This is a genomic window from Terrabacter tumescens, from assembly GCF_014646815.1.
Classification (GTDB): Bacteria; Actinomycetota; Actinomycetes; order Actinomycetales; family Dermatophilaceae; genus Terrabacter; species Terrabacter tumescens.
The window spans coordinates 140457-196021 of sequence record NZ_BMNZ01000004.1 but is presented as its reverse complement, the minus strand read 5'-3'; the positions used below and the strand labels follow the sequence as shown (position 1 = coordinate 196021).

At 72.5% G+C, this 55565-nt stretch carries 54 protein-coding genes (2 of these 54 cut by a window edge); 23 read left to right on the top strand and 31 right to left on the bottom strand.

Features of this window, described 5'->3' with window-relative positions; translation table 11 throughout:
- Window positions 1-184: the end of a DUF5667 domain-containing protein gene (locus IEY30_RS11390; RefSeq protein ID WP_030195782.1), read on the top strand. It extends 1067 nt beyond the left edge of the window; only the last 184 of its 1251 coding nucleotides appear in the window; the start codon falls outside the window, past its left edge; its stop codon occupies window positions 182-184.
- A gap of 23 nt (window positions 185-207) precedes the next feature.
- Here IEY30_RS11390 and IEY30_RS21895 read toward each other — a convergent pair whose 3' ends face one another.
- The 6 genes from IEY30_RS21895 to IEY30_RS11360 form a co-directional block, all read right to left on the bottom strand.
- Window positions 208-2148, bottom strand: a complete 1941-nt coding sequence (locus IEY30_RS21895) for a lysophospholipid acyltransferase family protein (protein WP_229674957.1) — start codon at window positions 2146-2148, stop codon at window positions 208-210.
- Window positions 2145-3191, bottom strand: coding sequence for an NAD-dependent epimerase/dehydratase family protein (locus IEY30_RS11380; protein ID WP_030195777.1), 1047 nt, complete (start codon window positions 3189-3191; stop codon window positions 2145-2147). The genes IEY30_RS21895 and IEY30_RS11380 overlap by 4 nt, the downstream gene beginning before the upstream one ends.
- A 300-nt stretch (window positions 3192-3491) precedes the next feature.
- On the bottom strand, window positions 3492-3590 hold the full coding sequence (locus tag IEY30_RS11375; RefSeq protein ID WP_003792170.1) for a 30S ribosomal protein bS22: 99 nt from the start codon (window positions 3588-3590) through the stop codon (window positions 3492-3494).
- Between the two features lie 246 nt (window positions 3591-3836).
- Window positions 3837-4037 carry a helix-turn-helix domain-containing protein gene (locus IEY30_RS11370; protein ID WP_030195773.1) on the bottom strand — a complete coding sequence of 67 codons (201 nt, stop codon included), beginning with the start codon at window positions 4035-4037 and terminating at the stop codon, window positions 3837-3839.
- A 184-nt stretch (window positions 4038-4221) separates the two neighbouring features.
- On the bottom strand, window positions 4222-5586 hold the full coding sequence (aspS, locus tag IEY30_RS11365; RefSeq protein WP_030195769.1) for an aspartate--tRNA(Asn) ligase: 1365 nt from the start codon (window positions 5584-5586) through the stop codon (window positions 4222-4224).
- 502 nt (window positions 5587-6088) lie between these two features.
- A complete protein-coding gene (locus IEY30_RS11360) occupies window positions 6089-7285 on the bottom strand; it encodes an acetoin utilization protein AcuC (RefSeq protein ID WP_030195768.1) in 1197 nt (398 codons plus the stop codon).
- A gap of 50 nt (window positions 7286-7335) precedes the next feature.
- Between IEY30_RS11360 and IEY30_RS11355 the strand changes: the two genes are divergently transcribed.
- A complete protein-coding gene (locus IEY30_RS11355; RefSeq protein WP_030195766.1) occupies window positions 7336-8004 on the top strand; it encodes a potassium channel family protein in 669 nt (222 codons plus the stop codon).
- Window positions 8005-8117: 113 nt separating this feature from the next.
- Here the strand turns inward: IEY30_RS11355 and IEY30_RS11350 are convergent, their stop codons facing one another.
- The 4 genes from IEY30_RS11350 to IEY30_RS11335 all read right to left on the bottom strand — a co-directional run bounded on the left by IEY30_RS11350 (window position 8118) and on the right by IEY30_RS11335 (window position 11026).
- Window positions 8118-8645, bottom strand: coding sequence for a GNAT family N-acetyltransferase (locus IEY30_RS11350; RefSeq protein ID WP_030195762.1), 528 nt, complete (start codon window positions 8643-8645; stop codon window positions 8118-8120).
- 91 nt (window positions 8646-8736) lie between these two features.
- A complete protein-coding gene (locus IEY30_RS11345) occupies window positions 8737-9240 on the bottom strand; it encodes a GNAT family N-acetyltransferase (protein ID WP_030195757.1) in 504 nt (167 codons plus the stop codon).
- 15 nt (window positions 9241-9255) lie between these two features.
- The gene (gene proC, locus IEY30_RS11340; protein ID WP_030195754.1) at window positions 9256-10062 is read right to left on the bottom strand and encodes a pyrroline-5-carboxylate reductase; all 807 of its coding nucleotides are present in this window, start codon (window positions 10060-10062) and stop codon (window positions 9256-9258) included.
- Between the two features lie 13 nt (window positions 10063-10075).
- Complete coding sequence (locus tag IEY30_RS11335; RefSeq protein WP_156035182.1) at window positions 10076-11026, bottom strand: proline dehydrogenase family protein; 951 nt, start codon at window positions 11024-11026, stop codon at window positions 10076-10078.
- A 136-nt stretch (window positions 11027-11162) separates the two neighbouring features.
- On the opposite strand from IEY30_RS11335, the gene IEY30_RS11330 reads away from it, so the two are divergent.
- The 5 genes from IEY30_RS11330 to IEY30_RS11310 all read left to right on the top strand — a co-directional run bounded on the left by IEY30_RS11330 (window position 11163) and on the right by IEY30_RS11310 (window position 15281).
- Window positions 11163-11987 carry a maleylpyruvate isomerase N-terminal domain-containing protein gene (locus IEY30_RS11330; protein WP_030195748.1) on the top strand — a complete coding sequence of 275 codons (825 nt, stop codon included), beginning with the start codon at window positions 11163-11165 and terminating at the stop codon, window positions 11985-11987.
- A 77-nt stretch (window positions 11988-12064) separates the two neighbouring features.
- Window positions 12065-13381, top strand: coding sequence for an alpha-hydroxy-acid oxidizing protein (locus tag IEY30_RS11325; RefSeq protein ID WP_030195747.1), 1317 nt, complete (start codon window positions 12065-12067; stop codon window positions 13379-13381).
- Window positions 13382-13451: 70 nt separating this feature from the next.
- The gene (locus IEY30_RS11320) at window positions 13452-14204 is read left to right on the top strand and encodes an SAM-dependent methyltransferase (protein ID WP_030195746.1); all 753 of its coding nucleotides are present in this window, start codon (window positions 13452-13454) and stop codon (window positions 14202-14204) included.
- Window positions 14201-14698, top strand: a complete 498-nt coding sequence (locus IEY30_RS11315; protein ID WP_030195745.1) for a nucleoside deaminase — start codon at window positions 14201-14203, stop codon at window positions 14696-14698. The genes IEY30_RS11320 and IEY30_RS11315 overlap by 4 nt, the downstream gene beginning before the upstream one ends.
- A 259-nt stretch (window positions 14699-14957) precedes the next feature.
- Window positions 14958-15281, top strand: coding sequence for a hypothetical protein (locus tag IEY30_RS11310; RefSeq protein ID WP_030195743.1), 324 nt, complete (start codon window positions 14958-14960; stop codon window positions 15279-15281).
- Here the strand turns inward: IEY30_RS11310 and IEY30_RS11305 are convergent.
- Genes IEY30_RS11305 through IEY30_RS11290 form a run of 4 tightly spaced genes read right to left on the bottom strand, consistent with a single transcriptional unit; the run spans window position 15278 to window position 21014 of the window.
- Complete coding sequence (locus IEY30_RS11305) at window positions 15278-16666, bottom strand: lanthionine synthetase LanC family protein (RefSeq protein WP_081920395.1); 1389 nt, start codon at window positions 16664-16666, stop codon at window positions 15278-15280. The two genes, IEY30_RS11310 and IEY30_RS11305, sit on opposite strands and share 4 nt — an antisense overlap.
- The gene (locus IEY30_RS11300) at window positions 16663-17664 is read right to left on the bottom strand and encodes a T3SS effector HopA1 family protein (protein ID WP_156035180.1); all 1002 of its coding nucleotides are present in this window, start codon (window positions 17662-17664) and stop codon (window positions 16663-16665) included. The genes IEY30_RS11305 and IEY30_RS11300 overlap by 4 nt, the downstream gene beginning before the upstream one ends.
- Window positions 17652-18848 (bottom strand): aminoglycoside phosphotransferase family protein, encoded by a 1197-nt coding sequence (locus IEY30_RS11295; RefSeq protein WP_030195737.1) that lies wholly within the window; start codon window positions 18846-18848, stop codon window positions 17652-17654. Before IEY30_RS11295 ends, IEY30_RS11300 begins: the two co-directional genes overlap by 13 nt.
- Before the next feature lie 3 nt (window positions 18849-18851).
- Window positions 18852-21014, bottom strand: a complete 2163-nt coding sequence (locus tag IEY30_RS11290) for a S8 family peptidase (RefSeq protein ID WP_052358407.1) — start codon at window positions 21012-21014, stop codon at window positions 18852-18854.
- Between the two features lie 463 nt (window positions 21015-21477).
- Here IEY30_RS11290 and IEY30_RS11285 point away from each other — a divergent pair, with 463 nt between their 5' ends.
- The 6 genes from IEY30_RS11285 to IEY30_RS11260 all read left to right on the top strand — a co-directional run bounded on the left by IEY30_RS11285 (window position 21478) and on the right by IEY30_RS11260 (window position 29652).
- Window positions 21478-22416: a DUF559 domain-containing protein gene (locus IEY30_RS11285; RefSeq protein WP_229674956.1), complete on the top strand. Its 939-nt coding sequence runs from the start codon at window positions 21478-21480 to the stop codon at window positions 22414-22416.
- A gap of 523 nt (window positions 22417-22939) precedes the next feature.
- Complete coding sequence (locus IEY30_RS11280; RefSeq protein WP_030195722.1) at window positions 22940-25558, top strand: ATP-dependent Clp protease ATP-binding subunit; 2619 nt, start codon at window positions 22940-22942, stop codon at window positions 25556-25558.
- 186 nt (window positions 25559-25744) lie between these two features.
- On the top strand, window positions 25745-26539 hold the full coding sequence (locus tag IEY30_RS11275; protein ID WP_081920394.1) for an ABC transporter ATP-binding protein: 795 nt from the start codon (window positions 25745-25747) through the stop codon (window positions 26537-26539).
- Window positions 26536-27867 (top strand): FtsX-like permease family protein, encoded by a 1332-nt coding sequence (locus tag IEY30_RS11270; RefSeq protein ID WP_030195717.1) that lies wholly within the window; start codon window positions 26536-26538, stop codon window positions 27865-27867. The genes IEY30_RS11275 and IEY30_RS11270 overlap by 4 nt, the downstream gene beginning before the upstream one ends.
- Before the next feature lie 22 nt (window positions 27868-27889).
- The gene (locus IEY30_RS11265) at window positions 27890-29149 is read left to right on the top strand and encodes an LCP family protein (protein WP_156035178.1); all 1260 of its coding nucleotides are present in this window, start codon (window positions 27890-27892) and stop codon (window positions 29147-29149) included.
- On the top strand, window positions 29146-29652 hold the full coding sequence (locus tag IEY30_RS11260) for an amino-acid N-acetyltransferase (protein WP_030195706.1): 507 nt from the start codon (window positions 29146-29148) through the stop codon (window positions 29650-29652). The genes IEY30_RS11265 and IEY30_RS11260 overlap by 4 nt, the downstream gene beginning before the upstream one ends.
- 433 nt (window positions 29653-30085) lie before the next feature.
- On the opposite strand, the gene IEY30_RS11255 is transcribed toward IEY30_RS11260, so the two are convergent.
- Genes IEY30_RS11255 through IEY30_RS11245 form a run of 3 tightly spaced genes read right to left on the bottom strand, consistent with a single transcriptional unit; the run spans window position 30086 to window position 32629 of the window.
- Entirely contained in the window at window positions 30086-31027 is a 942-nt protein-coding gene (locus IEY30_RS11255; RefSeq protein WP_030195701.1) for an ABC transporter ATP-binding protein, read from the bottom strand.
- Window positions 31024-31842, bottom strand: coding sequence for an ABC transporter permease (locus IEY30_RS11250; RefSeq protein WP_081920392.1), 819 nt, complete (start codon window positions 31840-31842; stop codon window positions 31024-31026). The genes IEY30_RS11255 and IEY30_RS11250 overlap by 4 nt, the downstream gene beginning before the upstream one ends.
- Window positions 31835-32629 carry an ABC transporter permease gene (locus IEY30_RS11245; RefSeq protein ID WP_030195695.1) on the bottom strand — a complete coding sequence of 265 codons (795 nt, stop codon included), beginning with the start codon at window positions 32627-32629 and terminating at the stop codon, window positions 31835-31837. The genes IEY30_RS11250 and IEY30_RS11245 overlap by 8 nt, the downstream gene beginning before the upstream one ends.
- A 134-nt stretch (window positions 32630-32763) precedes the next feature.
- Here IEY30_RS11245 and IEY30_RS11240 point away from each other — a divergent pair, with 134 nt between their 5' ends.
- On the top strand, window positions 32764-33153 hold the full coding sequence (locus IEY30_RS11240) for a pyridoxamine 5'-phosphate oxidase family protein (RefSeq protein ID WP_030195692.1): 390 nt from the start codon (window positions 32764-32766) through the stop codon (window positions 33151-33153).
- Between the two features lie 36 nt (window positions 33154-33189).
- On the opposite strand, the gene IEY30_RS11235 is transcribed toward IEY30_RS11240, so the two are convergent.
- The 3 genes from IEY30_RS11235 to radA are packed head-to-tail and all read right to left on the bottom strand — an operon-like array spanning window position 33190 to window position 36656.
- The gene (locus tag IEY30_RS11235; protein WP_030195690.1) at window positions 33190-34083 is read right to left on the bottom strand and encodes an iron-sulfur binding domain-containing protein; all 894 of its coding nucleotides are present in this window, start codon (window positions 34081-34083) and stop codon (window positions 33190-33192) included.
- 25 nt (window positions 34084-34108) lie between these two features.
- On the bottom strand, window positions 34109-35185 hold the full coding sequence (gene disA, locus IEY30_RS11230) for a DNA integrity scanning diadenylate cyclase DisA (RefSeq protein ID WP_188960130.1): 1077 nt from the start codon (window positions 35183-35185) through the stop codon (window positions 34109-34111).
- A gap of 55 nt (window positions 35186-35240) precedes the next feature.
- On the bottom strand, window positions 35241-36656 hold the full coding sequence (gene radA / locus IEY30_RS11225) for a DNA repair protein RadA (protein ID WP_030195685.1): 1416 nt from the start codon (window positions 36654-36656) through the stop codon (window positions 35241-35243).
- A 72-nt stretch (window positions 36657-36728) separates the two neighbouring features.
- Here radA and IEY30_RS11220 point away from each other — a divergent pair, with 72 nt between their 5' ends.
- Together IEY30_RS11220 and IEY30_RS11215 are read left to right on the top strand one after the other, a co-directional pair.
- Window positions 36729-36950: a hypothetical protein gene (locus IEY30_RS11220; protein ID WP_043416442.1), complete on the top strand. Its 222-nt coding sequence runs from the start codon at window positions 36729-36731 to the stop codon at window positions 36948-36950.
- A gap of 199 nt (window positions 36951-37149) precedes the next feature.
- The gene (locus tag IEY30_RS11215) at window positions 37150-37479 is read left to right on the top strand and encodes a histone-like nucleoid-structuring protein Lsr2 (protein ID WP_030195681.1); all 330 of its coding nucleotides are present in this window, start codon (window positions 37150-37152) and stop codon (window positions 37477-37479) included.
- Between the two features lie 109 nt (window positions 37480-37588).
- On the opposite strand, the gene ligD (IEY30_RS11210) is transcribed toward IEY30_RS11215, so the two are convergent.
- On the bottom strand, window positions 37589-38473 hold the full coding sequence (gene ligD, locus IEY30_RS11210; RefSeq protein WP_030195677.1) for a non-homologous end-joining DNA ligase: 885 nt from the start codon (window positions 38471-38473) through the stop codon (window positions 37589-37591).
- Window positions 38473-39420: a non-homologous end-joining DNA ligase gene (gene ligD, locus IEY30_RS11205; protein WP_030195675.1), complete on the bottom strand. Its 948-nt coding sequence runs from the start codon at window positions 39418-39420 to the stop codon at window positions 38473-38475. Before ligD (IEY30_RS11205) ends, ligD (IEY30_RS11210) begins: the two co-directional genes overlap by 1 nt.
- Window positions 39421-39438: 18 nt before the next feature.
- On the opposite strand from ligD (IEY30_RS11205), the gene ku reads away from it, so the two are divergent.
- From ku to IEY30_RS11190, 3 genes are all read left to right on the top strand, one after another.
- Window positions 39439-40404: a non-homologous end joining protein Ku gene (gene ku, locus IEY30_RS11200; RefSeq protein WP_030195671.1), complete on the top strand. Its 966-nt coding sequence runs from the start codon at window positions 39439-39441 to the stop codon at window positions 40402-40404.
- Between the two features lie 85 nt (window positions 40405-40489).
- Window positions 40490-41716 (top strand): acetyl-CoA hydrolase/transferase family protein, encoded by a 1227-nt coding sequence (locus tag IEY30_RS11195; RefSeq protein WP_030195666.1) that lies wholly within the window; start codon window positions 40490-40492, stop codon window positions 41714-41716.
- A 239-nt stretch (window positions 41717-41955) separates the two neighbouring features.
- A complete protein-coding gene (locus IEY30_RS11190; RefSeq protein ID WP_030195663.1) occupies window positions 41956-42687 on the top strand; it encodes an SDR family oxidoreductase in 732 nt (243 codons plus the stop codon).
- A gap of 99 nt (window positions 42688-42786) precedes the next feature.
- On the opposite strand, the gene IEY30_RS11185 is transcribed toward IEY30_RS11190, so the two are convergent.
- The 5 genes from IEY30_RS11185 to IEY30_RS11165 all read right to left on the bottom strand — a co-directional run bounded on the left by IEY30_RS11185 (window position 42787) and on the right by IEY30_RS11165 (window position 46780).
- On the bottom strand, window positions 42787-43584 hold the full coding sequence (locus tag IEY30_RS11185) for a sugar phosphate isomerase/epimerase family protein (RefSeq protein ID WP_030195660.1): 798 nt from the start codon (window positions 43582-43584) through the stop codon (window positions 42787-42789).
- Between the two features lie 70 nt (window positions 43585-43654).
- On the bottom strand, window positions 43655-44584 hold the full coding sequence (locus tag IEY30_RS11180) for a Ppx/GppA phosphatase family protein (RefSeq protein WP_030195655.1): 930 nt from the start codon (window positions 44582-44584) through the stop codon (window positions 43655-43657).
- A gap of 78 nt (window positions 44585-44662) precedes the next feature.
- Entirely contained in the window at window positions 44663-45397 is a 735-nt protein-coding gene (locus tag IEY30_RS11175) for an ABC transporter permease (protein WP_030195652.1), read from the bottom strand.
- Entirely contained in the window at window positions 45394-46155 is a 762-nt protein-coding gene (locus tag IEY30_RS11170) for an ABC transporter ATP-binding protein (protein ID WP_030195649.1), read from the bottom strand. The genes IEY30_RS11175 and IEY30_RS11170 overlap by 4 nt, the downstream gene beginning before the upstream one ends.
- A 10-nt stretch (window positions 46156-46165) precedes the next feature.
- Window positions 46166-46780 carry a TetR/AcrR family transcriptional regulator gene (locus IEY30_RS11165; RefSeq protein ID WP_030195644.1) on the bottom strand — a complete coding sequence of 205 codons (615 nt, stop codon included), beginning with the start codon at window positions 46778-46780 and terminating at the stop codon, window positions 46166-46168.
- Between the two features lie 150 nt (window positions 46781-46930).
- Here IEY30_RS11165 and IEY30_RS11160 point away from each other — a divergent pair, with 150 nt between their 5' ends.
- Window positions 46931-47290, top strand: a complete 360-nt coding sequence (locus tag IEY30_RS11160) for an SPW repeat protein (protein WP_030195631.1) — start codon at window positions 46931-46933, stop codon at window positions 47288-47290.
- A 98-nt stretch (window positions 47291-47388) separates the two neighbouring features.
- Here the strand turns inward: IEY30_RS11160 and IEY30_RS11155 are convergent, their stop codons facing one another.
- Window positions 47389-48693, bottom strand: a complete 1305-nt coding sequence (locus IEY30_RS11155; RefSeq protein WP_030195623.1) for an ankyrin repeat domain-containing protein — start codon at window positions 48691-48693, stop codon at window positions 47389-47391.
- Between the two features lie 261 nt (window positions 48694-48954).
- On the opposite strand from IEY30_RS11155, the gene IEY30_RS11150 reads away from it, so the two are divergent.
- The 3 genes from IEY30_RS11150 to IEY30_RS11140 all read left to right on the top strand — a co-directional run bounded on the left by IEY30_RS11150 (window position 48955) and on the right by IEY30_RS11140 (window position 51766).
- Complete coding sequence (locus IEY30_RS11150; protein ID WP_030195610.1) at window positions 48955-49755, top strand: DUF3109 family protein; 801 nt, start codon at window positions 48955-48957, stop codon at window positions 49753-49755.
- Between the two features lie 7 nt (window positions 49756-49762).
- Window positions 49763-50452, top strand: a complete 690-nt coding sequence (locus tag IEY30_RS11145; RefSeq protein ID WP_030195608.1) for a class I SAM-dependent methyltransferase — start codon at window positions 49763-49765, stop codon at window positions 50450-50452.
- Window positions 50453-50662: 210 nt separating this feature from the next.
- Window positions 50663-51766, top strand: coding sequence for a flavin-containing monooxygenase (locus IEY30_RS11140; RefSeq protein ID WP_030195604.1), 1104 nt, complete (start codon window positions 50663-50665; stop codon window positions 51764-51766).
- Window positions 51767-51799: 33 nt separating this feature from the next.
- Here the strand turns inward: IEY30_RS11140 and IEY30_RS11135 are convergent, their stop codons facing one another.
- From IEY30_RS11135 to IEY30_RS11125, 3 genes are all read right to left on the bottom strand, one after another.
- Window positions 51800-53428, bottom strand: coding sequence for a helix-turn-helix transcriptional regulator (locus IEY30_RS11135; RefSeq protein WP_030195601.1), 1629 nt, complete (start codon window positions 53426-53428; stop codon window positions 51800-51802).
- A 145-nt stretch (window positions 53429-53573) separates the two neighbouring features.
- A complete protein-coding gene (gene nadC / locus IEY30_RS11130; RefSeq protein WP_030195599.1) occupies window positions 53574-54458 on the bottom strand; it encodes a carboxylating nicotinate-nucleotide diphosphorylase in 885 nt (294 codons plus the stop codon).
- Window positions 54455-55565: the 3' portion of an L-aspartate oxidase gene (locus tag IEY30_RS11125; protein ID WP_030195595.1), read on the bottom strand. It continues 737 nt past the right edge of the window; only the last 1111 of its 1848 coding nucleotides appear in the window; its start codon lies beyond the right edge, outside the window; it ends in the stop codon at window positions 54455-54457. The genes nadC and IEY30_RS11125 overlap by 4 nt, the downstream gene beginning before the upstream one ends.

Sequence of the window (55565 nt, the reverse complement as noted above, 5' to 3'; positions counted from 1 at the left end):
CACGCTGCCCGGCGCGACGGTGAGCCTGCCCGGCGTGGGAGTCACGTCGTCGACCATCGGGGTCGGCGGTGGCGGGATCACCCTGCCCGGCGCGACGATCCCGCTGCCGTCGGTGACGCTCGGGGTCCCCACCCTGCCGACGAAGCTCGCGCCCACCACGATCCTGCCGACGCTGCTGCCCTGACCGGCCGGAGCGGGCCGGCCCCGTCAGAGGAAGACGGACTTGCGCTGCATGAGCAGGCTGTAGAGCGTCTGCTGGATCGTCTCGCGCACCTGGTCGGTGAGGTCGAAGACGAGCATCGGGTCGTCGGCCGCGTCGGGGCCGAAGCTCGTGGTCTCGATGGGCGGCCCGAACTCGATGAGCCACTTGCTCGGCAGCGGCACCATCCCGAGCGGTCCGAGCAGCGGGAACGTCGGCGTGATCGGGGCGTACGGCAGCCCGAGCAGGCGCGCGACCGCCGGCATGTTGCCGAGGATCGGGTAGATCTCCTCGGCGCCGACGATCGACACCGGCACGATCGGCACGCCGGCGCGCAGGGCCGCGGAGACGAAGCCGCCGCGACCGAAGCGCTGCAGCTTGTAGCGCTCGCTGAACGGCTTGCCGACGCCCTTGAAGCCCTCGGGCCAGACGCCGACGAGCGCGCCGCTGCCGAGCAGGCGCTCCGCGTCGGAGTTCGCCGCGAGGGTCGTGCCCGAGCGCCGCGCCATGGTGCCGACGAACGGCATCTGGAAGACGAGGTCGGCGCCGAGCATCCGCAGGTGGCGGTGGCGCGGGTGCTCGTCGTAGACGGCGACCTGGGTCATGAGCGAGTCCATCGCGATGGTGCCCGAGTGGTTGCCCACGACGAGCGCGCCGCCCTCGTCGGGGATGTTCTCGATGCCACGCACCTCGACGCGGAACCACTTCTTGTAGAAGGGCCGCAGGAGCGGCAGGTGCACGTTGACGGTGTAGTCCTCGTCGAAGCCGAACTCGTCGACGACGTAGTCGCCGGTCAGCCGGCGGCGCAGGTAGGCGAGCGTCTCGGCGACCTGGCGCTCGGCCTCCTCGGCGGGCACCCCGGCCGATGTCGCGGCGGCGCGCAGGACGTTGACGGCCAGCTCGACGAGCTCGGTCGGGCCGGGCCGCGACTCCGAGGAGAACTCGGCGCCCTCGAGCACGGCGCCGACGAGCTTCTCCGCGCGCGACTGCAGTCCGGACGTGAGCGCGTGCTCACGCCCCCTCGCCTCCGAGGCCTGCGTATGCCGTGTGCCCACGTCTGCGACGTGGCTGTCGTCGGCCGGCGCGGACGTCTCGACCGTAGGGACCGCGCGCAGGCGGGTCGGCTCACCGTTGGCCGTGCGGCGCGTCGAGCGCATCGAGGCCCGGCTGGGCCGGCGGGGCGGGGTGGGCTCGGCCGGCAGGGCGTCCGAGGGCTCGTCCGAGTCGGTGAGCCCGACGGTCTCGACGGTCTCTAGGGTCTCTACGGGCTTGCCCGGCTCTCGGGACTCGGGTCCGGCCGACTCACGTCCGGGCGTGGCCGGCGCACGGCGCTCGGCGGTCTCGGGCTCCGTCGGGCCCTCGGTCACGGCAGCCACGACGACCTCGTCGGCGGACGGGGGCGCACCGACGGCCGTCCGTCGGGCCGCGCTGAGCTCGACCGGCGCCGTCGGGATGAGGGGCGTGCCGCTGCGGCGCCGGCGCTCGCCCGAGGCCCGGGCCGCCCCCGCGGCGAACGCGCCTCGCGCGGGTCGGACGGCCGTCGTCGTCGCCGAGTTCGCTGGGGTCGCTGGAGTCGCCGAGGTCGCTGCGGTCGCGGCCTCCTGCGCGGCCGGCTTCGTCGTCGCGCTCGTGCCCGTCCGCGGCTTCTTCTTCCTGGCTGACGAGGGCTTCGTCGTCGCCTGCTTCTTCGGCGTCTTCGCAGCGGCCTTCGTGGCGGTCGCCTTCTTCGCAGCGGCCTTCGTGGCGGTCGCCTTCTTCGCGGTGGGCTTCTTCGCGGTGGACTTCTTCGCGGTGGACTTCTTCGCGGTGGACTTCTTGGCGGTGGACTTCTTGGACGTCGCGGCCTCGCGGGCAGCCGGCTTCTGCGCGGCAGCGGCGGTCGTCCCGGTCTCCGGCGTCCCGTCGGCGGGGGTCTGCTGCGCGGCGGCCTTGCTAGGGTCGGCGGTCACGGCTGGATCCTGTCGAAGACTCGGGAGAGCGCTGCGGCGGTGCCGCCCGCGGCGTCGCTGACGACCTCGCCGACACCCTCGACCCCCGGCACGGCGGGACGCAGGTGGCGGGCGTAGTCCTCGAACGCCTCCCGGGTCGTGAAGTGCGGCTCGAACTCGAGCACCGAGCGCATCCGGGCCGTGTCGAGGCCTCGACCGAAGGCGAGGAAGGTCAGCTGGTCGGAGGAGAAGTCCGCGAAGCCGCTGCGCCGGACGATGTTGCCGATGACGCCTGCGGCCTGCAGCGGCACCGGCACCACGGGGCGTCGGGCGATCGCCGTGCACTGGGTGACGGTGAGGAAGCCGTCGCCCGCGACGTTGACGATGCCGGCGGGCGGCCCGGTGGTCGCGAGGATCATGGCGGCCGTCGCGTCGTCCTCGTGGACGAACTGGAAGCGGGCGTCGTAGCCGAGCGGGATGGGCACGAGCGGCAGCGCGAAGTAGTCGGTGATGGCGGTGTGGATGCTCGGCCCGACGACGTTGGCCAGGCGCAGCATCGTGATCTCCACGTCGGGACGGCGCCGGGAGAAGCCGCGGACATAGCCCTCGACCTCGACCGAGTCCTTGCCGAAGCCGGTGCGCGGCAGGGTCTTGGGGTTCATGTCCTCGGTGAACATCGCGGGGTCGCGCGGGGACGAGCCGTAGACGGCCGCGGAGGACTTCACGACGAGGCGCCGCACCGACTCGGACTTCTGGCACGCAGCGAGCAGCTGCATCGTGCCGATGACGTTGATCTCCTTCTGCGTCACCCGCCCGCCCGTGTCCTTGGGGGTCGCGATGACGTTCATGTGCACGACCGTGTCGACCTCGGCCTGCGCCATGATCCGGCCGATCATCGGGTTGCGGATGTCGGCCCGTACGAACTCGGCGCGGCCGATCGAGTGCTTGGGGGGCACGACGTCGACCCCGAGGATCCGCTCGATGGACGGGTCGGTCGACAACCGTCGGGCGTAGAGACCACCGAGGTAGCGAGACACCCCCGTGACCAGGACGACCTTGGCCATCGGCTCCTCCTGTCGTCGGTCGGTGCGGACACATCGTGCTCGTGACCGGCCCTGACGCGCTGAGGCGTTCGAGCGGCACTCGCCTGCGGAGGAGACCTCGTTCCCCCGCCCTCGCAGCCTACCTAGACCGTGTCGGGTACGTACCCGGGCGGGCACGGCCGAGGACGGATGTGTCGAGCCTCTCGGCGCGGGACCCGTGCTGGCGGCCGGCCGCACACTCCCCCGGAGACGCGAACGACCCCCACCGAGGGTGAGGGTCGAGAGCGTGCGGACGGAGCCGCGGAACCTGAGCTGGTCAGGTCACTTCTTGTTGCGGCGCTGATGGCGCGTCTTGCGCAGCAGCTTGCGGTGCTTCTTCTTGGCCATCCGCTTGCGGCGCTTCTTGATGACAGAACCCATGTTTGTCCTTGTCGTGAGTCTTGAGACGTGTCCTTGAACTGAGCTGGTGCCGACCTGCGTCGACACCCCCGGAGAAGGGTAGGTCGAACTTCACGAGCCGAACAGGGTTCACAGACTAGCGCGTGCCCCGCCTCTATCCCAAAAGCGCGGGCCCCTGCTCACCGGCCCCGTCCAGCTGCGAATGCCGAAGGGGCGGCCGGACCGGGTGGTCGTGGCCGCCCCTTCGAATGCGTCGTGACGCTGCAGTCACGCGGTGTCGATGAAGGACGTCTCCAGGTACTTGTGGACCGCATCCTCCGGAACCCGGAAGGAGCGGCCGACGCGTACGGCCGGAAGGTCTCCGCCGTGGACGAGTCGGTAGACGGTCATCTTCGACACTCGCATGATCGAGGCGACCTCGGCGACGGTCAGAAACCGCACCTCGGCGAGCTGGCGCTCATTCGACATGTGTTACCCCGATCTTCAGGTGGGCTGCACCCGCGCGCCGACGGCTTCCCCTCCGACGAAACTTCACGCAGGTGCAAGAAGCAACATTAGGGGCAGATGTGACTGGAGGGGAAGCGATCGACGATAAGAATCGGTCACGCGCAACTCGACACGCCGGTGGGGCCCCTGTGGATCTCCCGGCTCGTCACGGCTCCAGACGGTGCAGGTCGCGCGGGAACAGCGTCACCTCGCGGATGTTCTCGGCACCCGTCAGCCTCCCGACCCACCTTTCCAGACCGATGGCGAAGCCGCCATGCGGAGGCATGCCGTGGGCGAACGCGTCGAGGTAGCCGGCGAGCACCGCGGGGTCCGTGCCGGTCCGCGCCATCGCCGCGGCGTAGTCGGACGGCCGGTGCAGGCGCTGGCCGCCGGTCGTCAGCTCGAGCCCCCGGAAGAGCAGGTCGAAGCTGTTGCTACCCACGGGGGGCTCCGCCCCCCGTGCTCCCCCCGACGACCCGCGTGGCCCGTTTGGTCCGTAGCCCTCCGGCGCGGTGTAGAAGGGCCGCTTGCCCATCGGGTAGCCCTCCACCGCAAGGAAGTCCGAGTCGTATGCCGTCTTGGCCCACTCGCTGAGCGCCCGCTCGTGCGCGGGGCTGAGGTCGGGCTCGTCCGGGTCGGCCCCGACCTTGGCGAGGGCGTCGCTGAAGTGGATGACGGGGAACTCGTCGGGCACCCGCGGCAGCTCGACACCCAGGAGCGCAGCGGCGTCGGCGGCATACTCCCCGATGGCCTCGACCATCCCGGCGATGGCCAGGCGCAGCACGGCGAGGACGTCACGGTGGTCGCGGACGAAGCCGAGCTCGGCGTCGAGCGAGGTGTACTGCGCGAGGTGGCGCACGGTGTCGTGCGGCTCGGCGCGGAAGACGGGCCCGACCTCGAAGACGCGCTCGAAGACCCCGACGAGCATCTGCTTGTAGAGCTGCGGGCTCTGCGCGAGGTAGGCGGTCCGGCCGAAGTAGTCGACAGTGAAGACGTTGGCGCCCGACTCGGTGGCGGTGCCGACGAGCTTCGGCGTCGCGATCTCGGTGAACTCGAGCGCCCCGAGGGCCGAACGGAACCCGCGCATCGACGCGCTCGCGATCTGCCACGCGGCCCGGTGCCGCGGGTGGCGCAGCGTCACCGCGGCGTGGTCGAGGTGCGTCGGCAGGCCGGCGCCGAACGTCGGTCGCCACAGCTCGGTGGGCGGGGCCGCCGCGGGCTCCGTGAGCGGCGTGACGGTGGGCTCGACGAGCTCGGCGCCGCCGGGCGCGGACTCGTTGGTCGAGACGATCCCGGTCACCTCGACGACGGTCTCCTCGGGCAGCCCGGCCAGCTGCTCGACGGTCTCGCGGTCCTTGACGACGACCTGGGCCAGGCCCGAGCGGTCGCGCAGCACGAGGAACGTGACGCTCGCGAGGACGCGCCGCCGGTGGATCCATCCGGCCAGGGTGGCCGGCTCGCCGTGCGGGACGGCGGCCAGGTCCCGCGCGAGCACGCGCGGAGCAAGGGTCGTGGTTTGGGTTGGTTGCATTCCGTTCACCTCCAGAGGGTTGGTGCCCCGGAGGTGTGGGCGATGGGGAATGTCGCTGTGCCACCACACCTTCGCCGCCGCGGATCGCGGACGGCCTCTGGTCGTGCTCGGCTCAGGATCGTCAGGCCCGTCGTCGCCGTGCCGGCAACCCTACCCCCGATCGAAGGACACTCCGCCTGATTTTCAGCGCGGCGATCAAGGCCCCAGCCACAAGGCGGAGGCGCCGGCGTCGCCTGGACGAAGCGCAGCGAGCGAGGAACGAGCGAGCGAAGCGGAGGAAGGCGACGCCTTCAGGGCGCCGAGGCACGCGCCGCAGCGAAGCGAGGCGCCAAGGACAGGGAACGAGCGAGCGAAGCGGAGGAAGGCGACGGCTTCAGGGCGCCGAGGCACGCGCCGCAGCGAAGCGAGGCGCCAAGGACAGGGAACGAGCGAGCGAAGCGGAGGAAGGCGACGGCTTCAGGGCGCCGAGGCACGCGCCGCAGCGGAGGGAGGCGCCAAAGACTCAGTCGAAGTGGATGTCGAGCCCGTGGAGAGGGAAGACGGCCGTGCGGGTGGCCATGATGGCGCGGTCGACCTCGCTGGCGGGGTCGTAGCCCATCTCCCAGGAGCGCCACCAGAGGGGGCCGTCCTCGGTGGTGAGGTCGCCCATCCGGCGTGGGCCGGGGCGGCCGAAGACCTGCTCGACGTGGGCCCGCCAGTCCTCGGGGACCGGCACGCTGGTCTTGATCGGGGCGTGGGCGGCGATCGCGGTGAGGTGGGTCCACGTGCGGGGCACGACGTCGACGACCTCGTAGCCTCCACCCCCGAGCGCCACCCAGCGTCCTTCGCACACCTCGTGCGAGAGCCGGTGGAGGGCGTCGGCGGCCGCACGCTGGGCGTCGACAGTGACGGCGAAGTGGGCGAGGGGGTCCTCCGCATGGGTGTCGCAGCCGTGCTGGGTCACGAGCACGTCGGGGCGGAACGACCGCACGAGAGGCATGACGACGGCGTGGATCGCCCGCAGCCATCCCGCGTCGCTGAGGCCGGGCGGCAGGGCGACGTTGACCGCGCTGCCCTCGGCGTCGGCGCCTCCGGTGTCGGTGGGCCACCCGGTGCCGGGGAAGAGCGCCCGGCCGGTCTCGTGGACGGAGATCGTCAGCACCCGGGGGTCGTCCCAGAAGATCCGCTCGACGCCGTCACCGTGGTGCACGTCGACGTCGACGTAGGCCACGCGCTCGGCCCCGTGGTCCAGGAGCCACTGGATGCCGACCGCGATGTCGTTGTAGACGCAGAAGCCGCTGGCCTTGTCGCGCATCGCGTGGTGCAGCCCACCGGTGAAGTTCACGGCGTGCTCGGCGTCGCCCTCCCAGACCGCGCGGGCGCTGTCGACCGTGCCCGACACCACCCGCGCGCTCGCGTCGTGCATGCCCTCGAAGGCGGGGTCGTCCTCGGTGCCGAGGCCGTAGGTGCCCTCGGCCGTGGACGGGTCGAGCGAGGCGGCCTTGACGGCGGCGACGTACGCGTCGTCGTGGACCGTCGCGAGCAGCTCGTCGGGCGCCACCTCGGCGCCGACCACCTCGACACCATCGGCGTCGAAGACCCCGAGGGCCTCGCACAGCCGCGCCGTGAGGTCCAGGCGCACCGGCGCCATCGGGTGGGTGGGGCCGAAGTTGTACCTCGTGAAGGAGGTGTCCCAGACGACCCGGGCCTGAGTTGGCATGATTGAGACGCTATCGCGGAAACGCGCACCGGATGACGGAGGTAACACGCATGGGCCGCAACCGGCTCTTCGAGGACGACGTGATCGTCATCGGGCTGGGACGCTTCGGCTCGGCCGTCGCTCTCGAGCTCACGAGGCTGGGCCACCGCGTCATCGCCGTGGAGCGCGACAACGCCATCGCCGAGAGCTACGTCAACAAGGTGGCCAAGGTGGTGCATGCCGACATGGCCCAGTCGTCGGCGCTCGAGATGATCCGCGCCGCGCAGCCGAAGATCGCGATCGTCGGCATCGGCTCGTCCGTGGAGTCCTCGGTGCTGGCGGCCGCGAACCTCGTCGACGCCGGCGTGCCCTCGATCTGGGCCAAGGCGCTCTCGCCGGAGCACAAGCGCATCCTCGACCGCATCGGCGTCCACCACGTCATCTCCCCCGAGGCCGACTCGGGACGCCGGGTGGCCCACCTCGTCAACGGCAAGCTGCTCGACTACATCGAGTTCGACGACGGCTTCGCCATCGTCAAGCTCAAGCCGCCGTCGGAGACGGTCGGGTTCACCCTCGAGCAGAGCTCGATCCGCCGCAAGTACGGTGTCACGGTCGTCGGGGTCAAGGCGCCGGGCGAGGACTTCACGTATGCCGTGCCGCAGACGAAGATCTCGGCGCACCACATGCTCATCGTCAGCGGTCCCGTCGAGCTCATCGAGCGATTCGCGGCGCGCCCCTGACCCGGATTCAGCTGCCGGACAAGCGAACCCACCGTCCCCGGTGACTCGGGGCGGTGGGTTCGTCGGTTGTGGGGCGTGACCGGGTCGGGCCGAGCAGGCCCGGGTCTGCTGCGTCAGAGGCGCAGCCGGGGTCCGTTGTCGGAGCCGAGCGGCAGGACCATGGCGATCTCCTCCTCGCCGTCCTCCTCGCTGACGACCCCCATCGGGCGGCGGTAGTCGGTCGGGCGGAAGCCCATGCCGCTGGCGAAGGCGACGGCCCGCCCGTTCTCGGTGCCGACCCAGTAGACGAGGTGGGAGTGGCCGCGGTGGGCCGCGAGGGAGGCGCCGTCCTTGACGAGCCGGGTCGCGACACCCGAGCCGCGCGCCTCGGGGCGCACCCAGAGACCGAACAGCTCTCCGGCGGCGTCCTCGCCGTCCTTGGCGGTGCCGATGCTGACGACACCGACGGCCTGTCCCTCGCGCTCGGCGACGAGCCGCGCGGACCGCTGCATGCGTTCGCGCCAGAAGTCCTCGTCGTAGGACTCTTCCTGCTCGACCGTGGCCACGAACGCCTCGGGAGACTCACGCAGTGCGGCGAGGCGGACGGAACGGTAGTCCTGCCAGTCGTCCTCGCCGAGGGGACGCACGGTGATGTCGTTCATGGGTCCACTTTCGCACGACAGGCGTTCGGACCGCACCAGCGAGGGGGTGAACGTTCGGTGCAGCGTGGGTCCTGCTGCGCACCAGCGCGACTCAGAAGCGGTGGACCATCTCGATCTCGCAGAGGTCGGGACGACGGGGGTGCTCGTGGACGGCACCGGTGCGCACGAACCCGCACCGCGCGTACAACCCCTCGGCGGCGGTGTTCGAGCTCGTCACCTCGAGGACGACCTCGGACTTGCCGAGCCGGCGCGCCTCGTCGAGGACAGCGCGCACGAGCGCCTCGCCCACTCCCCCACCGCGCGCCCGTGGAGCGACGTACATTCCGAACAGCGTTGCGGTCGTGGCACGTTCGGGCTCCCAGTGCGAGCCGAGCCCCGCACTGCCGAGCACGCCGTCGGCGTCACGGGCCTGGACGAGCCAGGCGCCCTCGATGCGTTCGCGCCAGTCGGCCTCGTCGTAGACGGCCTCGTCGGCATAGGTGAACCAGAAGGCCTCGGGCGCCTCGCGGAGCATCTCGAGGCGCACGTCGCGGTGCGTCTCCCAGTCGTCGGCCGTGACCGGGTGCAGGTGCATTGCGGGGTGCGGTTCTGCCATCACCCCACAGTGCCGCTAGACCTGCCCCGATGCCAGCTCTTTGGACCGCGCGGCGGCCGCCTCGATGGCCGTGACGAAGGCCGCCCGCACCTTGTGGTCGTCGAGCTGGCGCAGTGCGGCGACGGTGGTGCCGCCGGGCGAGCTGACCTGCTCGCGCAGCACGGTGGGGTGCTCCTGGGTCTCCTTGAGCATCGTCGCAGCGCCGTAGAGGGTCTGGACGACGAGCTCCGTGGCAGTGGCGCGCGGCAGACCGAGCACGACGCCTGCCTCGATCATCGCCTCGACGACGTAGAAGATGTAGGCGGGGCCGCTGCCAGAGATCGCGGTGACGGCGTCGAGGTGCTTCTCGGGCAGGCGCACCACCTTGCCGCACGAGCTGAGCAGGGCCTCGGCCTCGGCGAGGTGGTCGTCGGTGCAGTGGCGCCCGGGCGAGATGCCCGCCATGCCCTGGTCGACGAGGGCCGGAGTGTTGGGCATGACCCTGATGACCGACGTGCCCTCGGGGAGACGGGACTCGAGGTACTCGGTCGTGATGCCGGCCGCGAGCGAGACGACCGTGTTGCCGGGGGCCACGTGGTCGTGGATCTCCTCGAGCAGCGCGGTCATGTCCTGCGGCTTGACGCACAGCACGAGGGTGTCGGCCACGTCGGCGGCGTCGGCGTTGGCCATGACGCGCACGCCGTAGCGCTCGGCCAGCGCGTTGACCTTGTCAGGCGTGCGCCCGGTGACGACGAGGTCGCCCGGGGTGCGGCCCGAGCGGATGAGGCCCGAGACGAGCGTCTCGCCCATGACCCCGGCACCGAAGATCGCCGTCGTCGTCATCGTGGCTCCTCGCTCAGCTCTTCGTCGCGACGCCGCGGAGGAAGAACATGACGTTGGCCGGCTTCTCGGCCATGCGGCGCATGAGGTAGCCGTACCACTCCTGGCCGTACGGGATGTAGACGCGCATCTGGTCGCCGCGGTCGGCGATCCGCTTCTGCTCCTCGGGGCGGATGCCGTAGAGCATCTGGTACTCGAAGGACCTCGGGTCGCGGCCGGCCTGGCCCGCGAGAGCGCCCGCGATCTCGATGAGGCGCGGGTCGTGAGAGGCGACCATCGGGTAGCCCTCGCCCTGCATGAGGATCTTGAGGCAGCGCACGTAGGACTTGTCGACCTCGGCGCCGGCCTGGAAGGCGACCGACTCGGGCTCCTTGTAGGCGCCCTTGCACAGCCGCACGCGCGAGCCCGCGTGCGCGAGGTCACGGCAGTCGGCCTCGGTGCGGTAGAGGTAGGCCTGGAGCACGGCCCCCACCGTCGGGAAGTCCGCCCGCAGCTCGCGCAGCGCGTCGAGCGTGAGGTCGGTCGTGGTGTGGTCCTCCATGTCGAGGGTCACCGTCGTGCCGGCCTGCTTCGCGACCTCGCAGATCTCGCGCGCGTGGTCGAGGGCGATGGTGTTGCCGTCGCCGGGCAGCGCCTGGCCGAGCGCGCTGAGCTTGAGCGACACCTCGACGGTGCCCCCCTCGGTCAGGCCCTCGTCGCGTAGCGCGGTCAGCAGGGAGACGTACGCGTCGCGCGTGTGCTGCGCCTGCGCGAGGTCGGTCGTGTCCTCGCCGAGGTAGTCGATGGTCGCGCGACGACCCGACGCCGCGATCTCGGCTGCCGCCCCGACGACGTCGGCGCGCTCGGCACCGGGTACGAAGCGCTTCACGACCGAGCGCGACACGGGTGCCTTCTCGATGACGTCTCGGATCTTCTCCTGCTTGGACAGCTGCAGGAGCGAGTTGCGCAGCAGGTCGCTGGCGTCCACGGGTGCCTCCGGGTGGTGCGGGGGATGTCGCTCGGGTGACGGCGGCGGACGGTGGTCACCGTCCCGCCCGGCAAATCTACCGCCGCGGTGCCGGCCGGCCGCTCCTCGGGGCGGGACAGGCGGCACACTCGGAGCCATGCACCCACCCACGCCGGCCCCGGCCCCGCTCGGCCTCACGCTCGACGAGCTCGGCGAGGCGCTCGGCGCCGCGGCGACGGTGCTGCGCGCCAACGCCGTGGCGGCCGGGCTCGACGCGCCCGTCCCGACGTGTCCGGACTGGACGGTGCTCGACCTCGTCGCCCACATGGGCATGGTCCACCGGTGGGCGACCAGCCACCTGCGCGGCGAGCCGATCGACCCGCCCGAGCCGCTCGAGCTCGAGGGCCGAGAGTCGGCCGACCCGTTGGGCTGGTTCGACGACGGGGCGACGGCGCTGCTCCAGGCCGTCGTCGACGCCCCCGACGACCTCGACGCGTTCGTCTTCCTGAAGGAGGCTCCGGCGCCCAAGCTCTTCTGGACCCGACGCCAGTGCCACGAGACGACGATCCACGCCGTCGACACGCTGGGCGCCCGTCTCGGCCGCCCGGCCCGCGCCGACGAGACCTGGATCAGGCCCGCAGTCGCGCTGGACGGGATCGACGAGCTGCTCGTCGGCTTCGTCACGCGCCGGCGACATGGTGGCTCGCCCGGCGCGCCGACCCGGATGCTCGTGCGTCCGGACGGCGCGGACGTGGCGTGGCTCGTCGACCTCGCGACCGGGCGCCCGATCACGACGACACGCGTGCGGCCGGACTCCCCCGAGGCGGCCGGCGCCGACCACACCCTGACCGGCTCACCCGTCGACCTCTACCTCCGGCTGTGGAGCCGCGGCGCCGAGGGCGTCGAGGGCGTCGAGGGCGTCGACGGTCCGGTGGACGAGCTCGAGCGCTGGTGGCGCGAGACCATCTCGGTCCGGTGGTGATCGGCGGGGCCGTCCGTAGCAGGATGGGCGGCACCCGGTCCGCGACGGCGCGCCCGGGCCGGCCACAAGGAGCACGTATGCCGCTGGAGTCGTTCGGCAGGACCGTCCAGTCCGCCATCTACCGGGCCGGCGCGTTCGGCCACCGGCCTGAGGTGCCCACCGACGCGACCCAGCTCGAGGCCGCAGCGCGCAAGGTCATGTCGAGGCGCGGATTCGCCTATGTCGCAGGCTCGGCCGGCTCCGAGGTGAGCGCCGGCGCCAACGTCGCGGCCTTCGACCGGTGGCAGGTCGTGCCACGGATGCTCGTCGACACGACCGAGCGCGACACGTCCGTCGAGCTGTTCGGGCGCCGGCACGACAGTCCCCTGCTCGTCGCACCGATCGGGGTGCTGTCGATGGCCGACGACGGCGCCGACCTCGCCGTCGCGCGCGGCGCCCGCGAGCAGCGGGTCACCCAGATCATCAGCACCCAAGCCTCCGTGCCGATGGAGGACGTCGCGCGCGAGCTGGGCGGCTCGGGCCACTGGTACCAGCTCTACTGGAGCATTGACGACGACCTCGTCGAGAGCCTCGTCTCGAGAGCCGAGGCGTGCGCGAGCGAGGCCCTCGTCGTCACCCTCGACACGGCATACCTCGGCTGGCGTCCGCGCGACCTCGACCTCGGGCACCTGCCGTTCGCGCGCGGCGAGGGGATCGCCCAGTACACCTCCGACCCCGTGTTCCAGCGGCTCGTTCGCGAGCGGGTGGCGCGGGCGGCAGCCGGACCTGCCGCTGCGCGTCCGCGGCCGACGCCGGCCGCCGTGGCGACGCTGCTGTCGATGAGCCGCAACCACCCCGGCGACACCCGGCGCAACCTCCCGGCGCCCGAGCCGAGGGCGGCCGTCGAGACGTTCCTCGACGTCTTCAGCCGACCGTCGCTCACCTGGGACGACCTGCCGAGGCTGCGGGAGATGACGAGCCTGCCCATCGTGCTCAAGGGCATCCTGCACCCCGACGACGCACGGCGAGCCGTCGATGCCGGCGTCGACGGCGTCTACGTCTCGAACCACGGTGGTCGCCAGGTCGACCGGTCGGTCGCCGCGCTGGACGCCCTGCCCGGCGTCGTCGCGGCCGTCCGCGGCGCCGGGTCGGCGGCGCCGATCATCTTCGACAGCGGGATCCGTTGCGGCGCAGACGTTTTCGTCGCCCTCGCCCTGGGTGCGAGCGCCGTCGGGGTCGGTCGTCCGCACGTCTACGGGCTCGCCCTCGCCGGCGCCGACGGGGTGTCCGAGGTGCTGCGCAACCTCCGTGCCGAGCTCGACCTGCTCCTCGCCCTGACCGGGTGCACGTCGCTGGCCGACCTCACGCCCGACCGGCTCGTCCGGCGACCGGCCCTCGACTCCCCCGCCCCCTGACCGTCGGGGGCGCTTCTCGTCGCGTGGAACCGGGTCGACGCGCGGGGGGTGCGTCCCGGAGGATCGTCACATGCCCGCCCTCGACCATCTGACCCGCGACGCCTTCCCCCGGTCCTCGAAGTACGACGCCCGGTGGCTAGTCGACCTCGACATGGGACCGCACCCGCTGTGGCTGCTCGAGGACCTCGCCGCCGACCTCGACCTGCAGCCCGGCATGCGCGTGCTCGACCTGGGCTCCGGCCTCGGCGCGACGTCGGTCTTCCTCGCCAAGGAGTACGGCGTGCACGTCATCGCCGCCGACCTGTGGGTCGACCCGACCGCCGCGGCAGGCGTCTTCCGCAAGGAGGGCGTCGACGACCGAGTCCTGCCGATGCGGGTCGACGCACACGCGCTCCCCTTCGGCCGAGGGTCATTCGACGCGATCGTCAGCATCGACGCCTGGGAGTACTTCGGTACCGGCGACCACTACCCGCCCTACCTCGCCACGTTCCTCAAGCCCGGCGGCCAGCTGGGCGTGGCCACCCCCGCCCTGACCACCGAGGTGCGCGAGCTCGGCGAGATCCCGGAGCACATCGACCGCGTCGTCGGCGCGGAGTCGGCGGCGTGGCACACGGCCGAGTGGCTGCGCAGCCAGTGGGAGTTCAGCCGGGCGTTCCAGGTGGTGACGGCCCGCACCCAGGGGGACGCGTGCGCGAACTGGCTGCTCTGGGAGCGCGCCGTCATGGAGCTCAAGGGCCAGCCGACCTCGCCCGTCCAGGGCATGCTCGAGGCCGACGGTGGCGCGTTCGTCACCTTCGCCCTCGTCACCGGGAGGGTGGCGTGAGCATCGACGGCACCGACCTCGGCCACCTCCGCCACGCCGTGGAGCTCGCCCGGCTCGCGCTCGAGCGCGGCGACGAGCCCTTCGGTTCGGTGCTCGTGTCGAGCGACGGCGAGGTGCTCTTCGAGGACCACAACCACGTCGTCGCGCTCGAGGCGACTCAGCACCCGGAGTTCGCGATCGCCCGCTGGGCCGGCGCCCACCTCGGCCCGGACGAGCGCGCGGCCGCGACGGTCTACACCTCGGGCGAGCACTGTCCGATGTGCTCGGCCGCGCACGCCTGGGTCGGCCTCGGACGGATCGTGTATGCCGTGAGCTCGGCCCAGCTGGGCGCGTGGCGGTCCGCGTGGGGTGCGCCGCCGTCACCGGTGGCACCGCTCTCGATCCTCGACGTGGTCCCCGGGGCCGTCGTCGACGGACCGGCGCCCCAGCTCGAGGAGGAGGTCCGCGACCTCCACCGCCGCTTCGCCCACCTGCACCCCACCTCCCCGGCCTGACCGCGGCAGCTCCGCCCCGGCGGAGAAATGGTGGTCGGAACCAGCACCCGCACCCCGACAACCCGCCCCGGCGGAGAAATGGTGGTCGGAACCAGCACCCACACCCCGACAACCCGCCCCGGCGGAGAAATGGTGGTCGGAACCAGCCTCGCGATTCACGACGTCCGCCCGGGCGAAGAAGTCGAGCCGGGGCAGGGAGCTGGACGCCGCGTCGCTCGAGGCGTTGTGACGCCGTGCGCGAGGGGCCGACAATGACGAGATGGCGACCCGTGTGCTCGTGACCCTGTCCGGCGAGTCCGACCCCGAGGAGGTCGTCCGCGCCCTGCGTGCCCTCGGGCCTTCCACGGTGCACGCGCCCGCGCCGGAGCTGCCCGACGTCGCGGTCGCCGAGGTCGACGACGACGCGGTCGAGTCCTTCGTGCGCGACGCCCAGTCGGTCGACGGGGTGTCGGTCGCCGAGGTGGACGCGTTGCGCTACACCCAGTCCGAGCCCCAGTCCCAGTCCCAGTCCGAGTCAGAGCCCGCGGACCGGGGCCCGGGCGACTCAACCGCGCCCTCCGCGGGCTGGAGCTCGACCTCCTAGCCCCTCGGCGCGAGGGCCCCGAGAAAGGGGTCGGCGGCCGACGGCGCGACCGACAGGTCGTGGCACCGGGCGAGCGTCAGGGCGACGCCGCCGATGCCGACGAGGACGTTGGGGCTGCGCCCACCGCTGCGTATGCCGCACTGCCACGTCGGGCGCCCGGGCCGTCCCGCCCGCGTGAGGCGGGTTGCGACCGCCCGGGCCTCGGCCACGTGCTCGCGCGCAGCCGCCGGCCAGGCCCCGGCCGCCAGCAGGTGCATCTCGACGACGCCGGCCAGGCCGTGGCAGAGCGACCCGTCGAAGGGGCGCAGGCCCACAGGTCGGTGGGCGGCGCTGGCGGCCCGCGCCCGCACGAAGGCCACGTGCGCGGCCGCCGCGTCCCGGGCCCCCGCACCGGAACCCGCCACGAGCGGGTGACGCAGGGCGGCGGACACCCCGACACCGGGCGCACCGTGGCACCAGGCGAGCCCGGGGACGGGTTCGGGCAGTCGGAGGTCCGGCCAGCCCCCGGCCCCCGCGTCGTGGAGGGAGTCCTCCCAGAGCACGGCGGCGGAGGCGAGCGACGCGGCCTGCGCCGGCGTGCCCGGCCCACTCGGCGGCCACTCGGACCCGCCGAGGCGCTGGGCGGCTGCGGTCAGTGCGAGGGCGATGCCGCTGCCGCCGTGGGCGAGCCCGACGACCCCGTGGTCGGAGCCGGCCATGGGCCACAGCCGACCGATGGGCCCGGCCAGGGAGAGCGCACCGATCCGGTCGACGAGCAGAGCGATGGAATCTGCCCGGGCGCTCTCGTCCGACGGCGAGAGGGAGACGGAGATGACACCGGCGAGGATGCCGGCGAGGCCGCCCATCAGGTCGGCGTACGGGGGCAGCCCCTCGGGGTGGTCGACGACCCGCCGCACCGCGAGCCCTCCGAGGTGACGCGACCTCTCGGCCAGCTCAGCCGATCCGTGTGCGGCGGCAACGACCGTCGCTGCGCGCGAGATCCCGAGGGCTCCACTGTCCCAGCCGATCTCGCCACCCGGCTGCCCGTGCGGACCGAGGTCGGACGCGGCACGCCGCACCGCTGCCTCAGCCGTGCGCACCGCGAGAGGCGCCCACTCCGCCGAGGCCCCCGGCAGGCGCGAGGCCGCCGAGAGGACCAGGGCGATGCCGGCCCTGCCGGTGAGGAGCCCGTCGTCGAGCGGTCCGTGGACGAGCATCGGCGGGGAGCTGAGGTCGGGCGCCGAGCGCGGGTCGATGTCGTCGCCGCTCCACACCGGCGCACCCCACGCGTCGAGGCGGGCGAGCGAGACGAGGCGGGTCACGAGCGACTTTGCCGCGCTTGCGAACTCGGAGTCCTCCCCGCTCCTCGCAGCCCCGGTCCTGGACAGGGCGGACGTGGTCGTCATGCCGCCACCTCCTCGGGCCGGTGGGCGTGGATGCCGACGCCTGCGAGCACGGCCACACCGTCGCCGGCAGCGAGGCGTTCGGCCTCGGTCACGTCCCCGCGTGCCTCGCCGAGGACGCGAGCCACGGCCGACGCCACCTGGGCGCACCGCAGCTGGCCGTAGCTGATCCCGCCGCCCGGGTCCTGCGCCAGCCCCACCCCCGGGTGCAGGCGTCGCGTCAGCGGGGGTTCGTCCGCCGTCAGGGCACCCGAGATCTCCTCGATCCAGCCGGGAAGCGCAGCGGCAAGACGCGCGGAGTCCGGCCTCGGGACGTAGACGACGAGCGCGTCGCGCCGCGCGAACCCGCCCGCCCGGGCCGGGCACTTGAGCGAGAGCGGGACCCGCGTCGAGACGGCCAGACGCACCGTGGCGGCCACCACCCGGGGTGCAGCACCGGCGTCCACATTGACGTACCAGCGGTCGAGCTCGACCGAGGAGATCGGCTGCTCGCCCGTGTGGGCCCACCACCACGCGCCCTCGGGGTCGACCTCACCCACCCCGGCGAGGACGTCGACGAGATCACCCGGGCGAGCCGGCATACCCGGCCTCGAGGAGCCGACGACGGCGTCGGCGGCGCGGCGCACGACCGAGCCTCGCGACGGCCCCTGCGTGCAGGCCGCGACGACGTGGGCCGCGTCGCTGGCCAGGACGAGGTGCGCGGTCTCGACCGGCGCCACCGAACGGCGGGACGCCTCGAGGAGCGCGCCGATGAGCGGGTCGCTGCCGAGGGAGACGGAGACCTCGTCCGACCCGCACCACCAGCGGGGGTAGAGCCACTCGGCCACCGGGTGGTCGATGCGCACGTCGCCCGACGACGCCGCGGCCTGCGCGGCCGCCCACGGGTCGGACCCGACGAGTCGCACGGCGTGACCGAGCGCGGCCAGGGACCGCGTGGTGGGGTCGTCGGCCGCGGCCGGGGCGGGCGTCACGGGTGGGCGGGTGCGGGTCAGTGCAGGCACTGGGCCACCTCCTCGGTGAGGGAGTCGAGCGACAGGAGGACGGAGCGGGCTCGTTCGGTGAGCCGGCCGGGGGCGGTCGGCCGGTGCGGGCCGAGGGAGTCGACGACCTCGAGACCGAGCTGGGCGATGCGCAGCCCGGCCACGGTCACGGCCCGACGCGCGAGGACGGGGACGATCTCCGCGCGGGGGCGGGCACCCTGCGCGTAGCCGCGCAGGAGCGCGACCGCAGCCTCGTCGGACGCGACGGTCAGCGTCTCTCCCGGCTGTCGTACGAGGTGCTCGGCGAGCAGGCAGCCGAGGTCCCACGCCGGGTCGCCGAGTCCGGCCATCTCCCAGTCGAGCAGGACCGTGCGACCACCGGAGGACACGACGTTGTCCCACTTCATGTCGTGGTTGACGAGGCACCCGGTGACCGGGCCGGCGACGGTGCCGGCAGCCTCGTTGAGCAGCGGGTCTGCCTTGAGGACGGCGATGTGGTCGGCGACCGCCCCGGTGGCCGGGTAGTCGGCCGTCAGCGCCGCAAGGACCACCGGTGGACGCGCCGGCGGGAGCGGCAGGCCCATGGTCCCCCGGTGCAGTGCGCCCAGGGTCGCGCCGAGGGCCCGCGTCGCGGCGGCGAGCGCCGAGGTCGACAGGCCGACCACGGACGTCGGATGGACAAGGACGGGCCAGCCCGCCTGCTCGGCGAGCGACCCCGTCGGCGCGCCCGTTCCGGTGGACCGGCCGGTGAGCGGGCCGGCCGTGGACGGCGCCCGGACGTCCGCGAGCACGAGCAGGTGCCGGTCCTCGTCGACGACGAGGGCGTCCGGCAGGACGTGGCGCACGGGGTCGCACCACACCCCGAGCCGGTAGACGAGGAACTCGATCCCGAGGTCCAGCCCGCGCTCGGCGGCGCTGGACTTCACGACGAGCCGGCGACCGTCGGGCATCAGGACCGACCAGACCGGGTGGGCGCGGGAGAGGTTCTCCACCTGCACCGACGCGCCGGCTTCGGGGTCGAGCAGGCCGAGGTCGCACAGGGCGCGGACGGCCGGATGGCGGGCGTCCGGGGACCCGGCCGTGCCCCTCGGGCCCGCGGCGCGCGCCGGGGCGGGGGCGAGCGCCGGGGCGTGAGCCGGGACGGGACGCCCCGGGACCGGGCGGGTCGCGAACGGCCCGCCCGGCATCGTGTCGACGAGGGTCACGACTCAGCCCTGGAAGGGAGACTGCCCGTAGGGGTCGTAGCCGCCGTAGCCGCCGAGGCCACCCTCGAAGCCGCCGGGACCACCCTGGACGGGCGTCGTCGGCCCGGTCGGCGGGAACGTCGTCGTGATCGTCGGGGTGATCGTCCACGGCGTGGGCGTGACCTGGTAGCACTGCGGCTCGATCACGGTGCGAGGCGGCTGCGGGCACCGCCACCAGTACGGCGACCTCGGAGGCGTCATCGTCGTGATGGGGATGCAGGCGAGCACCGGGGTGCGCAGCCGGACGAACGGCCCGGGCTGGTAGCCGATCTCGTCGTTCCCACCGCCTCCGGCGGTCTCCCCGCCGTCGACTCCCTGCTCGGAACCGAGCTCCTGCTGCACCTGCGCCAGCGCCGCGGCATACCCGTCGGCGTAGCCCTCCTCGTAGCTGCCGCCCTGCCCCTCGGATGCGCCCTGCTCCTCGGGCACCTGGCCCGCGCCTCCGAGGTAGCCGTACGGGTCGTAGCCCGCGGGCCCCGCTGCTCCGGCGCCGCCGCCCAGCCCGGGCCGGCCGATCGTCGGCGTCACGGGAGTCCTGGTGATGGGGGTCGTCGTGACCGGCGTGATCGTCGGCGGGCACGCCGGGGAGACGACCGGGCAGATCATCGTCCGCGGCGGCGGGCAGAACTGGATCGGCGTCCGGATCGGCCCACAGATCGGCGGGAGCGTGAGCGGCGGCCGGCACGGCAGGACCGGCGTCCGCAGCCTCGTGAAGATGGGCGCGGCCCGGTTCACGGCCGCGGCCGCGTCGACGCAGCCCCAGCCGTACGAATCGTTGGGGACCGGGTCGCCGGGGGCGTCACGGAGCGGGCGAGCCGTCGTACGAAGGATGTCCGTCACCTCGGCGACCGTCGCGCTCGGCTTGACCGACCGGATGAGGGCCGCGACGCCGGCGACGTGCGGCGTCGCCATCGACGTTCCCGACAGGGTGCCGTAACCGGCTGCGAGGTAGGTCGACAGGACGCCGACTCCGGGTGCGACGACGTCGATGTGCGGTCCGGTCTGCGAGAAGGACGCGCGGTGGTCGGCGCTGTCGATCGCGCCGACCGACACGACGTCCGGGTAGGCCGCGGGGTACGACGGGTTCGACGTGCCGTCGTTGCCCATCGCGGCCACCACGACGACGCCGCGGCTGATGGCATACGCGATGGCGCTGCTCTCGACGGTGGTCGTGCCCGACGAGCCGAGGCTCATGTTGATGACCGAGGCCCCGTTGTCGGCGGCGTAGCGCACCGCGGCGGCGATGTCGGCGGACGAGCCGACGCCACGGACCTGGCCGTCGGAGATCCGGACCATCCGGGTCAGCGCCTTGACGGGCATGATCTTGCACTGCCACGTCACGCCGGCGACCCCGAGCGCGTTGTTGGACATCGCTGCGATGGTGCCCGCGACGTGGGAGCCGTGGCCCACCTCGTCCTCGGGCACGGAGTCGCGACCGGAGAAGTCGCCCTCGAACCGGAAGCCGGCCGGCGCGGTGGGGCTCGTCCCGAGGTCGACCATGTCGTAGCCCGGGACGATGTTGCCGACGAGGTCCGGGTGGTCCAGGTCGATGCCGGTGTCGATGACGCCGACGACGACGCTCGCCGAGCCCGTGGTGCGGTCCCACGCGGCGGGGGCGTTGATCTTGGCCAGCCCCCACTCGGAGCCGTAGCTCGGGTCGTTGGGCACGACCGACGTCTCGCGGTAGCGGTTCGGCTCGGCGGCCTCGACGCTGTCGAGCGCCTCGAGCTCCGCCACCGCGTCGGCGATGTCGGTTCGGAGGTCGACGCGCACCCTGAACGACCGCGCGAGCACCTGCTCCTCGGTCACCTCGAGCCCCCGGGTGGCGGCGTCCGCCTCGGCGGCGCCGGTGGGACCGGGCAGGGCGAGTCGCGTGACGTCGTGGGCGCCGAGGCGCGCCAGGACGGTGTCGAGGTCGTCGACGCCGAGCGACCGGGCGCCGGACTCGACCGGCCCGGACGGGTGGACCGGCACCGACGCGGTCATCGAGTCGGCTGCGGACGGGACGAGGGTGAGCAGGAGCTCACCCGGGATGACGGTGTCGGCCTCGCTGGTGAAGACCGGCTCCCACTGGGAGCTCGGCTGCGTCGGCTTGCCTCGACCCGTCGAACGACGCTTGGCTGGCATCACTGCCTCCTTCGTTGAAGTTCCGGGCGGCCCCCGCCCGTGCCACCGGACCCTGACGGCCGATGCCTTTCGGAGGCCGATCGCGGCGCGCCTGATACGGCGGGGGCGCGGTGGGCCGATACGGGTCGATACGGGCGAACCGGGCCACACGGCATACGCACGCCGTATGCCGCACGGCGTGCGCAGGCTCGACGGCCTCCCGCTCGCGACCCCGCGCTTCTTCGCCCGGGCGGACAGATCGAGGCCCGGGCACCCCCAGCCACCTCGGCTTCTACGCCCGGGCGGACAAATCCGCCCCCTGCACTTCGCCACACCCCGGCTTCTCCGCCGCGGCGGAGTAATTGAGGCGTGAGCACCCCGAACCACCACGAGAAGTCCGCCCTGGCGTAGAAAGGCAGGCGCCAGGACGGCGCACTGTGGATGACCGCGACGCGGAGAGGTCCGCGTGTTCCACAGTGGCCCAATGGAGTTCGACGCCACCAAGCCGAGCGACAGCCCATTCCTGCGCGCGGACGAGGCCGGGGACCATCTGAGCGACTGGCGCTTCCGCCGGGCGCATCGGGCACTCTTCCGCGGGGTCTACGTCGCGGCCCAGACCCCGGTGACCCACCGACTACTCGCGGAGGGAGCGCTGCTGCTGGCCGAACCGGGCAGCTATCTCTCGCACCACACGGCGGCGCGCCTGTGGGGCGGCGTAGTGCCGGATCACCCCGACGTCCACGTGACCTATCCGCGCATGCGAGCCCAATGTTCCGGCATCGCTGCCCATCGGCCCAAGGCGCGACAGCAGGTCGTGCGGTGGAGGGGGCTGCCCATCACCGGCCCGATCCAGACCTTCCTCGACATGAGCCACCTGCTCGGACTCGTCGACCTCGTCATCCTCGGTGACTCCTTGGTCCGGCGGAAACGCTTCACGCCCGACCACCTGGTCACGATGGCCGAGAAGCACAGCGGTCCGCACTCGAGGCTGGCTCGGCGCGCGGCGCAGCTCGTTCGCGCCGGCGTCGACTCGGCGATGGAGACGAAGCTGCGCCTCCTGATCGTCCTGGCAGGGCTGCCGGAACCGGAGGTCGACCACCGGGTGCACGACAGCGACGGGACACTGCTCCGGCGTTACGACCTCGCCTACCTCGCTCACCGACTGATCATCGAGTACGACGGACGCCACCACGCAGAGTCAGAGGAGCAGTGGCACCACGACATCGACCGCGACGAGGAGCTCGACGACGGTGGGGTGCGGCGTCTGGTGATCGTGTCCAAGGACATCCACAGCACGCCGGCGCGAACGCTCGGACGCATCACCCGCGCCATGCGGCAACGGGGCATGACCGTGCCTCCTCTCAAGGACGAGTGGCGCCGTCATTTCGCCGGCCGAGCAGGCGACCTCGCGCTGCCTGCGTGACGATGCGCCTTCGCGGTTCAGCCGCCACCTCGACAACTCCGCCCCGACGAAGAAACCGGTGCCTCAGGACGCGGCCGCACCACAGCAACTCCGCCTCGGCGGAGAAACCGCGGCCTCCGGAGGCCAGGCGCCGCAACAACTCCGCCCCGGCGGAGAAAGTGGGCCCTGCCGTGCGATCTGCCACCAACAACCTCACCCGGGCGGAGAAACCGAGGCAGGGGAGGCGGAGTCACCACGACAACTCCGGCCCGGCGGAGGAAGAGCGTCCAGGCGCGAGCAGGCGGCGCATCGCTGCTCGTGAGTCCGCGCCGTCGCTCCGGGTATGCCCTCCATGAGCCCCGCGCCGCCGCCGTCCCCTCGGGACCGGGCACGATGTCCGCTCACGGCGAACAGAGGCGGAACCTGAGCCGATCACGCTCAGGATGGGGAACAGGACGCGCACGCCTCGCGTTGGTCGGGGTGTGCTCGTCCACAGCGGGCACGGATAGCATCGAGATGTCTCTCGATCAGTCAGGAGAAGAACATGTTCGAACGGTTCACCGACAGGGCCCGAAGGGTGGTTGTCCTCGCGCAGGAGGAAGCGCGCCTGCTCAACCACAACTACATCGGGACCGAGCACATCCTCCTGGGTCTGATCCACGAAGGCGAAGGCGTCGCCGCGAAGGCCCTCGAGTCGCTCGACATCTCGCTCGAAGCGGTCCGGGCCCAGGTCCAGGAGATCATCGGCCAGGGGCAGCAGGCCCCGACCGGCCACATCCCCTTCACGCCCCGCGCGAAGAAGGTTCTCGAGTACTCGCTCCGCGAGGCACTCCAGCTCGGCCACAGCTACATCGGCACCGAGCACATCCTGCTCGGCCTGATCCGCGAGGGCGAGGGCGTCGCCGCCCAGGTCCTCGTCAAGCTCGGCGCAGAGCTGAACAAGGTCCGCCAGCAGGTCATCCAGCTGCTCTCCGGCTACCAGGGTGGCCAGAGCGGCGAGAAGGCCGGCGCCGGCGTCGGCCAGGGCCAGGCAGAGGGCACGCCCGCGGGCTCCCTCGTGCTCGACCAGTTCGGTCGCAACCTCACGCAGGCGGCCCGCGAGGGCAAGCTCGACCCGGTCATCGGGCGTGAGAAGGAGATCGAGCGGGTCATGCAGGTGCTGTCCCGCCGCACGAAGAACAACCCCGTCCTCATCGGTGAGCCCGGCGTCGGCAAGACCGCCGTCGTCGAGGGCCTCGCCCAGGACATCGTCAAGGGCGAGGTGCCCGAGACGCTCAAGGACAAGCAGCTCTACACCCTCGACCTCGGCTCGCTCGTGGCCGGCAGCCGCTACCGCGGTGACTTCGAGGAGCGGCTGAAGAAGGTCCTCAAGGAGATCCGCACCCGCGGCGACATCATCATCTTCATCGACGAGATCCACACGCTCGTCGGTGCGGGTGCCGCCGAGGGCGCCATCGACGCCGCGTCGATCCTCAAGCCGATGCTCGCCCGTGGTGAGCTGCAGACGATCGGTGCGACGACGCTCGACGAGTACCGCAAGCACATCGAGAAGGACTCGGCCCTCGAGCGGCGCTTCCAGCCGATCCAGGTGCAGGAGCCGACGCTGCCGCACGCCATCGAGATCCTCAAGGGTCTGCGTGACCGCTACGAGGCGCACCACCGCGTGACGATCACCGACGGCGCCCTCGTCGCGGCGGCCAACATGGCCGACCGCTACGTCAACGACCGCTTCCTGCCCGACAAGGCGATCGACCTCATCGACGAGGCGGGCGCGCGACTGCGCATCCGCCGGATGACGGCTCCGCCGGACCTGCGCGAGTTCGACGAGAAGATCGCGGCGCTCGTGCGCGAGAAGGAGTCGGCCATCGACGGCCAGGACTTCGAGCGTGCGGCCCGCGTCCGCGACGACGAGAAGCGCCTCCGTCAGGAGAAGGCCGCCCGTGAGGCCCAGTGGAAGTCGGGCGACATGGACGTCGTGGCCGAGGTCGACGAGGAGCTCATCGCCGAGGTCCTGGCTGCGAGCACCGGCATCCCGGTGTTCAAGCTGACCGAGGAGGAGTCGAGCCGACTGCTCCACATGGAGGACGAGCTGCACAAGCGCATCGTCGGCATGGACGACGCCGTCAAGGCGCTGTCCCAGGCGATCCGCCGCACCCGTGCAGGCCTGAAGGACCCGCGCCGCCCCGGTGGCTCGTTCATCTTCGCCGGCCCCACCGGTGTCGGTAAGACCGAGCTCGCCAAGACGCTCGCCGAGTTCCTCTTCGGCAGCGAGGACGCGCTGATCCAGCTCGACATGTCCGAGTACTCCGAGAAGCACACGGTGAGCCGCCTGTTCGGCTCGCCCCCTGGCTACGTCGGCTACGAGGAGGGCGGCCAGCTCACCGAGAAGGTGCGCCGCAAGCCGTTCTCCGTCGTGCTCTTCGACGAGGTCGAGAAGGCCCACCCGGAGATCTTCAACTCGCTGCTGCAGGTGCTCGAGGACGGCCGCCTCACCGACTCCCAGGGTCGGATGGTCGACTTCAAGAACACCGTCATCATCATGACGACCAACCTCGGCACGAGGGACATCTCCAAGGCCAACATGGGCTTCTCGGCCGGACCCGACAGCCGCTCGGACTACGAGCGGATGAAGGCGAAGGTCACCGACGAGCTCAAGCAGCACTTCCGGCCCGAGTTCCTCAACCGTGTCGACGACACCATCGTGTTCCCGCACCTCAACAGGGCGGAGATCACGCAGATCGTCGACCTCGAGATCGCCAAGCTCGACAAGCGGCTCAAGGACAAGGACATGGGCATCGAGCTCACGCCCGCGGCCAAGGACCTGCTTGCCAAGAAGGGCTATGACCCCGTGCTCGGTGCGCGCCCGCTGCGCCGCACCATCCAGCGCGAGATCGAGGACGCCCTGTCGGAGAAGATCCTCTTCGCCGAGTTCGGCTCCGGTCAGTACATCAAGATCGACACCGAGGGCGAGGGCAAGGAGGAGAAGTTCACCTTCTCCGACATGGCCCACCCGGACGCCGCGCACCGTCCGGCCGATGACCTCCCGGAGCTTCCCGAGGGCGCTGCCCTCGACGAGGCGCTCGGGGTCAACATCACGACCGGACCGTCCGTGCCCGACGACCAGGTCTACCCCGACGCGGGGTTGACCGGCACGGAGCGCTGAGCGCCGCGAGGCTGATCGACCGAAGGGGTCGGGGACACACGTCCCCGGCCCCTTCGGCGTACGTGGCTGGCCCCCGCCGTCGTAGCGACCTCATGGCGCCGTCATACCGAGGTCGTATGCCGTCCGCCCCGGAGGGGGACCACGGCCCGATGTGGGGCCGCACCCTTCCCGGCGACGCTGGGTGCCATGAGCCACCACGACCCCACGGCGACAGCCGCCCCCGCCCCTGACCCCACCCGCGATCCCGCTCAGGATCCCGCCCGCGACCTCGTCGCCCGCGACCTCGTCATGACCTACGGCCGCTCGGGCCGCTCGAGCGCGGCCGGTCCCCCGGCCCTGGGCGGCGTCGACGTGACGGTGCGCGCCGGGGAGAGCGTGGCCGTCATGGGCCCGTCGGGCTCCGGCAAGACGACCCTGCTGCACGTGCTCGCCGGCATCCTGCGCCCGACGGGTGGCCAGGTGCTGTGGCGCGGCCGGGACATCGCGCGGATGTCGGACCGCGAGCGCACCGTGCTGCGCCGCCGGGACTTCGGCTTCGTCTTCCAGCAGGGCATGCTCCTGCCAGAGCTGCCGGCGATCGAGAACGTCGCGCTACCGCTCATGCTCGACGGCGTCTCCCGCTCGGAGGCCTCGGGCCGGGCCGCTGCCCTCTTCGCCCCGCTCGGTCTCGCGGGCCTGGAGAAGCGACGTCCCGGTGAGCTCTCGGGCGGCCAGGCGCAGCGCGTTGCCATCGCCCGGGCCCTCGTCGCGCGGCCCGGCGTCGTCTTCGCGGACGAGCCGACCGGCGCCCTCGACCAGACGACGAGCGCCGAGGTCATGCAGCACCTGACCCGGCTCGCGGCCCACACCGGCGCCTCACTCGTCGTCGTCACGCACGACGAGAACGTCGCCCGGTGGTGCCACGGGGTGCTCCGGGTGCGTGACGGCAGGATCGCGACCGGAACCGTTGCGGCACAGGCGAGCCCAGGCAGCGCGCGATGAGGGCCGCGACCGTTCTGTGGTGGCGCCTGCGACGGGCCGGGGCCGCTGACAACCGCGTGCCGGGCGTCCTGGCCGTCGTCTCTTTCGCCGTCGCGACGGCGGCGCTGCTCGTCTGCGTCGCCGGACTGGCTGCCTTCGAGGCCCGCAACCCGACGCCGCCCGGTGGCCTCGACGGGCCCCTGACCGATGAGGCAGCGCTCGGCAACCTCTACGTGACCCTTGCCTGGGTCGCGACGACGTGCATGGTCATCCCGATCCTCACCCTCGGCGGGGTCGCCGCCCGCCTAGCCATCGCGCGTCGCGACCAGCGTCTCGCGGCGCTGCGCCTGGCCGGCGCCACGTCGGGCCAGGTGACGCTCATGACGCTCGCCGAGGCCGCGGCGCAGGCCCTCGTCGGCGCGCTGTGCGGTCTCGTGCTCTACCTCGCCGTCCTGCCGCTCGTGGCGCGTCTGAGCTTCCAGGGGCGGCCGTTCGAGCTGCGTGAGCTCGTGCTCCCCTTGGGGCAGGTCCTCGCCGTCGTCGCGGCCGTCGTCGTGGTCTCGGTCCTGTCGGGCGCGTCCAGCCTGGCGCGCGTGGCCATAAGCCCGCTCGGCGTCGCGGCCCGCACGAGCCCGAAGCGGCTCAGCGTCCTGCGCCTGCTCGTCGCCGTGGCCGCCGGTGCGGCGTGGGTGCTCGTCATCACCCCGATGAAGGAGCCGCAGCGGATGACCATCGTCGTCGTGCTCGGCGCGGTGATCCTCGCGGTCAACGCGGTCGGCCCCTGGGTCGTCATGGTGGCCGGTCGCATCGCCGCCCGCCTCGCGCCGACCGCGGCCACGCTGCTCGCCGCCCGACGCATCGCCGACGACCCGAAGAGCACGTGGCGCGCGGTCGGGGCGCTGGGCCTTGCGGTCGCCGTGGTCGGCTTCACGAGCCTGGCGCAGGTCGACGAGCCGCGGACCCCGCTCGAGGCCTACCTCGCGGACGACCTCGGCACGGGCGCGCTCGTCACCCTCGTCATCATCACGATCGTCGGGGCCACGTCGACGGGGGTCGTGCAGGCTGCCCGCGTGCTCGACCAGCGCGAGCAGTACCGCGCCCTCGCGCTCGCCGGCACGAGCGAGGGCTCGTTGCACCGGGCCCGCGCCCTCGAGGTCGCCCTGCCGCTCGCCATGACGGTCGTGCTGTCCGCGGGGTTCGTCCTCGTGCTCATGCTGCCCTTCACCAACGCCATCGACACCGCGCTCGTCGTGCGCTTCGTCGTCACGTCGGTGGTCGCCGGAGCGGTCGTGCTGGCCTCCGTGCTGGCGTCGCGCTCCCTCGTGCGGGCGGCCTCCCGCGTCGCGTGAACCGGTCGTCTACGGTGGGGCGGTGACCTCCCAGCACCGCCCCACCGACCCCGTGCAGCAGCGCAGGCGCCCGTCCGGCAGGCGCCCCGCGCGCCGGACCCGCAGGTCGACGGCAGCGCGCTCCCTGTGCGTGGTCGCGGCTGTCGGCGTCGCCCTCGCCGGGTGCTCGACGGACGCCCCGAGCCCGTCGGGGTCGTCCGGGTCGTCGGGTTCCACCTCCGACGGGAGCGCCCCCGGGTCGGCGACGTCGACCTCGGGTGTCCGGGTCACAGGAGCGCCTGCGCCCCTCGCCACGCTCGTCTCGAAGGTGTATGCCGGGGGCGACCTCACGCATACGTCCTCTCCCTCCGCAGCGGCCGCGCTCAAGGCACGCAAGAGCGTGAGCGGCCCGGTGACGGCCACGGCCAAGATCGGCTCGTGGATGGGCACGCCGGTGGCCGTCGTCACCGCGGGCGACGACGTGACCCTCGCCGTCGGGCCGACGTGGAAGGTCGTCGGCGGCTGGTGGCCCTCGCTCGGTGTCACGAAGCCCAGCCTCGGGGGCGGCCCCCGCTGGGTGCTCGCCATCGGCTCCGACGCCCGCAAGGGCCAGCCGCTCGAGCGCACCCGCGCCGACGTGCTCCAGGTCATCGGCATCGACGGCAAGGGTGGCGGCGGCGTCATGGGCATGGCCCGCGACCTGTGGGTGCCGCTGTCGACCGGGGGCAAGGGCAAGATCAACTCGGCCATGGTCGCCGGGGGGCCCAAGGCGCAGGTCAGCACCGTCAAGCAGGTCACCGGTCTCCCGGTCAAGGGCTACGTCGTCCTCGGTTTCACCGGGTTCAAGAAGATCGTCGACGAGCAGGGCGGCATCCCCATCGTCATCCCCAAGACCGTGGTCGCGTCGCACGCCAAGAACATGGTCATCAAGGCCGGCGCGCAGACCCTGTCGGGCGCCCAGGCGCTGGCCTACGCGCGTGAGCGGAAGACGTTGCCCGACGGGGACTTCGGGCGCTCCCGCCACCAGGGCGAGGTCATCCTCGCCGCCGCGGTCAAGGCCAAGCTGGCCGGGCCGATCGCCATCCCGGCCGCGCTCACCAGCTTCAGCAAGGTGGGCAAGAGCAACCTCACGGCCGAGCAGATCCTCACCTTCACCGCCGGCCTGCACCAGCTGAGCCCGCTCAAGGTCGGGCGCGGCGTCGCCAAGGGCGCGTTCGGGTGGGCCGGCAAACAGTCGATCGTCATCCTCGGCGCCGAGGCCCGCAGCCTCTTCGCCGAGTTCCGCGACGGGAACCTCTCGTGAGCGACGGGCAGCCGGTCATCCGGCGGGCGCGCACCGCCGACGTCCGCGCGATCCGCGCCCTCGTGGCACCGCTGGCCGAGCGACGGGTGCTCGTCAGCAAGGAGGCGGTGACCTACTTCGAGAGCCTCCAGGAGTTCCGGGTCGCCGACCTCGACGGTCGCGTCGTCGGCTGCGGCGCCCTGCACGTCATGTGGGAGGACCTCGCCGAGATCCGCACCCTCGCCGTCGCCCCCGACCAGCTCGGCACCGGCCTCGGTGGCCGCCTGCTCGAGGCGCTCGTGGAGGACGCGCGCGAGATCGGCGTCGAGCGACTCTTCTGCCTGACCTTCGAGACCGACTTCTTCGTCCGGCACGGGTTCGAGGTCATCGAGGGGCAGGCCGTCCCGATGGACGTCTACGCCGAGCTGCTCCGCTCCTACGACGAGGGTGTCGCCGAGTTCCTCGACCTCGAGCGGGTCAAGCCCAACACCCTCGGCAACACCCGGATGCTCCGCACCCTCTGACCCCTCCCTCACTCGAGTGGCCGCCCCGCCCCACCAGCCACACGGCGGACGGCCTACGCGTGGGGCAGGTGTGGCCGAGAGGCCACTCGACTGAGCCAACGGGCCGACGCCGTCACTCGAGTGGCCGCCCCGCCCCACCCGTCACACGCGGGACCGCCTGCAGGTGGAGCAGATGAGGTCACGCGGCCACTCGACTGAGCCAACGGGCCGACCCCATCACTCGAGTGGCCGCCCCGTCCCACCAGCCACACTGCGGACGGCATACGCGTGGGGCAGCTGTGGCCGCGGGGCCACTCGACTGTGCCAACGGGCCGACGCCGTCACTCGAGTGGCCGCCCCGTCCCACGAGTCACACGGCGGACGGCCTACGCCGTGGGGCGGGTGAGGTCAGGAGGCCACTCGACGGGTGCAGGGGGTGGAGGGGGTCGGCGGGTCAGCCTCGGCCGGAGGCGGCGTAGATGCGTCGGACGACGTCCTCGATGTCGGGCTCCTCGATCGTCAGGTCGCGCACCTCGTGGCGCGACGAGACGTGGGCGAGCACGGCCGCGACCGTCGTCGTCTCGGCGTCGAACGCGAGGCGCTGACGCAGGCCGCCCGACTCACTCTCGACGAGGGTCGCGCCGGGCACGTCGTGCAGGTCGGGGGTCGGCGTGGCGAGGTCGATGACGAGCATGCGCTGCGCCCCGACGGTGCTGGCGAGACCTGGCAGGGTGCCGTCGAAGGCTAGGCGTCCGCGGTCGACGACGAGCACGCGGTCGCAGAGCCGCTCGATGTCGCCCATGTCGTGCGTCGTGAGCAGCAGCGTCGTGCCCCGCTCCCGACGCTCGGCCACGAGGAACTCGCGCAGCCGCTGCTTGGAGAGCACGTCCAGGCCGATGGTCGGCTCGTCGAGGATGAGCAGCTCCGGCGAGTGGAGCAGGGCGGCGGCGATCTCGGCGCGCATCCGCTGGCCCAGCGAGAGGGAGCGCACCGGGATGCCGAGCTGGGGTCCCATCTCGAGCTGGTCGACGAGCAGGTCGGTGCGGGCCCGGGTGGTCGGCTCGTCCATGCGGTGGATGGCACCGAGGATGGCGAACGAGTCGCGCAGCGGCAGGTCCCACCACAGCTGCGAGCGCTGTCCGAAGACGACGCCGACGCGCCGGGCGACCTCCACCCGCTGGCGCATGGGGTCCAGCCCGCAGGTGCGCACGTGACCCGACGTCGGCTTGAGGATGCCGGTCAGCATCTTGATCGTCGTCGACTTGCCGGCGCCGTTGGCACCGATGTATCCGACGGCCTCGCCCGGCTCGATCGAGAAGGTCATGCGGTCGACGGCGCGGGTCTTCTTGAAGTCACGCACGAGCTCGCGCGTCTCGATGACGGTGGGGATGCTCATCCGCCGGCTCCTTGGTAGTGACGGGTCCCGAGCCTCCAGCAGAGGCCGGCGATGGCCCACGCGAGCAGGGCCGCGAGGGGCGTGCACCAGGCCAGCCAGGGCGGCGCGAGGTGGTCACCCGGCAGGCCGAGGATGGCCACGGCCGGGATGTAGGCGACGAAGGCGGTCGGGATGACGAACGTCCAGAAGATGCGCAGCGGGTCGGGGAAGACCTGCTGGCTCTGCTGGGCGGCATACGACCCGCCGTAGGTGAAGGCGTTGGTGAACTCCGCGCCGTCCACGAGGAAGAACTGCAGGCCGCCGGCGGCTGTGAAGAGCGCGGAGAAGATCGCGGTGCCGCTGACGACCGTCAGCACGATGAGGACCACGGTCCCGACGGACCACGCGATGTCGGCCGTCGTCAGCGCGACGGTGAGCGCGACCAGGGCGACCGTCAGGCGACCCACCCGGCGCAGCGACAGGTCGCTCGTCATGAGCTGGGCGAGCAGCGGCAGGGGGCGCACGTAGAACGCGTCGACCTGACCTGCCCGGATGTAGCGCGGCAGCTGGTCGAGGTGACCGACGAACATGTCCGCCAGGGAGAAGGCGAGGTTGGACAGGGCGAAGACGAGCAGCGCTGCGGTGAAGTCGAGCCCGCCGAGCACGTCGACGTTGTGGAAGATCACCCACACCTCGGCGAACTCCGCGAGACCGACGCCGACGGTCCCGAGGATGTCGGTGACGAACGACGCGCGGTACTGCATCTGGGCGCGGGCGCGCGAGGCGAGCAGCACGCGGTAGGGGCGCAGCCGCTCGGACATGGTCACCTCAGCCACCCTGCACCTCCAGACGACGGCGGCCGGCCCGAAGCACGAGCTGACCGAGCCCCAGCAGCGCGACGGCCCAGAAGACCTGCACGGCGACGGCGGACGCGATGTCCGCCCCGACGACGCGGCCGGCGAGGATGTCGATGGGGTTCTGCAGCATCGACGGGAACGGCGACCAGTGGGCGATGGTCCGCAGCCACTCCGGGAACCATGGCACGGGCAGGTAGAGCCCGCACAGCAGCCCGCCGGTGATCATCCACAGCAGCGTGATGCCCCGGATCTCGACGAGCCAGAACGCGAGCAGGTTGATGACGAAGTTGCCGGCGAACGCGACGACGACCGCCAGCACCACCGAGACGGCGCCCGACACCCAGCTCAGCGCCGACGGCGGCGGCGCCATGTCGAAGAGCAGCGCCCCGAGCAGGATGGCGGGCAGACCACGACCGAGGAGGTTGATGCCGGCGCGGCCGAGATCGCCTGCGAGGTAAGCGAGCTGGGGGTTGATCGGCCTCAGGAAGTCGACGGCGATGTCGCCCGTGCGCACCCGGTCCTTGACCTCGGCAAAGCCCCACAGGTTGACCGTGCCGAGCAGCGCCTGGCCCCACCAGACGAACGCGATCGCCGTGGGCGCGTCGTAGCCGCCGATGGCGGTGCCGGCCGAGGCGAGCGCCGCGAGCAGGATCGAGGCACGGATGAAGCCGAAGACCGAGTTCGTCGTCGTGCCGGCCAGCAGCGCCAGCCGGTAGGTCGAGTGGCGGCGGAAGCCGGCCCGGACGAGTAGCCAGAAGGTCTTCACGGTGCGTCGAGACCCCCTTCGGACCGGCGTGCCCGGCAAATGGCACGAGGGGCGACGCTACAAGTCGTCGGCCCTCGCGGCAACCCTCGACGCGCCGGTCTCGTGGACCGCCGGCCGTCCTCTACCGTGGGGCCGTGGCCCGATCCCCCCGCGACCTGTCCCCCGAGGCGCTCGAGTTCATGGCCGTGCGCCACCTCGCGACGCTGACCACGCTGCGCCCCGACGGGTCGCCGCACGTCGTGCCGGTCGGCTTCACGTGGGACCCCGAGACCTCCATCGCCCGGGTCATCACGAGCCGCGAGAGCCGCAAGGCCCGCAACGCCCTCGCCGGCTGCGAGGCCGTGCTGTGCCAGGTCGACGGCCGCTTCTGGCTGTCGCTCCAGGGCACCGCCCGGATCCTCGACGACGCAGCGTCCGTCTCCGACGCCGAGCGGCGGTATGCCGCCCGCTACCGCGAGCCGCGCCCCAACCCCGAGCGCGTGGTGATCGCGATCGACGTGCGCTCCGTCCTCGGCAACGTCTGAGCGGCAACGTCTGAGCCGCAACCCTGAACGGCAGCGTCAGGCGGGCAGTCGGAAGCGGTCGTCCTCGAGCGGCTCGACGAGACCGTCCGCGACGAGCGAGTCGAGACAGCGCATGACCTGGCCCCGGTCGTCGGCCGAGTCCTCGAGGCGCGTCAGCGGTAGGTCCGCGTGGGCGTCGCGCAGCCGGCGCAGCAGCTCGCCCCGCACCTGCCGGTCGGTCCCGTGCCAGCTCTGGCCGCGCCTCGGCGGTCCGTCGTAGGCCGGCCGACCCGCGACGTTCCAGGCGCACAGGTCCGCGACGGGGCACTCGTCGCACCGGGGGCCACGAGCCACGCAGACGAGGGCGCCAAGCTCCATGACGGCGACGTTCCAGGTGTTGGCGGTCTCGCGGTCGGTCGGCATCGAGTCGGCGGCGAGCCGCGCCTCGGCGCGGTTGAGGGTGATGTTGGGGTAGGCCTTGGCCTCGCGCGTCCGGGCCAGGACCCGCCGGACGTTCGTGTCGACGACGACCTCGGGGATGCCGAAGGCGAAGCACGAGACGGCCGCCGCCGTGTAGGCGCCCACCCCGGGAAGGGCCAGCAGCTCCTGCGGGGTCCCGGGCACCTCACCGCCGTGGCGCTCGACCATCGCCGTCGCCGCCTCGTGCAGGCGCAGCGCGCGACGGGGGTAGCCGAGCCTGCCCCACGCGCGCACGGCCTCGCCCGGTGCGGCCGCCGCCAGGTGACCCGGCGTGGGCCAGCGGTCCATCCACTCGCGCCAGATCGGCTCGACCCGGGCGAGCGGGGTCTGCTGCGACATCACCTCGGAGAGGAAGACGCCCCAGGCGCTGGCATCGGGCGCGCGCCACGGCAGCTGCTTGCGCCCTGCCTCGGCGTACCAGTCGTTGACGCGCTCGTGGAGCAGCGACAGCGGGACCTCGCGGGACGGCATACGACAGAGAGGTGCGTGACGTCGCTCAGACGTAGCGCTCGAGGATGCTCGACTCGGCCAGTCGCGAGAGGCCCTCGCGCACGGCGCGGGCCCGCCCCTCGCCGACGCCCTCGACGAGCATGAGGTCCTCGATGCCGGCCGCGAGCAGGCGCTGGAGCGACTCGAAGTGGTTGACGAGACGGTCGACGATCGCCGTGGGCAGGCGCGGCACCTTGGTCAGCAGCCGGTAGCCCTGCGGCGAGACCGGGACGTCGAGACTGTCGCCGACGACGGAGAAACCGACCGCCCGGGCCCCGGCGGCGAGGTCGAGCAGCTCGACGGAGTTGAGCGACTGGAGGTTCTCGAGCGCGTCGTCGACGTCGAGCCCCGACTTCGTCGCGGGGAGGTAGTCGCGGATGACGAGCTCACGGTCGTTGCCGAGCCCGCCCACGAGCTCCTCGAGCTGGAGGCTGAGCAGGCGGCCGTCGGTGCCGAGCTCGACGACGTAGTCCTGGATCTCGGCCGAGATGCGCCGGACCATCTCGAGGCGCTGGAGGACCGCGGTGACGTCGCGCACCGTGACGAGGTCCTCGATCTCGAGCGCGGACAGCGTGCCGGTCACCTCGTCGAGGCGGGCCTTGTAGCGCTCGAGGGTCTGCAGCGCCTGGTCGGCCCGGGACAGGGTGGTCGGCGAGCCCTCGATGACGTGCCGGAGGTCGCCGACGTAGAGCGCGACGACGCCCATGGACTGGCTCACGGAGATGACGGGGAAGCCGGTCTGCTTGGCCACGCGCTCGGCGGTGCGGTGCCGGGTGCCGGACTCGGTGGTCTCGATGCGCGAGTCGGGCACGAGCTGCGTGGCTGCGCGCAGGATGCGGGTGCCCTCACGGTCGAGGACGACGGCGCCGTCCATCTTGCACAGCTCGCGCACGCGGGTCGCCGAGAACTCCATGTCGAGCACGAAGCCGCCCGTGCAGATGGAGTCCACGACCCGGTCGAAGCCGAGCACGATGAGGGCACCGGTGCGTCCGCGCAGGATCCGTTCGAGGCTGTCGCGCAGCTCCGTGCCGGGGGCTACAGCGGCGAGGGCCGCGCGGAGCAGCAGCTCGTCGTTCCGGTCCATCACTTCCCTGTTCGCAATGGGGGCGCCGAGCGCGTCCAGCCCGGTCGCTCGCAGTCTAGACGGTGCCGACGGCAGCCGCGCTCGTTGACCGGCCACCGGCGAGGCGACCCATGGCCTCGATGGCGCGCGGCACGTCGGCGACCTCGACGGCGCGGATGCCGTCGGGCACCTGGGAGCCGGACAGGCTCCCGGCAGGCACGAGCGCGTGCCGGAAACCGAGGCGGGCCGCCTCTGCGAGACGGCGGTCCAGGCCGGTCACCCGGCGCACCTCGCCGGCCAGCCCGACCTCGCCGAAGGCGACGACGTCGGTGGCGAGGGGCCGGTCGACGACGGACGACGTGACGGCGCAGACGATGGCGAGGTCGGCCGCCGGCTCGGTGATGCGCACCCCGCCGACCGTGGCCGCGAAGATGTCGCGCGAGCCGACCGGGGCCCCGGCCCGCTTGTCGAGGACCGCGATGATCATGGCCAGGCGCGAGGCGTCGAGGCCGCTCGAGGTGCGGCGCGGTGACGGCAGGGTCGAGGGAGCGACGAGGGCCTGCACCTCGGCGACGAGGGGGCGCCGTCCTTCGAGGGTGACAGTGACGCACGTGCCGGGGACCGCGTGGTCACGGGTGGAGAGGAACAGCCCGCTGGGGTCGGTGAGGCCGGTGATGCCGGAGTCGGACAGCTCGAAGCAGCCGACCTCGTCGGTGGGACCGAAGCGGTTCTTGACGGCGCGCACGAGTCGCAGCCCCGAGTGGCGGTCGCCCTCGAACTGGATGACGACGTCGACGAGGTGCTCGAGCAGCCGGGGGCCGGCGATCGAGCCGTCCTTGGTGACGTGCCCGACGAGCAGCACCGCCACGCCCCGGGCCTTGGCCGCCGCGATGAGACTGCCGGTGACCTCCCGCACCTGCGTGACGTTGCCGGCCTGTCCCTCGACGTCGGCGCTGGCGATCGTCTGCACGGAGTCGACGACGAGCAGCCCGGGAGACCGCGCCTCGACGTGGCCGAGCACGGTCGCGAGGTCGGTCTCGGCGGCGAGGTAGAGGGTGTCGGCCATCGCTGAGATGCGCTCGGCGCGCGTGCGTACCTGGGCGGCGGACTCCTCGCCGCTGATGTAGAGCACCTCGGAGCCGGACCGGGCCGCGCGCGCCGCGACGTCGAGCAGCAGCGTCGACTTGCCGACCCCGGGCTCACCGGCGACGAGCACCACGCCTCCGGGCACGAGCCCGCCGCCCAGGACCCGGTCGAACTCGGCGACGCCGGTCGGGCGGGCGGCGGCCCTGGTCAGGTCGACGTCGGCGATGCGCTGGGCGGGCGTGACGACCGTGGCGGCGGTCGTGCGCGCAGCCGTGGGCGCGCCAGTCTCGGCGACGGTGCCCCACGCCTGGCACTCACCGCAGCGACCCACCCACTTGGCGGTGGTCCACCCGCACTCGGCGCAGCGGAAGCCGGGGGTGCGTCGCGTCGTCGTCCTCGTAGCCATGGGCACGACCGTACGGCGCGGGTGCGACAGCGCTCGGCGGGGCGGGCCGTGCGTCCGTGAGAAAATGGCGCCATGGAATCGGTTCTGCCCTATGTGCTCGCCATCGTCCCGACGGTCGGCGTGGGCACGCTCTTCTACTTCGTCATCAAGAGCATCCTCGAGGGAGACCGTCGCGAGCGCCTCGCCCAGGCGCAGTGGGAGGCAGAGCACGACCGCCGCGCTGCCGCGGAGGACACGGCGCAAGAGGGCCGAGGCACCGACCCGGCCTCTCCCGCGCCGACGAAAGAGCACTGACCGCGGGCGCCTTCATCCGGCGCCGACGCCCATTCGGACAAAAACCCGAGACGCCCCGGTCGGACACAATCCAATACCGATCGACGCCATTGTTTTGGATGGAAATGCATTCTCGGGCTGATGGCGCTAAATTGATCTCGCCCGCGAGTCCCACATTCGCGATAACCCCTCCCGAAACCCAATTCTCAGATGGAGAGACATGGCTCAGCGTGTCGAAGTGGTGTTGATCGATGACATCGACGGCGGTAATGCCGCCGAGACGGTGACTTTCGCCCTGGACGGCGTCACCTACGAAATCGACCTGAACGACAAGAATGCCCGCAAGCTCCGTGACGACTTCGCGACGTGGACCGGTCACGCCCGTCGCGCAGGCACGGCCAAGGCCGGCTCCCGCCGTCGCGCCTCGGGTGCGGCCAAGCGCACCGACCTGGGCGCCGTCCGCGAGTGGGCCCGTGCCAACGGCCACGAGGTCTCCGACCGCGGCCGCATCTCGGCCGACGTCCAGGCGGCCTACGACAGGGCGCACTGACCGAGCGGTCAGCACGAGCGCGCAGCACGAGGCGCTCAGCACGACAGGGAGGGCCCGGCACATCACAGGTGCCGGGCCCTCCCGCGTCCCCTACCCCGTCGACTCCGGGTCAAACAGCGATCGCCGCGGCGAGGTCGCCGTCGCGCGCCACCCGCTCGAGCACCTCGTCGGCCGTCAGCTGCTCGAGCACATCTCCGTCGGCCCCCGCCTCGATCTCCTCCCACGACCGGGGCGCCGCGACGGTCGGCCGCTCGCGCCCGCGCAGCGAGTAGGGGCACACCGTCGTCTTGGCGGCGACGTTCTGGCTCCAGTCGAGGAAGATCTTGCCGGGACGCAGCTCCTTCGCCATCTTCCACACGACCAGGTCGGGGTGGGCCTTGGTCTGCTCCTGCGCGAGCTGCTGGACGGTGTCGCGGATCTCGTCGCTCGTGTGCGCGCCGGGCAGGACGGCATACAGCTGGAGTCCCTTGCTGCCACTGGTCACCGGGGTCGGGTCGAGGCCGATGCCACTGAGCCGCTCGCGCACGATGAGCGCGACGCGCGCGCACTCGTGCAGTCCCGTCCCTGGACCGGGGTCGAGATCGATGACGAGCCGGTCGGGGTTGAGAGGCTCCGCGTCGCGCCCCTCCCCCGCGTAGCGCCACTGGTGCACGTGCAGCTCGAGGGAGTTGAGGTTGGCGAAGTACGTCAGCCCCGCGAGGTCGTCGATGAGCGGGAAGACCGGGTCGCGGCCGGCGCGGCGGATCCATGCGGGCGTGCCTGCGGGGATGTTCTTCTCGAAGAACTGCATGTCACCGACCCCGTGCGGGAAGCGGATCCGCGTCACGGCACGGTCGCGTAGGTGCGGCAGGATGACCGGCGCGATGCGGGCGTAGTAGTCGAGCACCTGCGCCTTGGTCGTGCCGGTCCGCGGGTACATCACCTTCTCGAGGCTGGACAGCTTCATCCGTCGGCCGTCGACCTCGACGGTGACCTTCGTGGGCTGGTATGCCATCACTCACCGTCCGCGTGGTCGTCGACGTCGCCGGGGGTGAGGTCACCGCGCAGGCCCTTGTATGCCGGCTGGCGCAGTCTCCCCTGCCCGCTCAGTCCCAGCGACTGCACGTCGGCCACGAGGACCGGGTGGACCCAGGTGGCACCGGCCGAGTCCTCGGCGGGCACGTCTGTGGCAAAAGGGGATTCGGCGGACGTCAGCGACTCGAGGTCCTGCAGGAGGGCCTGTCCGGTCTTGCCGGCGAGGCCGGACCCCACCCGCCCGAGGTAACGCAGGCCGCCCGGCCCCGGCACGCCCACGAGCACGGCTCCGAGACGACGCGACACGGTGCCGGTGGATTCGGGGCGCCAGCCGCCGATGACGACCGAGACGGTGCCGCGGTGCGGTGACTTGAGCCAGTGGGGCGAGCGCAGCCCGGGGACGTAGACCGAGTCGACGCGCTTGGACACGATCCCCTCGAGGCCCTGCTCCTTGGTCGCGGCGTGCAGCGTCACGCCGTCGGAGAACGTCGGCGGTGTCTGCCAGCGGGGCCCGGCGAGCTCGAGCCGCTCGAGGGTCGCGCGCCGGTCGCTCCAGGCGCGGGGCAGCAGCTCGACGCCGTAGAGGCGCAGCAGGTCGAAGGTCATGAGGGTGACGGGCGCGGCCTCGGCGAGCATCGCCGCCCGGCGCGCGTCGGTGACGTGGAAGCGCTCGGCCATCGCCGCGAAGGACGGCACGCCGTCGCGCATCGAGACGATCTCGCCGTCGAGGAGCATGTCCGCGTACTCGTCGGCCAGCCCGCGCAGCTCCGGGAAGGCGACCGTGACGTCGCGTTCGGTGCGGGTGAAGAGGCGCATCCCGCCGTCCGTCACGTCGGCCAGGACACGCATACCGTCCCACTTCACCTCGTGCTGCCAGCGGTCGCCGACCGGAATGGTCGTCGTAGCCGTCGCGAGCATGGGGCGCATGGGTGCATTCTTGTTCCCATGCGAGCCATCTGGAAAGGCGCCGTGTCGTTCGGCCTCGTCAATGTGCCGGTTCGACTCTTCTCGGCGACGGAGAACCACGACGTGCAGTTCCGGCAGGTTCACGAGAAGGACGGCGGCCGCATCAAGTACCAACGCGTCTGCTCGATCGACGGCGAGGAGGTGCCCTACTCCGACATCGCCAAGGGATATGAGGCGCCCGACGGCCAGATGGTCGTGCTGACCGACGAGGATCTCAAGAGTCTCCCGACGCGGTCGACCAAGGAGATCTCGATCGAGAAGTTCGTGCCGTCCGAACAGATCGACCCGTTGCTCTTCGACAAGAGCTACTACCTCGAGCCCGACAAGACCGGGCTCAAGCCCTATGTGTTGCTCCGCGACGCGCTCGAGAAGGCCGACCGGATGGCGCTCGTCACCGTGTCGGTGCGCACGCGGATGACCCTCGCCGTGCTCCGGGTGCGGGACGGCGTCATCGTGCTCCAGACGCTGCTCTGGGCCGACGAGGTGCGCACGCCGGAGTTCGAGTCGCTCTCGGAGGAGACGCACGCGACGGCCAAGGAGCTCGCGATGGCCTCCTCGCTCGTCGACTCGCTGTCGGGCGACTACGAGCCGGACGAGTTCGAGGACGACTACGCCGAGGCCGTGACCCAGCTCGTCGCGACGAAGATCGAGGGCGGCGAGCTCACCGAGACGCCCGAGGCCAAGGGCGAGGAGACCGAGGTCGTCGACCTGCTCGCGGCCCTGCAGCGCAGCGTCGACAAGGCCAAGGCCGCCAGGACGGGCGGCTCGCCCAGCGACTCCGGATCGTCGGACGAGGGCGCGGCGAAGAAGACGGCGTCCAAGCCCGCGCCCAAGACCACGGCCAAGAAGGCGACGACGAAGACCGCCGCGAAGAAGGCGACCGCGAAGAAGACCACGGCCAAGAAGTCGACGACGAAGAAGGCGGCGACCAAGAAGGCGAGCTGACCCCAGCGCCCCCGCGGGCGGCGACGTTCGTCACGTCGACGTGCATACGCTCTCTTTGGGGCACCTGCTGCGCAAGGATGAGAGCGTGCGGACGGCGACGATCGACGAGCTCACCCAGCGGCTGCGGACCCTGCCCGAGAACCCCCGTGTCGTCGTCAGCGGCAACATGGCGGTCCCGTGGGAGGCGGTCCGGGCGCTCGACGCCGCGCAGCCGACCTACGTGCTCCACGCGCTCAACGCGCCCGCAGGGCTGCCGACGCGTGAGGGCGTGACGGTCGAGACGTGCTTCGTCGGTCCGGGGATGCGTCGTCACCCGCGCATGCGCTACGTGCCCTCACGACTCTCCCTCGTCCCACTGCTCTTCGGCCGTGCCCTGCCGCCCGACGCCGTGCTGCTGCACTGCGCGCCGCCGCGCCACGGCCAGGTGAGCATGGGCCTCGAGGTCAACGTGCTGCCTGCGGCGCTCGAGGCGTGCCGCGCCCGCGGCGGGCTCGTCGTCGCGGTCGTCAACCCGCAGATGCCCTACACGTTCGGCGACGCCGAGGTGCCGCTCGACCACATCGACCTCATGGTCGAGGTCGACTCGCCCATGGCCTCGCACGCCGCCGTCCCGCCCGACCCCGAGAGCCGCCTCATCGGCGAGCGCGTCGCGGCCATGGTCAAGGACGGCGCGACGATGCAGCTCGGCATCGGCGCGGTGCCCGACGCCACCCTCGCCGGACTGACGTCGCGGCGCGGCATCCGGATGTGGACCGAGATGTTCTCCGACGGCGTGCTCGCGCTCGACGCGGCCGGGGCGCTCGACCCCGACCAGCCGTTGGTCACCTCGTTCTGCTTCGGATCGGCCGAGCTCTACCAGTGGCTCGACGGCAACCCGCGCGTGCGGATGATGCGCACCGAGAAGACGAACGACCCCGGTCTCATCGCCTCGCAGCGACAGATGACGTCGGTCAACACGGCCCTCGAGGTCGACCTCTTCGGGCAGGCGAACGCCTCGCGCATCAACGCCCGCATCCACTCCGGCTTCGGCGGCCAGACCGACTTCATCGTCGGCGCGCTGCACTCCCCCGGCGGCCAGTCGTTCATCGCGCTGCGCTCGTGGCACCCCAAGGCCGACGTGTCGACGATCGTGCCGCTGCTCGACGAGCCGGTGACGAGCTTCCAGCAGAGCGCCATCGTCACCGAGCACGGTGTGGCGCCGCTCTGGGGACGCAGCGAGAAGGACCAGTGCCGCGACATCATCGAGCAGTGCGCGCACCCGCGCGTCCGTGACGACCTCTGGGAGGAGGCGCAGGCCCTCGGCCTCGCCTGAGAAGCACCACCGATCGCGTATGCCGTCCGCCTCCCCCTCGTCGAGCGGCCCCGTCGTCACACCGCCGACCCCCACCACCCCGTCGAGTGGCCCCGTCGTCACACGCCTCGGTGGCTCGAGCCTGTGACGCGTGGGGCGGGGAGGCCACTCGAGGGTCTTGGCGGCGGCTCGAGCGTGTGACGCGTGGGGCGGGGAGGCCACTCGAGGGTCCGTCGGGCGGGGGCTCGTAGGGTGGCGTCATGAGTGAGCAGACGCGCCCCGTGGCCGTGGTGACCGGTGGAACCCGTGGGATCGGGCTGGCCGTCGCCCGCGACCTCGCAGACACCCATCACCTCGTCATCGGCGGGCGCAGCGCGGACACCGTGGCCGAGGTCGTCGCGTCGCTCCCCTCCGCCGAGGGGCTGGTGGCCGACCTCGCGGACTGCTCACCCGGCGGGTCGCTCGAGACCGCCCTCGACGCGCTCGTGCCCCGTCTCCCCCGGGCCGATGTGCTCGTCCACTCGGCCGGGATCCTCCGCACCGGGACCGTGGCCGACTCGCCCGTGCAGGACTGGGCCGACTCGATGACGGTCAACGTCGTCGCCGTCGCGGCCGTCACCCGGGCCCTGCTGCCGGCGCTGCGCGCCGCCCACGGCCTCGTCATCACCGTCAACTCCGGATCGGGCCTGACGGCGACGCCGGCCTCAGGCGCCTACTGCGCGTCGAAGTTCGCGCTCCGAGCGTTCAGCGACTCGCTGCGCCAGGAGGAGCGCGAGCACGGCGTCCGCGTCACCTCGCTGCACCCGGGTCGGGTCGACACCGACATGCAGCACGAGCTCGTCGCGTTCGAGGGCGCCGACTACGACGCGGGCGCCTACCTCGACGTGGCCTCGGTCGTCCGCGCCGCCCGTCTGGCCATCGACGCGGGCCCGGACGCGAGCGTCGACATGGTCTCGGTGCGTCCCCGCGGCTGGCGCCCCGCCACCACCTGACCGCAACACACCGAGCAGCTGCCGGGTCCTGCGGTTGCAGCCGGCGCCGTTGGCTGGTTCTCGGTGTGTTGCGAGGAGAGCCGGGCGACTCGGGGCGGATCAGATGCGGCTGGCCCCGCGGGTCGGCACGAGGGCGAGCCGGGCGAAGGCCAGCGCCTCGGCGAGGTCGACCTCACGCTGCTCACGCCCGACCTTGCGGGTCGAGACCTCGACGACGACCTCGCCGTCCCAGCCCGAGTCCGCCAGGTGCTCGAGCACGGCCGCGCACGGCTGCCCGCCGCGGCCCGGGACGAGGTGCTCGTCGAGGAACGAGCCGAGCCCGTCCGCGAGGTGCAGGTGTGCGAGCCGGTCACCGAGCCCCTGGGCCATCTCGAGGGCGTCCGAGCCGGCCGTCGCCGTGTGCGACAGGTCGAGCGTCACGTTGTCGTACGCCTGGCCCACCGGGTCCCAGTGCGGCAGGTAGGCCATGACGTCGCGGCGCGCCGTGCGCCAGGGGTACATGTTCTCGACGGCCAGCCTGATGCCCGACTCGTGCTCACGCAGCGCGACCCCGTCGACGAAGCCCGCGGCATACTCCCGCTGCCAGCGGAAGGGCGGGTGCAGCACGACGGTGCGCGCGCCGACCTCGAGGGCGAGGTCGATGGAGCGGTCGACCTTGCCCCAGGGGTCGGTGCCCCAGACGCGCTGCGTCAGCAGCAGCGTCGGCGCGTGCACCGAGACGATCGGCAGCTCGTGCAGCTCGGACAGGGCGCGCAGCGCTCCGGCCTCCTGCGTGACGGGGTCGGTCCAGACCATGACCTCGATGGCGTCGTAGCCGAGCCGCGCCGCGGTCGCGAAGGCGGTCGCGGCGTTGTCGGGGTAGAGCGAGGCGGTCGAGAGCCCGACCCGGATGGTCATGCGGCCATTGTGCGCCACCGCCAGGCGCCTGCCGCGGGCCGGGCCACGCCGTGGTCCGATGTCTCTCGGGTCATGAGGTGAGGTGGTCGAGGCGCCGGAGAATGAGGCCCTCGCGCAGCGCCCAGGGGCAGATGTCGAGCTGCTCGACCTGCAGCAGGTCGAGGGCGGCCTCGGCCACGAGCGCGCCGGCATACAGCTGGCGGGCCCGGCCCTCGGAGACGCCGGGCAGCTCGGAGCGGGCAGCGCTGTCGAGGGGTCCGACGCGCGCGACGATCTCGCGGAGGTCGTCGCGGGTCAGGGTGCGCGGCACGAACGGCCCGTCGGCGCGGGGCGCCGCTCCGGCGATCCGGGCGAGCGAGCGCATCGTCTTGGAGGTGCCGACGGCGCGGTCGGGCGGCCCGGAGGTCAGCAGCGGTCGCACGTGCCTGGCCAGGGTCGAGCGCACCAGCGAGCGCAGCTCGCGCGCGGCGGCCTCGGTCGGCGGGTCGTCATGCAGGTGCTCGCGGGTCAGCCGCCCCGCGCCGAGCGGGAGGCTGAGGGCGACGTCGGGCTCCTCGTCGAGGCCGGTCGCGAGCTCGAGCGAGCCGCCGCCGATGTCGACGACGAGCAGCCGTCCGCTCGACCAGCCGAACCAGCGGCGCACCGCGAGGAAGGTCATCCTGGCCTCGTCAGGGCCGCTCAGCGCCTCGAGCTCGACGCCCGTCTCGGCGCGCACCCGCTCGATGACGGCGTCCCCGTTGGGCGACTCGCGCAGCGCCGACGTCGCGAAGGCGAAGAGGTCGCCGACGCCGTGGTCCTCGGCCACCTCGAGGCACTCGCGGATGAAGGCGACGAGCCGGTCGGCCGTCTCGTCGCTGACCCGGCCGTCCACCTCGAGGCTCTCGGACAGGCGCAGCTCGGTCTTGTGCGAGAAGGCAGGCAACGGCTGCGCGCCGGGGTGTGCGTCGACGACGAGGAGGTGGACCGTGTTGGACCCGATGTCGATGACGCCCAGGCGCATGCCCCCAACCCTAGTCACGGCTCCCTCCCCGAACGCGGCGTTCGGTCGGGTGGAGCGGGGCCGAGGGGCCGTATGCCGTCAGGCGGAGCGGCGGCTCAACGTGAGCGAGGCGAGGGCGAGGGCACCGGCGATGAAGGCCGCGACGATCCCGAGGTCGCCCAGGACCGCGGTGACGGGGTCGGGATTGCCGGCGATCTCCTTCATCGCGTCGACGGCGTAGGACAGGGGCAGCACGTTGCTCACCCACTCGAGCACGGTGGGCATCTGGTCGCGAGGGACGAGCAGCCCGCACAGCAGGAACTGCGGCAGCAGGAACGCCGGCATGAACTGCACCGCCTGGAACTCGGTGCGCGCGAAGCCGCTCGCGAGCAGCCCGAGAGCCGTGCCGAGCACGGCGTCGAAGACGGCGACGACGACGAGCAGCCACAGCGGTCCGGCGACGTCGAGACCACAGACCCAGACTGCGAATCCCGTTGCGATCAGGGCCTGCACGGTGGAGAGCGCACCGAACGCCGCGGCATACCCCATCATGAAGTCGCCCTTGCCCATCGGCGTTGTCAGGAGACGCTCGAGGGTGCCGGACTGGCGTTCGCGCAAGGTCGAGACGGAGGTCACGATGAACATGACGACCATCGGGAAGACGCCGAGCAGGGCCGGCCCGATGGCGTCGAAGACGGGCGTGCCGTCGTAGATCCAGGCGAGCAGCCCGAGCAGCACGCAGGGCACGACGATGATCAGGGCGATGGTGCGGCGGTCGGTGCGGACCTGGCGCAGCACGCGGCCCGAGGTGGCGACGGTCAGTGCGCCGTTCACGAGGTGCTCCTTCCCCCGGACCTGGCGGTCTCGGCGTCGATGAGGGCGAGGAAGGCGGCGTCGGCGTCCACCGCGCCGGTGCGCTGGAGCAGCTCGGCCGGGGTGAGGTCGGCGAGGACGCGTCCCTCGCGCAGGAGCACGAGCCGGTCGCAGCGGGTGGCCTCGTCCATGACGTGGCTCGAGACGACGAGCGAGTGGCCGCGGTCGGCGAGGTGGCGGAACAGGTCCCAAAGGTCGCGCCGCAGCACCGGGTCGAGCCCGACCGTGGGCTCGTCCAGGACGAGCAGGCTGGGACGGCCGACGAGCGCGGCGGCGAGCGAGACCCGGGACTCCTGGCCACCGGAGAGGTCCTGCACGAGCTGCTCCGCATAGGTCACGAGGTCGACCTCGGCGAGGGTGCGGTCGACGGCCTCGCGCAGCTCGGCGCCGCGCAGCCCGATGGCGCGCCCGAAGTAGGCCACGTTGTCCCGGACGCTGAGGTCGGCGTAGACGCTGGGGCTCTGGGTGACGTAGCCGACGCGGTCGCGCAGCACCGGAGAGCCCGCAGGGTGGCCGAGCACGGTGACGGTGCCGGACTCGATGATCTGCACCCCGACGATGCAGCGCATGAGCGTGGACTTCCCCGAGCCCGAGGGACCGAGCAGTCCCACGACCTGGCCGCCGGGGATCTCGAGGTCGATCCCCGGGATGACCCGGTGCTTGCCCCGCACGACCTGCAGGCCGCTCACGACGACCGCTGGCCCACTGTTATTCATCATGTGATGAAATCTACTCCGGTGTGACCGGTCCGTCCACCAGATAGCCCTGAAGGACCGGACCCAGTCGCTCGACGAGATCAGCGCGCGTCGCCTCCGCCAAACCGGGCACCCGCACGACGTAGCGCGCGATGACGACGCCGATCATCTGCGAGGCCGCGAGCGCACCGCGCAGCTGCGCGTCCTCGGCGCCGGCCGAGGCTGCGAGGCGCCCGAAGACCTCGCGCCCGAGGAACTCGCGCAGCATCCGCGCCGCCTCCTCGCTCGTCATCGCCGAGCGCACGAGGGCGACGAGGGCCTCGCGCCGCTCGGGCGGCTCCCAGACGGTCAGGAAGGTCTCGACGAGCCGCCAGCCGAGCCGCTCCCGACCACCTTCGAGGACGCGTTCGATGAGCTCGGCGGGGTTGACGGGCACGGCCATCGTCTCGGCGAAGAGCGCGGCCTTGCCGTCGAAGTAGTGGTGCACCAGAGCCGGGTCGACACCCGCCTCACGGGCGATGCCACGCATGCTCGTCTTGTCGTATCCCTTGGCAGCAAAGGACTTTCGTGCCGCGTCGACGATCGCGGCGCGCGTGTCCACCCCGCCCGGTCGACGGCCTCGCGCCCTCACGACGTCGTGCGCAGTCATGGGGACACCGTATGCCGCCCGCCGCGGGCTGCGCGCACGCGCGCAGGGCGACGGCTGACCGTTGACCGTGGCCGAGCGGCGTCCGACAATCGAGATGTCCGGTCCGCCAGAAGGATCGACGGACCCGTGTGAAAGAGGGTCGACGCGACCATGAACCGATGGACGCATCCGCAAGATGCACTGCCTCTGATCGCCGGCATCTATGCGGCGTTGTCGCCGATCTGGACGACAACCACCACCCGGGCCACGACGACGATGATCGTCCTCGGCGCCATCGCGGCGCTGGCGGCGATCGCGGAGCTCGTCCGGCCCGACCTCATCCCCCTCGAGGGCTTCACGGCCCTCATCGGCGTGGCGTTCATCGTCGCGCCGTGGGTCATGGGGTTCAGCAGCACCCGACCGATGGCGTGGACGGCCTGGATCGTCGGTGCCGTCACGTTCCTCGTCGGCGCCGCTGACCTCCAGGTCACCCGCATGCACCACCGCGACGGCACCGCCACGTCGCACTGACGGGGTGCGGAACCCGGGCCGGCCGCCACGGCCGGCCCGGACCTCCCCTGATGTGCTTTGACCTGCCTTGATCTGCCTTGGACGACGGCGGCCGCCGGTCAGCCGTCCGTGGTGGTGAACTGAGCGAGCACCTGCTCGACCTCCCGGGCACGTGCCCATCGGGCCCACTCGAGGGGTCGGGTCCGGTGCGTGTCGTCGCGCGCCTCCGGGTCCGCGCCGGCCCCCAGCAGCGCCTCGACGAGCTCGACGTCCCCGAGGAACGCCGCCTGGTGCAGGGCCGTGCGCCCGTCGTGGCGGGCCTCGACGTCCGCCCCTGCGGCCACGGCCGAGCGGACGGCGTCGGGGGTGGAGGCCCGGTGGATCGGCGGGAGCTCGGTGGGCGACCCGGCCCAGGCGCCGGGATCGCGCTCCCGCCCGTCGAGGCCGTAGCGGGCGAACAGGTCGAGCCGGGCGTCGAACCCGTGCGACACGGCCCAGCGCAGCTGACGGTCGATCATCTCGTCGACGGTCTCACCCGCCGTTCCGGTCCGGCGGGTCCAGACCTCGGAGGCCGGCCGGCCGAGGCCGTGCTCGAGGAGCAGCTCGAGGTGGCTGTCGTCGCGGTTGAACATCCGGTTGTAGAGCGTCTGGCGGTCGTTGGGGTCGGCCCCGCGGTCGAGAAGCAGCTCCGCGAGCCCCTGCCAGTCCGGGTGCCTCGGCTGACGACCACGCCCGCCCTCGCCCTCGCCGAAGACGCCGGTGAGGGCGGTGAAGGGCGTCGCGAGGCCGTGCCACAGGTAGCCGCTGTCGGGGTCGGCACCGGCGTCGAGCAACGTCCGCGCCGCACCGAGCGGGTCCCGTTGCGGGACGCGGGAGTAGACGACGTAGAGCAGCGGCGACCAGCGGAACGGGCCCGCCTCGCGCGTCGCCGTCGCGGGATCGGCCGCGAGGTGCCCCCGCAGGGCGCCGACGTCACCCACGGCGGCCGCGACGGCGACGTCACGGTCGACGAGGCCGGGCTCCTCGTCGAGCAGCTGCTCGGCCCGCGCCCAGCGGGCGGGCTCGTCACGCCCCGTGTACGTCAGGCAGGCCAGGGCAGCCACCAGCGAAGCCCGATCAGCCTGTGCTGCAGGGAATTCGACATCCCCGACCGGGTCGAGGGCAGCCATGTCGCGCGACAGGTCCTGCGATGCGCGGAGGTGGGCGAGCAGCCTCGGCCAGCTCGGGAAGCCGTACGTCCGGGCGACGACGAGCTGGGCGTCCGAGAGCGCGAAGAGCCTCCGGTCCCCGGGAGGGCCCTCGGGATGGTGCAGCGACACCTGCTCGAGCGCTCCGGGGTCGCCGGAGCGGACCGCGCGCTGGAGGCGTCGCGCAGCGCGGCGCAGGTGCTTGAGGTCGGGGTCGGCGGGCAGGGACAGGGCCATGGCGGCCTCCTCTCGTCGTGCCCGCGTGCGCTGGTCGGGCCGAAAGGAGGTCGGACCGCATGCCGTTCTCTCCCAGGAGGGCTGAGCCCCTTCCCGCGCACCGGAGGCGACCTGGACGCCACCGCCACGCTACGCCGGCGTGGGCGCCGACGGAAGCACCCGGCATACGCAGGCAGTCCTCCCGGACCACGACGTGGACGACGTGCCCACGACGTGGGCGTCGCGAGCGCGGTGGAAACGTCGGCGGCATAGGGTGAGCCGGTGGCTGAAGCACCTCTGGACCTCCCCCGCGTCTGGGTCGAGTTCACCGACCCCGCCGACGCGAACCAGCGCTACCGGTGCGACCTCACGTGGCTGACGAGCAGCTGGACGTGCATCTTCGGCAGCGGCTGCAAGGGCATCTACGCCGGCCGACCCGACGACGGCTGCTGCACGCTCGGCGCGCACTTCACCGAGAAGGACGACTGGAAGCGCGTCGAGAAGGCCGTCGAGGAGCTCGGCGAGGACGAGTGGGAGTACCACTCCGTCGGCCGCGCCACCGGCAGCAAGGACGACTGGACCGAGAAGGAGGACGGCGCGCGCAAGACGAAGGTCGTCGACGGCGCCTGCATCTTCCTCAACCGCCCCGGCTTCCCCGCCGGCGCCGGCTGCGCCCTCCACCAGCATGCCGTCCTCACCGGGGTCGAGCCGCACACCCTCAAGCCCGACGTCTGCTGGCAGCTGCCGATCCGCCGCACGTTCCGCACCGTCGAGCTGCCCGACGACACCAGCTACCTCGAGGTGACGATCACCGAGTACGACCGGCGCGGCTGGGGTCCCGGCGGCCACGACCTCGACTGGTACTGCTCGGGCAACTCCGAGGCGCACGTCGGGCGCGAGCCCGTCTACCGCTCCAACGCCCCGGAGCTCACCGAGCTCATGGGGCCGCTCGCCTACGCGGAGCTGGCGATCCGCGCCGAGGCGCACCTGGCCCAGGTCAAGGCGGTCCGCGCGCGCGGCGTGCGCAAGCTCCTGCCGCTGCTCGTGCACCCCGCCACCATCGAGGCCCAGCGGGGCCGGTGAGGCGACGATGAGCGAGATCATCCCGTCCCCCAACATCTGGGAGACGCCCGACGTCTACGAGGTCGAGAACCGCGGCGTCGACCGCGCCCACGTCATCGAGGACGCGATGCGCGCGGTGCTGGACTGGTCGGGCCGCGACGTCCTCGACGTCGGGTGCGGCACCGGCTACCACCTGCCGTACTTCGCTGCCGACGCGCGGTCGGTCGTCGGTGTCGAGCCGCACCCGCCGCTGGCCGCCATTGCGGCACAACGCATCTCGCGTATGCCGTCCGTCTCGGTCCGTGAGGAGGGCGCGGCCGCGATCGGGGTGCCCGACGAGTCCTTCGACGTGGCGCATGCGCGGTGGGCGTACTTCTTCGGGCCGGGCTGCGAGCCGGGGCTGGTAGAGCTCGAGCGCGTCATGCGTCCGGGCGGTGCGGCGTTCGTCATCGACAACGACGCGACGCGGTCGACGTTCGGCCAGTGGTTCCGGCGGGCGCTGCCCTCCTACGACCCTCGTGCCGTCGAGCGCTTCTGGCAGCGGCAGGGGTGGGAGCGCGAGCGGCTCGACATCCGCTGGGACTTCGACTCGCGCGAGGACTTCGAGGCCGTCGTCGCCATCGAGTTCGCGCCTGAGCACGCCGACCTCATCCTCGCCGAGCACCCGGACGCCACCGGCGTCGACTACGCCGTCAACCTCTGGCACCGCCGCTACTGACGCTCCGCGGGTGCGTGGCCCCTCCGTGGGTTGCTGCACCGACCGGCCGGTGCGCCGCGCGGATCGACCCGCAACCCGCGGAGTGGCCTGTCGTGGTCATTTCGACCCACCCGCGGGTCGACCCAGATGGGCATCCCGACCGAGGCGGCGCGCCCTCCCGGCTCCCTACCGTTGCAGCACGACATCGGCAGCGGACCACGGGAGGACACCATGGAGACCATCGAGACCGTCATCATCGGCGCAGGCCAGGCGGGCCTCGCCACGGCGCGCGAGCTCGTCAGCCGCGGCCACGAGTGCGTGGTGCTCGAGCGCAACCAGGCCGTCGGCGATGGCTGGCGCCAGCAGTACGACTCGCTCCGCCTCTACTCCCCCGCCCGCCACGACGGGCTGCCGGGCCTCGACTTCCCGGGCGACCCGAGGTCGTTCCCCGGCAAGGACGACGTCGCGGCATACCTGCAGTCGTATGCCGTCCGCTTCGACCTCCCCGTCCGCCTCGGCGTGCGCGTGGAGCGTCTCGCAGCGACCGCCGACGGGGACGGCTTCGTCGTCACGACGGACACGGGCGACATCGCGTGCCACAACGTGGTCGTCGCGACGGGCACCTTCGGGCGGTCACCCCACGTGCCGGCGTTCGCGGCGGACCTCGACCCGTCGATCCTGCAGCTGCACTCGAGCGAGTACCGCCGGCCGAGCCAGCTGCGGGAGGGGCCGGTCCTCGTCGTCGGCGCCTCGCACTCCGGGTGCGACATCGCCTACGAGCTGGGGCAGTCCCGTCCGACGGTGCTGGCCGGCCGCGACTGCGGGCAGCCCCCGGTGCGGTGGGACACCAAGGCCGTCCACGTCGTCTTCCCCGTCTTGCTCTTCGCATGGCGGCACGTGCTGACGCGGCGAACTCCCATGGGGCGCAAGATGATGGGCGAGATCCGTCACCACGGTGGACCGATGCTGCGCGTCAAGCGGGAGGACCTCGCGGCGCGCGGCGTCGAGCGCCGGACGCAACGCGTCGTCGGCGTCACCGACGGTCGCCCCACCCTCGACGACGGCACAGTCGTCGACGTCGCCAACGTCGTCTGGGCAACCGGCTTCGCGCAGCGCTTCGACTGGGTCGACCTCCCGGTCATCGGCGAGGACGGCTGGCCCCGGGAGTTCCGGGGCGTCTCCAGCGACGTGCCGGGCCTCTACTTCTGCGGCCTCGCCTTCCAGTACGCGTTCGCCTCGATGGTGCTTCCGGGCGTCGGGCGCGACGCCGCCCACGTCGCGCAGCACGTCCTCAAGCGCAGCGCCGCCAGGACAGCGCACCCGGCCCCGGCCTGACGCGCGGTCACAGCCGGTCGCGACACCAGGACGTCACAGCAGGTCGTGCTCGAAGGCGAAGGCAGCCGCGGCCGTGCGGCTGCCGACACCGAGCTTGCCGAAGATGTTGCTGAGGTGCCGGGCCACGGTGCGGTCGCTCAGCACGAGCCCGGACGCGATCTGCGCGTTGCTCTGGCCGGCGGCCACGAGCCGGAGCACCTCGATCTCCCTCTCGCTCAGACCTGCCGGGCGCGACGGCGGTCCGACCGCCCGGTCGACCGCCTCGACGTCGGGCCGCGCTCCGACGGTCACGAAGACCTGGCGTGCCGACGCCAGCGCGCGCCGACCGGACTCGGCGTCACCGAGGGCGAGGAGCGCGCGCCCGGTCGCGGCCTGGGCGAGCGCGGCGTCGTAGGGCACGTCGAGTCGCATCCAGCCCTGCTGCGCCCGCCGCAGGTAGGGCAGCGCGCCGGCTGGGTCGTCAGCCGCGAGCTCGACGAGGCCCCACGCATACGCCGCCCGCGCCGCGAGCACCTCGGAGCCGAACGACCGGGCGTGCTCGTCCAGCTCGCCCGCGCAGGTGCGTGCGGCCTCCACGTCGCCGGCCGCGAGGAGCACCACGACAGCGCCCGGCAGCACCCGGGTGCGGGCCACCGCCGTGCGCGTCTCGACGAGCAGCCGCCGGACCGCGCCGAGCGCGGCGGCCTGCGAGCCGCGGGCCAGCCACAGCAGCGCCGACCCCGGCTGCGGGTCGAAGCCGTGCTCGGCGCTCGTCTCGTAGGCGGCGTCGGCGCGGTCCCTGTCGCCCCGCAGACGGTGGAGGTCGCCGAGCTCGCACGCCGCCAGCCCGACCGCCGGCAGGGCCCCGGCCAGCCGGTAGCGGTCGATGGCCGCCGTCAGCTCCTCCACGGCCTCGTCCCACGCACCCCGGGCCACCATCACCTGGCCGCGGTGCAGGGCGCACTGTCCGGTGAACGTGACGAGGCCCGGCTGCTCCTCGCACCAGCGCTGCAGCACCTGCGTCCACTCCTCGACCCGGCGCAGGTCGGACACCTCCTGGCAGCCCTCGACGGCGGTGCAGTAGACGTTGCCGAGCAGGACCGGCTCGAGTGTGCGGCTCGTCGCCTCGAGCATCGACTCGTCGAGCAGCGAGACGCCGGTGGGGATCTGGCCGCCGTAGATCGCCATGCGGCCCTGCGCGCAGAGCCCGACCGCGAGCAGCCCAGGGTCACCGTGCCGGCGCGCCGCCTCGGTGGCCCGCTCGGCGCAGTCCCGGGCCGCGACGAAGTCGCCCCGTCCGAGGTGCTCGAACATCCGCGAGAAGGTGAGGTAGCCCGCGTCGAGGCTGCCGTCGGGCAGGTCCGCTGCGAGCCGTTCGCCTCGCGCGAGCCAGCCGGAGGCCGCCGCGTGGTCGCTCCTCATCCGCAGCACCATCGACAGGTGGAACGCGCACCGGACCGCCCTGGCGACGTCACCCGCGGCGAGGTTGGCCTCGAAGGCGCGCTCGTAGCGGTCGACCGCGTCGTCGGGGCGGCCGAGCAGCTGTGCCGCGGACCCGGCGGACTCGAGGTCGGCGGCCGTCAGGCCGTCCGGGTCGAGGAGGGACCACCGCTCGAGAGCCGCGGCCCACTCGCCGCGCTCGAACTCGGCTCTCGCGCGGACCAGCTCGTCGACGACGCCCACGGCACCCTCCTCGCTGGCAGGCTACGCCTGCCGGCGGCCCGGCCACCGACGATCGAAGGGTTACACGTGGCCTCTCGACGGTGCCCAGGGCCTACACGTGGCCTCTCGACGGTTGCGAGAGGGCCGGACGTGGCCTCTCGACGAGTCAGTCGATGAGGTCGAGGGCGATGTCGACGATGGGCGAGCTGTGGGTCAGGCCGCCGACGGAGACGAAGTCGACGCCGGTGCCGGCGTAGTCCCGGACCACCTCGAGCGTGAGCCCGCCCGTGGCCTCGATCTCGACGGGTTCGCCTGCGGCGCGGAGCAGCCCGACCGTCTCGCCGAGCACGTCGACCGACATGTTGTCGCACATGATGAAGCGCGCCCCGGCGTCGTAGGCCTCCTGCGCCTCGGCCGGCGTCGTCACCTCGACCTGCACGTCGACGTCGGGGAAGCGCTCGCGCACCAGGGCGTACGCCGCCGCCACCGAACCGGCAGCGAGCTTGTGGTTGTCCTTGATCATCGCGACGTCGTAGAGACCCATGCGCTTGTTGGTTCCGCCGCCGCACCGGACGGCGTACTTCTCGAGCCAGCGCAGGCCGGGCGTCGTCTTGCGCGTGTCGAGGACCATCGTCGACGTGCCCTCGAGTGCGTCGGCCCAGCGCCGGGTGTGCGTCGCGACTCCCGACAGCCGGCTGAGGATGTTGAGGATGGTGCGCTCGGCGACGAGGATCACCTGCGTCGGACCCGTGAGCCGGGCGATGACGTCGCCGCGCTCGAGCCGGGTCCCGTCGTCGTTGACGACCTCCACCGTCGGCACCACGCCGCCGATGCGCTCCGCGACGGCCGCCAGGACGAGCTCGACGACCGGCACGCCGGCCACGACGCCCGGTGCCCGCGCGACGATCTCGGCGGTGCGCGTCTGGTCGCCGGGGATCGTCGCCAGCGTCGTGACGTCGACGCCGTCGGGACCGAGGTCCTCGCGCAGCGCCACCGTGACGAGCTCACGCGCCCACTCGTACGGGAAGCCGCTCAGCCCGTCGCCACTCACTGCGTCTCCTTCGTGTCGTCCACCGTCTGGTCCACCGATCGCGTATGCCGTGCAAGGGGTTTCGCGGTCGCCGTGCCCTCCGCGCGGTCCTCGTCGAGGACGTCCCTCTGGGTCGACGCTCCGGCGCCGTCGAGGTCGAGACCGTCGAGGTTGGACGGAGGCACCGGTACGACCGTCGCCTCGAGCACGCCGGACCCGGAGCGTCGGAGGTGCACGTGGTGGAGGAAGTGCGCGTCGTCGCGGGCCGGGAAGTCCTCGCGCACGTGACCGCCGCGGGTCTCGTCTCGCAGCGCGGCGGCATACGTCAGCGCGCGTCCGAGGTGGAGCAGGTTGGTCGTCTCCCAGCTCTTGGGACCGCCCTGCTTGTCGGCGTCGTCGTCGACGGCCCGGGCCGCGAGCCCGGCCAGGGTCTGCTCGGTCGCGGCGAGTGAGGCCGCCGAGCGCACCGTGCCCGACCCGGCGGTCATGGCGCGCTGCACGTCGAGCCGCCGCTTGCCGCGGATCAGCTCGGGCTGACCGTCCGGCGCGACGGGCGTCGCCTCGGGGAGCTCACCGGCGGCGAGGCGCGTCGTGAGGTCGTCGGCGATGCGGCGGGCGAAGACGAGACCCTCGAGGAGGGAGTTCGAGGCGAGGCGGTTGGCACCGTGGACGCCCGTGCACGACGTCTCGCCGCAGGCGTAGAGGCCCTCGAGCGAGGAGCGCCCGCGCAGGTCGGTGCGCACACCGCCGCTCGCGTAGTGCTGGGCGGGCGCGACCGGGAGCAGCTGGGTCGCCGGGTCGAAGCCGAGCTCGCGACAGCGCTGGACGATCGAGGGGAAGCGCTGCTCGAGGAACTCCGCGCCGAGGTGGCGGCAGTCGAGGTAGACATGGTCGGTGCCGGTCTCGCGCATCCGGGCGATGATGGCGCGGGCCACGACGTCGCGCGGCGCGAGGTCGGCGAGCGGGTGCTGGCCCTGCATGAAGCGCTCGCCGGCCTCGTCGACGAGGAATGCACCCTCGCCGCGCACCGCCTCGGAGATGAGCGGCTGCTGTCCGCGCGAGCCCTCACCGAGCCAGAGGACGGTGGGGTGGAACTGGACGAACTCGAGGTCGGCGAGCACGGCGCCT

Bases quoted from the DNA above. Each gene is read 5' to 3' on its own strand.
- IEY30_RS11380 (WP_030195777.1), bottom strand. From the start codon at position 3,191: ATGGCCAAGGTCGTCCTGGTCACGGGGGTGTCTCGCTACCTCGGTGGT.
- IEY30_RS11375 (WP_003792170.1), bottom strand. From the start codon at position 3,590: ATGGGTTCTGTCATCAAGAAGCGCCGCAAGCGGATGGCCAAGAAGAAG.
- IEY30_RS11370 (WP_030195773.1), bottom strand. From the start codon at position 4,037: ATGTCGAATGAGCGCCAGCTCGCCGAGGTGCGGTTTCTGACCGTCGCC.
- aspS (WP_030195769.1), bottom strand. From the start codon at position 5,586: ATGCAACCAACCCAAACCACGACCCTTGCTCCGCGCGTGCTCGCGCGG.
- IEY30_RS11360 (WP_030195768.1), bottom strand. From the start codon at position 7,285: ATGCCAACTCAGGCCCGGGTCGTCTGGGACACCTCCTTCACGAGGTAC.
- IEY30_RS11355 (WP_030195766.1), top strand. From the start codon at position 7,336: ATGGGCCGCAACCGGCTCTTCGAGGACGACGTGATCGTCATCGGGCTG.
- IEY30_RS11350 (WP_030195762.1), bottom strand. From the start codon at position 8,645: ATGAACGACATCACCGTGCGTCCCCTCGGCGAGGACGACTGGCAGGAC.
- IEY30_RS11345 (WP_030195757.1), bottom strand. From the start codon at position 9,240: ATGGCAGAACCGCACCCCGCAATGCACCTGCACCCGGTCACGGCCGAC.
- proC (WP_030195754.1), bottom strand. From the start codon at position 10,062: ATGACGACGACGGCGATCTTCGGTGCCGGGGTCATGGGCGAGACGCTC.
- IEY30_RS11330 (WP_030195748.1), top strand. From the start codon at position 11,163: ATGCACCCACCCACGCCGGCCCCGGCCCCGCTCGGCCTCACGCTCGAC.
- IEY30_RS11325 (WP_030195747.1), top strand. From the start codon at position 12,065: ATGCCGCTGGAGTCGTTCGGCAGGACCGTCCAGTCCGCCATCTACCGG.
- IEY30_RS11320 (WP_030195746.1), top strand. From the start codon at position 13,452: ATGCCCGCCCTCGACCATCTGACCCGCGACGCCTTCCCCCGGTCCTCG.
- IEY30_RS11310 (WP_030195743.1), top strand. From the start codon at position 14,958: ATGGCGACCCGTGTGCTCGTGACCCTGTCCGGCGAGTCCGACCCCGAG.
- IEY30_RS11305 (WP_081920395.1), bottom strand. From the start codon at position 16,666: ATGACGACCACGTCCGCCCTGTCCAGGACCGGGGCTGCGAGGAGCGGG.
- IEY30_RS11290 (WP_052358407.1), bottom strand. From the start codon at position 21,014: ATGCCAGCCAAGCGTCGTTCGACGGGTCGAGGCAAGCCGACGCAGCCG.
- IEY30_RS11285 (WP_229674956.1), top strand. From the start codon at position 21,478: ATGGAGTTCGACGCCACCAAGCCGAGCGACAGCCCATTCCTGCGCGCG.
- IEY30_RS11280 (WP_030195722.1), top strand. From the start codon at position 22,940: ATGTTCGAACGGTTCACCGACAGGGCCCGAAGGGTGGTTGTCCTCGCG.
- IEY30_RS11275 (WP_081920394.1), top strand. From the start codon at position 25,745: ATGAGCCACCACGACCCCACGGCGACAGCCGCCCCCGCCCCTGACCCC.
- IEY30_RS11270 (WP_030195717.1), top strand. From the start codon at position 26,536: ATGAGGGCCGCGACCGTTCTGTGGTGGCGCCTGCGACGGGCCGGGGCC.
- IEY30_RS11255 (WP_030195701.1), bottom strand. From the start codon at position 31,027: ATGAGCATCCCCACCGTCATCGAGACGCGCGAGCTCGTGCGTGACTTC.
- IEY30_RS11235 (WP_030195690.1), bottom strand. From the start codon at position 34,083: ATGCCGTCCCGCGAGGTCCCGCTGTCGCTGCTCCACGAGCGCGTCAAC.
- disA (WP_188960130.1), bottom strand. From the start codon at position 35,185: ATGGACCGGAACGACGAGCTGCTGCTCCGCGCGGCCCTCGCCGCTGTA.
- radA (WP_030195685.1), bottom strand. From the start codon at position 36,656: ATGGCTACGAGGACGACGACGCGACGCACCCCCGGCTTCCGCTGCGCC.
- IEY30_RS11220 (WP_043416442.1), top strand. From the start codon at position 36,729: ATGGAATCGGTTCTGCCCTATGTGCTCGCCATCGTCCCGACGGTCGGC.
- IEY30_RS11215 (WP_030195681.1), top strand. From the start codon at position 37,150: ATGGCTCAGCGTGTCGAAGTGGTGTTGATCGATGACATCGACGGCGGT.
- ligD (WP_030195677.1), bottom strand. From the start codon at position 38,473: ATGGCATACCAGCCCACGAAGGTCACCGTCGAGGTCGACGGCCGACGG.
- ligD (WP_030195675.1), bottom strand. From the start codon at position 39,420: ATGCGCCCCATGCTCGCGACGGCTACGACGACCATTCCGGTCGGCGAC.
- ku (WP_030195671.1), top strand. From the start codon at position 39,439: ATGCGAGCCATCTGGAAAGGCGCCGTGTCGTTCGGCCTCGTCAATGTG.
- IEY30_RS11190 (WP_030195663.1), top strand. From the start codon at position 41,956: ATGAGTGAGCAGACGCGCCCCGTGGCCGTGGTGACCGGTGGAACCCGT.
- IEY30_RS11185 (WP_030195660.1), bottom strand. From the start codon at position 43,584: ATGACCATCCGGGTCGGGCTCTCGACCGCCTCGCTCTACCCCGACAAC.
- IEY30_RS11180 (WP_030195655.1), bottom strand. From the start codon at position 44,584: ATGCGCCTGGGCGTCATCGACATCGGGTCCAACACGGTCCACCTCCTC.
- IEY30_RS11170 (WP_030195649.1), bottom strand. From the start codon at position 46,155: ATGATGAATAACAGTGGGCCAGCGGTCGTCGTGAGCGGCCTGCAGGTC.
- IEY30_RS11165 (WP_030195644.1), bottom strand. From the start codon at position 46,780: ATGACTGCGCACGACGTCGTGAGGGCGCGAGGCCGTCGACCGGGCGGG.
- IEY30_RS11160 (WP_030195631.1), top strand. From the start codon at position 46,931: ATGAACCGATGGACGCATCCGCAAGATGCACTGCCTCTGATCGCCGGC.
- IEY30_RS11155 (WP_030195623.1), bottom strand. From the start codon at position 48,693: ATGGCCCTGTCCCTGCCCGCCGACCCCGACCTCAAGCACCTGCGCCGC.
- IEY30_RS11145 (WP_030195608.1), top strand. From the start codon at position 49,763: ATGAGCGAGATCATCCCGTCCCCCAACATCTGGGAGACGCCCGACGTC.
- IEY30_RS11140 (WP_030195604.1), top strand. From the start codon at position 50,663: ATGGAGACCATCGAGACCGTCATCATCGGCGCAGGCCAGGCGGGCCTC.